Annotated in this window: 30 protein-coding genes and 22 pseudogenes (1 of these 52 cut by a window edge); 7 read left to right on the top strand and 45 right to left on the bottom strand. The window is 55.6% G+C overall.

What is annotated here, in order from left to right:
• Positions 1–653: pseudogene (locus tag O3W44_RS19600) on the bottom strand (ABC transporter permease subunit); the annotation flags it as partial.
• A gap of 204 nt (positions 654–857) precedes the next feature.
• Positions 858–1941 (bottom strand): annotated as a pseudogene (locus tag O3W44_RS19595) (branched-chain amino acid ABC transporter substrate-binding protein).
• 562 nt (positions 1942–2503) lie between these two features.
• On the opposite strand from O3W44_RS19595, the pseudogene O3W44_RS25055 reads away from it, so the two are divergent.
• The 3 genes and pseudogenes from O3W44_RS25055 to O3W44_RS25045 form a co-directional block, all read left to right on the top strand.
• Positions 2504–2755 (top strand): annotated as a pseudogene (locus O3W44_RS25055) (AMP nucleosidase); the annotation flags it as partial.
• 62 nt (positions 2756–2817) lie between these two features.
• Positions 2818–3432: a phosphorylase family protein gene (locus O3W44_RS25050; RefSeq protein ID WP_442954654.1), complete on the top strand. Its 615-nt coding sequence runs from the start codon at positions 2818–2820 to the stop codon at positions 3430–3432.
• Positions 3429–3716, top strand: a complete 288-nt coding sequence (locus tag O3W44_RS25045) for a hypothetical protein (RefSeq protein WP_442954653.1) — start codon at positions 3429–3431, stop codon at positions 3714–3716. Before O3W44_RS25050 ends, O3W44_RS25045 begins: the two co-directional genes overlap by 4 nt.
• A 1536-nt stretch (positions 3717–5252) precedes the next feature.
• On the opposite strand, the pseudogene O3W44_RS19585 reads toward O3W44_RS25045, so the two are convergent.
• Positions 5253–6434 (bottom strand): annotated as a pseudogene (locus O3W44_RS19585) (NCS2 family permease).
• A 515-nt stretch (positions 6435–6949) separates the two neighbouring features.
• Here O3W44_RS19585 and O3W44_RS19580 point away from each other — a divergent pair.
• Positions 6950–7656 (top strand): annotated as a pseudogene (locus O3W44_RS19580) (winged helix-turn-helix domain-containing protein).
• A 13-nt stretch (positions 7657–7669) separates the two neighbouring features.
• Here O3W44_RS19580 and O3W44_RS19575 read toward each other — a convergent pair.
• The 6 pseudogenes from O3W44_RS19575 to O3W44_RS19550 all read right to left on the bottom strand — a co-directional run bounded on the left by O3W44_RS19575 (position 7670) and on the right by O3W44_RS19550 (position 13794).
• A pseudogene (locus O3W44_RS19575) lies at positions 7670–8665 on the bottom strand (carbohydrate kinase family protein).
• A 1-nt stretch (position 8666) separates the two neighbouring features.
• Positions 8667–9525 (bottom strand): annotated as a pseudogene (locus O3W44_RS19570) (ketose 1,6-bisphosphate aldolase).
• Positions 9526–9536: 11 nt separating this feature from the next.
• Positions 9537–10218: pseudogene (locus O3W44_RS19565) on the bottom strand (D-lyxose/D-mannose isomerase).
• A gap of 46 nt (positions 10219–10264) precedes the next feature.
• Positions 10265–11202, bottom strand: a pseudogene (locus O3W44_RS19560) (ABC transporter substrate-binding protein).
• A gap of 93 nt (positions 11203–11295) precedes the next feature.
• Positions 11296–12276: pseudogene (locus tag O3W44_RS19555) on the bottom strand (ABC transporter permease subunit).
• Between the two features lie 10 nt (positions 12277–12286).
• Positions 12287–13794: pseudogene (locus O3W44_RS19550) on the bottom strand (sugar ABC transporter ATP-binding protein).
• Between the two features lie 142 nt (positions 13795–13936).
• Here O3W44_RS19550 and O3W44_RS19545 point away from each other — a divergent pair.
• A pseudogene (locus O3W44_RS19545) lies at positions 13937–16526 on the top strand (ATP-binding protein).
• Here O3W44_RS19545 and phnE (O3W44_RS19540) read toward each other — a convergent pair.
• From phnE (O3W44_RS19540) to phnF, 14 genes and pseudogenes are all read right to left on the bottom strand, one after another.
• A pseudogene (phnE, locus tag O3W44_RS19540) lies at positions 16480–17363 on the bottom strand (phosphonate ABC transporter, permease protein PhnE). The pseudogenes O3W44_RS19545 and phnE (O3W44_RS19540) overlap by 47 nt on opposite strands.
• A 2-nt stretch (positions 17364–17365) precedes the next feature.
• Complete coding sequence (gene phnE / locus O3W44_RS19535; protein WP_269291753.1) at positions 17366–18220, bottom strand: phosphonate ABC transporter, permease protein PhnE; 855 nt, start codon at positions 18218–18220, stop codon at positions 17366–17368.
• 98 nt (positions 18221–18318) lie between these two features.
• The gene (phnD, locus tag O3W44_RS19530) at positions 18319–19248 is read right to left on the bottom strand and encodes a phosphonate ABC transporter substrate-binding protein (protein ID WP_269291752.1); all 930 of its coding nucleotides are present in this window, start codon (positions 19246–19248) and stop codon (positions 18319–18321) included.
• A gap of 26 nt (positions 19249–19274) precedes the next feature.
• A pseudogene (gene phnC / locus O3W44_RS19525) lies at positions 19275–20104 on the bottom strand (phosphonate ABC transporter ATP-binding protein).
• Positions 20105–20181: 77 nt separating this feature from the next.
• Entirely contained in the window at positions 20182–20952 is a 771-nt protein-coding gene (phnP, locus tag O3W44_RS19520; protein ID WP_269291750.1) for a phosphonate metabolism protein PhnP, read from the bottom strand.
• Positions 20949–21485, bottom strand: coding sequence for a ribose 1,5-bisphosphokinase (gene phnN / locus O3W44_RS19515; protein WP_269291749.1), 537 nt, complete (start codon positions 21483–21485; stop codon positions 20949–20951). Before phnN ends, phnP begins: the two co-directional genes overlap by 4 nt.
• A pseudogene (gene phnM, locus O3W44_RS19510) lies at positions 21485–22620 on the bottom strand (alpha-D-ribose 1-methylphosphonate 5-triphosphate diphosphatase). Before phnM ends, phnN begins: the two are co-directional and overlap by 1 nt.
• Before the next feature lie 8 nt (positions 22621–22628).
• A complete protein-coding gene (gene phnL / locus O3W44_RS19505; protein WP_269294338.1) occupies positions 22629–23333 on the bottom strand; it encodes a phosphonate C-P lyase system protein PhnL in 705 nt (234 codons plus the stop codon).
• A gap of 10 nt (positions 23334–23343) precedes the next feature.
• Positions 23344–24105, bottom strand: coding sequence for a phosphonate C-P lyase system protein PhnK (gene phnK / locus O3W44_RS19500; protein ID WP_269291748.1), 762 nt, complete (start codon positions 24103–24105; stop codon positions 23344–23346).
• Positions 24095–24942, bottom strand: a pseudogene (locus O3W44_RS19495) (alpha-D-ribose 1-methylphosphonate 5-phosphate C-P-lyase PhnJ). The gene phnK and the pseudogene O3W44_RS19495 overlap by 11 nt, the downstream one beginning before the upstream one ends.
• Positions 24935–26011, bottom strand: a complete 1077-nt coding sequence (locus tag O3W44_RS19490; RefSeq protein ID WP_269291747.1) for a carbon-phosphorus lyase complex subunit PhnI — start codon at positions 26009–26011, stop codon at positions 24935–24937. Before O3W44_RS19490 ends, O3W44_RS19495 begins: the two are co-directional and overlap by 8 nt.
• Positions 26011–26584: pseudogene (gene phnH / locus O3W44_RS19485) on the bottom strand (phosphonate C-P lyase system protein PhnH). The gene O3W44_RS19490 and the pseudogene phnH overlap by 1 nt, the downstream one beginning before the upstream one ends.
• Positions 26584–27030 (bottom strand): phosphonate C-P lyase system protein PhnG, encoded by a 447-nt coding sequence (gene phnG, locus O3W44_RS19480; protein ID WP_269294337.1) that lies wholly within the window; start codon positions 27028–27030, stop codon positions 26584–26586. The pseudogene phnH and the gene phnG overlap by 1 nt, the downstream one beginning before the upstream one ends.
• Positions 27030–27743: a phosphonate metabolism transcriptional regulator PhnF gene (gene phnF, locus O3W44_RS19475; RefSeq protein WP_269294339.1), complete on the bottom strand. Its 714-nt coding sequence runs from the start codon at positions 27741–27743 to the stop codon at positions 27030–27032. Before phnF ends, phnG begins: the two co-directional genes overlap by 1 nt.
• 312 nt (positions 27744–28055) lie before the next feature.
• On the opposite strand from phnF, the gene O3W44_RS19470 reads away from it, so the two are divergent.
• Positions 28056–30215, top strand: a complete 2160-nt coding sequence (locus O3W44_RS19470; RefSeq protein WP_269291746.1) for a putative bifunctional diguanylate cyclase/phosphodiesterase — start codon at positions 28056–28058, stop codon at positions 30213–30215.
• 88 nt (positions 30216–30303) lie between these two features.
• On the opposite strand, the gene O3W44_RS19465 is transcribed toward O3W44_RS19470, so the two are convergent.
• The 7 genes and pseudogenes from O3W44_RS19465 to O3W44_RS19440 all read right to left on the bottom strand — a co-directional run bounded on the left by O3W44_RS19465 (position 30304) and on the right by O3W44_RS19440 (position 38492).
• Entirely contained in the window at positions 30304–31143 is an 840-nt protein-coding gene (locus O3W44_RS19465) for an oxidoreductase (RefSeq protein WP_269291745.1), read from the bottom strand.
• A gap of 112 nt (positions 31144–31255) precedes the next feature.
• The gene (locus O3W44_RS19460; protein WP_269294336.1) at positions 31256–33037 is read right to left on the bottom strand and encodes a thiamine pyrophosphate-requiring protein; all 1782 of its coding nucleotides are present in this window, start codon (positions 33035–33037) and stop codon (positions 31256–31258) included.
• A gap of 56 nt (positions 33038–33093) precedes the next feature.
• Positions 33094–35060 (bottom strand): annotated as a pseudogene (locus O3W44_RS19455) (hydantoinase B/oxoprolinase family protein).
• Position 35061: 1 nt separating this feature from the next.
• The gene (locus tag O3W44_RS19450) at positions 35062–37107 is read right to left on the bottom strand and encodes a hydantoinase/oxoprolinase family protein (RefSeq protein WP_269294335.1); all 2046 of its coding nucleotides are present in this window, start codon (positions 37105–37107) and stop codon (positions 35062–35064) included.
• A gap of 18 nt (positions 37108–37125) precedes the next feature.
• Positions 37126–37563: a GNAT family N-acetyltransferase gene (locus O3W44_RS19445; RefSeq protein ID WP_269294334.1), complete on the bottom strand. Its 438-nt coding sequence runs from the start codon at positions 37561–37563 to the stop codon at positions 37126–37128.
• A 438-nt stretch (positions 37564–38001) separates the two neighbouring features.
• Positions 38002–38178: pseudogene (locus O3W44_RS25040) on the bottom strand (Ail/Lom family outer membrane beta-barrel protein); the annotation flags it as partial.
• A 38-nt stretch (positions 38179–38216) separates the two neighbouring features.
• Positions 38217–38492: a hypothetical protein gene (locus tag O3W44_RS19440; protein WP_269294333.1), complete on the bottom strand. Its 276-nt coding sequence runs from the start codon at positions 38490–38492 to the stop codon at positions 38217–38219.
• Between the two features lie 68 nt (positions 38493–38560).
• On the opposite strand from O3W44_RS19440, the gene O3W44_RS19435 reads away from it, so the two are divergent.
• Complete coding sequence (locus O3W44_RS19435) at positions 38561–38728, top strand: SymE family type I addiction module toxin (protein ID WP_331283442.1); 168 nt, start codon at positions 38561–38563, stop codon at positions 38726–38728.
• 42 nt (positions 38729–38770) lie between these two features.
• Here O3W44_RS19435 and O3W44_RS19430 read toward each other — a convergent pair whose 3' ends face one another.
• From O3W44_RS19430 to O3W44_RS19360, 15 genes and pseudogenes are all read right to left on the bottom strand, one after another.
• Positions 38771–38995, bottom strand: a complete 225-nt coding sequence (locus tag O3W44_RS19430) for a hypothetical protein (RefSeq protein WP_269294332.1) — start codon at positions 38993–38995, stop codon at positions 38771–38773.
• Between the two features lie 75 nt (positions 38996–39070).
• Positions 39071–39772, bottom strand: coding sequence for a hypothetical protein (locus tag O3W44_RS19425; protein WP_269294331.1), 702 nt, complete (start codon positions 39770–39772; stop codon positions 39071–39073).
• Positions 39769–40023: a hypothetical protein gene (locus tag O3W44_RS19420; protein WP_269294330.1), complete on the bottom strand. Its 255-nt coding sequence runs from the start codon at positions 40021–40023 to the stop codon at positions 39769–39771. The genes O3W44_RS19425 and O3W44_RS19420 overlap by 4 nt, the downstream gene beginning before the upstream one ends.
• Positions 40020–40847 carry a VENN motif pre-toxin domain-containing protein gene (locus tag O3W44_RS19415; protein WP_269294490.1) on the bottom strand — a complete coding sequence of 276 codons (828 nt, stop codon included), beginning with the start codon at positions 40845–40847 and terminating at the stop codon, positions 40020–40022. The genes O3W44_RS19420 and O3W44_RS19415 overlap by 4 nt, the downstream gene beginning before the upstream one ends.
• A gap of 375 nt (positions 40848–41222) precedes the next feature.
• Positions 41223–42593: pseudogene (locus O3W44_RS19410) on the bottom strand (ShlB/FhaC/HecB family hemolysin secretion/activation protein); the annotation flags it as partial.
• A gap of 265 nt (positions 42594–42858) precedes the next feature.
• Complete coding sequence (locus O3W44_RS19405) at positions 42859–43371, bottom strand: Lrp/AsnC family transcriptional regulator (protein ID WP_269294329.1); 513 nt, start codon at positions 43369–43371, stop codon at positions 42859–42861.
• A gap of 141 nt (positions 43372–43512) precedes the next feature.
• Positions 43513–44828 (bottom strand): annotated as a pseudogene (gene gabT, locus O3W44_RS19400) (4-aminobutyrate--2-oxoglutarate transaminase).
• 113 nt (positions 44829–44941) lie between these two features.
• The gene (locus O3W44_RS19395; protein WP_269294489.1) at positions 44942–46075 is read right to left on the bottom strand and encodes a M20 aminoacylase family protein; all 1134 of its coding nucleotides are present in this window, start codon (positions 46073–46075) and stop codon (positions 44942–44944) included.
• A gap of 6 nt (positions 46076–46081) precedes the next feature.
• Positions 46082–47008: a 2-hydroxyacid dehydrogenase gene (locus O3W44_RS19390; RefSeq protein ID WP_269294328.1), complete on the bottom strand. Its 927-nt coding sequence runs from the start codon at positions 47006–47008 to the stop codon at positions 46082–46084.
• Positions 47008–47847 carry a GNAT family N-acetyltransferase gene (locus O3W44_RS19385; protein WP_269294327.1) on the bottom strand — a complete coding sequence of 280 codons (840 nt, stop codon included), beginning with the start codon at positions 47845–47847 and terminating at the stop codon, positions 47008–47010. Before O3W44_RS19385 ends, O3W44_RS19390 begins: the two co-directional genes overlap by 1 nt.
• Before the next feature lie 10 nt (positions 47848–47857).
• Complete coding sequence (locus O3W44_RS19380; protein WP_269294326.1) at positions 47858–49189, bottom strand: NAD(P)/FAD-dependent oxidoreductase; 1332 nt, start codon at positions 49187–49189, stop codon at positions 47858–47860.
• Between the two features lie 140 nt (positions 49190–49329).
• Positions 49330–50993: pseudogene (locus O3W44_RS19375) on the bottom strand (ABC transporter ATP-binding protein).
• A complete protein-coding gene (locus O3W44_RS19370; protein WP_269294325.1) occupies positions 50990–51841 on the bottom strand; it encodes an ABC transporter permease in 852 nt (283 codons plus the stop codon). Before O3W44_RS19370 ends, O3W44_RS19375 begins: the two are co-directional and overlap by 4 nt.
• A complete protein-coding gene (locus O3W44_RS19365) occupies positions 51841–52794 on the bottom strand; it encodes an ABC transporter permease (RefSeq protein WP_269294324.1) in 954 nt (317 codons plus the stop codon). Before O3W44_RS19365 ends, O3W44_RS19370 begins: the two co-directional genes overlap by 1 nt.
• Before the next feature lie 29 nt (positions 52795–52823).
• Positions 52824–53758, bottom strand: the 3' portion of a protein-coding gene (locus O3W44_RS19360) for an ABC transporter substrate-binding protein (protein ID WP_269294323.1). Its footprint extends 670 nt past the window's final position; 935 of the gene's 1605 nt are visible here — the last part of the coding sequence; the start codon falls outside the window, past its right edge — the gene reads right to left on this strand; its stop codon occupies positions 52824–52826.

Here is a 53758-nt window from a genome sequence, read left to right as displayed (position 1 = left end):
GTTCATCGTCACCAGCACCCCGGCTAAGCCTCGCCATTGCCGCGCCAATCACGAACACCAGTGAAATCACCTGACGGTATTACGCTCAAAATGGCTGCCATCCGCTCTGGTCCTGCTGCACAGCCCGGCAGATGCCCCAGCCGTGTACTGGATAATCTGTGCCAGCAGCGCCATGCCACGCCGCCGCAATCAGAATAAAGATTTTGGTCCAGGGGATCTGTACTGCCCCGCCATCAAACTCCATGCGTAACACGCCGGTTAACAGCGTCGGTACGCCTTGCTGGTTCGGTCCCTGACTGAGCTGAACGTAATTTTGCAGGATGAGCGACATGCCAATTGCCGAGATCATGGGTGCCAGTTGGCAGAGTTACGCAGCGGACGATAGGCGATGCGCCTGATCGTCCAGCCGTAGACCGCCGTGACGACAATCGTGAATAGCAGCGTACCAAAATCAGCAGCGGGAAAGAGTGGATCCCAAAGAAGGAGAGCAGCGCCAGTCCAATAGCGCAGAGATAAGCAGACAGCATATAGACCATCTTCGCCGTGGGCGAAGCACTGCTGATAATGCCGTAAATCCGCGGTATAGCCACGGCAATCAGGCCGTAAACTGCACCCAGCGTCAGGCCATTAACCAGTTGCTGTAAAAAATGCATCCATAGCGAAATCTCACCGCAAAGGGCCTCGATACAGGCTCAGGAAAAATCGCCTCGCCAGCTAACGAGGCACGATTTTATTACCCTGCACCAATTCACGTCACAGACGGGCGGCAGAAGGCGCTCATCACCGGCGTTGGCTGAATCAGTGACCGGTGTGAGCAGCGCAGCCAACGCCCCTGCGGCGTAAGCATGACGGATAATTTAAAGTTGGTGATATTGCCTTCGGCGTCCTACTGATAGATCACGTAGTCTGAGACTTTCAGATCGCCTTTGCTGCCCGGGGCGTTTTGCCCAGCGACGGTATCGACGTTGTGCATTTTCAGCCAGTCGCTGGCTTTGCTGTTATCTTTACCCACGGCTTTGTAGGCGGCTGCCAGCGTCTGAACAGACGCATAGGCGTAGAGCGTATAGCCTTCAGGCTCAAAAGCCTCCGGCACGGGAATTTTTCAATTACCGCTGCCGGCTGGAATTTGACGGGGATCGCGGCAAAGGTCATGTAAACCCTTGGTGTATTGTGGCCCACCTGCGGTTGTGACCATCTCTTCGGTGACAATACAGTCGCTGGTGAGAAAAAGCCAGCCTTCACACCCTGCTCGCGCATCTGGCGTACCAGCGGGCCCGGCTTCGGGATGGCAGCCACCAAAATAGACCATTGTCAGGGCTGATCTGAGCAATCTTCGTTCACCAGCGCATTAAAGTCTTCACGCGCGATAAGCCCTCATAGAGTGACTCTTTCACACCGCGTTTTTCCAGTGCTGATTTGGTCGCATCGGCAGGCCCTGGCCGTAGGTATCTTTGTCGTGGATCACCACCACCTTTCTTTGCTTTAAGCGTATCGATCGTGTAATGGCGGCAATCACACTTGCTGATCGTCACGACCACATACGGAACATCGGCTCCATACCGCGCTCGGTAATTTGTAGGTTGGTCGAGCCCAGGCGTAATGACAACACGCCAGCTTCGTCATAAACCTCCGACGCGGGCATGGTTGAAGAGGAGCAGAAGTGCCCTACCACCGCCATCACTTTATCCTGATCGACCAGTCGGTTAGCCACAGAAACAGCCTGTTTAGGTTCGCAGGCGTCATCGCCCTGTACCAGAACAATCTTTCGCCCGTTGGTGCCGCCTGCGGCGTTGATATCCTCGGCAGGCTTGCGTCGCGCCCTTCCAGTATTGCGCGCCATAGGTAGCATTGGGGCCGGAGGAACGGCCCTGCCACGCCAATTTTAATATGGGCCTGTGCATAAAACGCGGTGGTTAAACACCCTGCAATCACGACTTTCATAGGTAACCCGATCAATTTCACACAGACATGCTGTCATCCCTCAACACGGTTAAGAGCGAATGCCAAACAGGAAGAAATCAATTTTCTGAATACGCTTATCGGAGAGCACTTTGAGAACAGTCAGCGACGAGGACGGCCACGGTTAATGGGTAAAAGCAATAATCTCGCCATAATGCAGAGTTGATGGCGACATTTTTTTGCTGAAGGGTGAATGCGGCGCTGTGGAGCGCACTGCGCCTTCACTGATTATTAACGATACAGTGCTTTGGCTAACTCCACCAGCACCAGGTTGGTGCAAAATGCGGTTGATCACAGATTATTAACCTGACGTGACGTTAAACCCGCTAAGCTTGGAAAAATTGCCGTAAAAAACCAAGCGGAGAACCTATGCCAATAGCAACGGACAGCATTAACCAGCCAACAGGCGCTGGATGCGTTAGAGCAGCAGTATGGTGCGGCGGTCAATGCTCTGCGCACGGCCATTAAAGCCTACTACGGAAAACGGGGAATTACCTGATTACAAGGCCCGTGCGCAGGGCTTGTTTGTTTATCCGAGTTACGCATTACCTGGCGCGGCGAAGGCCCGCAGCAAAACCGCACCCGCGCCTGGGGACGCTTTACCCATACTGGCACTTACCGCAGGCGTCTGTTACCCGTCCGGCGCTATTACGCCATTACATTGCCGAGCAGCTGGCGATGCTGGAAAAAGAGTATGACGTTGGAGATTGAGGTTGGGCCGTCGAGTCAGGAAATCCCGTATCCTTACGTGATTGATGGCTCTGATTTGTCGCTGGATCGCACCATGAGCGCAGGCATTGCGCGTCACTTTCCCACGACCGAACTGTCGCAAATTGGTGATGAAACCGCGGATGAAGCTTGTTCCATGCCGATGCGCTGTTCCCGCTTTCGCATTTTGATGCGCTGCGCACCGATTTTTCGCTCGCTCGTTTACGCCATTACACCGGGACCAGAGTCGATCGACTTTCAGCCGTTTGTGTTGTTCACCAACTACACCGCTACGTCGATGAGTTTGTCCGCTGGGCAATTGAGCAGGTTCAGGATCCTGATACGCCCTACGACAGTCTGGTCTGTGCGGGTGACGTTGTGATCACAGCGGATACGGCTGACGGCGACGCGATGTTGTCGGATCTGGCCTGGAAGAAGCATCAAATGCCCGCCTGGCATTTGACCTCGCCTTCACGTCGCAGACATTACGCGATTAATATTGGTGTGGGGCCGTCAAATGCCAAAACCATCTGCGATCATCTGGCCGTACTGCGTCCTCATGCCTGGCTGATGATTGGTCACTGTGGTGGTTTACGTGAAAGCCAGCGCATAGGCGATTATGTCCTGGCCCACGCTTATCTGCGTGACGACCACGTGTTGACAGTGTGTTGCCGCCAGATATTCCGATCCCCAGCATTGCTGAAGTGCAGCGTGCACTGTATGACGCCACCAAAATTATCAGCAATATGCCGGGAGAAGAGGTGAAAGAACGGCTGCGCACCGGCACGGTCGTTACCACAGACGATCGCAACTGGGAGCTACGTTATTCAGCTTCAGCCCTGCGCTTTAACCTGAGCCGGGCCGTCGCCGTGGATATGGAAAGCGCCACCATCGCCGCTCAGGGCTACTGCCGCTTTCGCGTACCTTACGGCACCCTGCTCTCGTTTCTGACAAACCGCTGCACGGTGAGATCAAGCTGCCCGGACAGGCAAACCGCTTTTATGACGGCGCGATTTCTGAGCATTTGCAGATGGGATCCATGCCGTTGAGCTGCTGCGCGCAGAGGGGGATAAGCTGCATTCACGTAAGTTGCGTACGTTTAACGAACCCCCGTTCGGGTAAGGGCGATCGGAAACGCAGCGGCGTTTCATCGCGCCAACTGGCGCGGGTTTCGTTCGCTGCGCGAACGGGTGCTGATTTCGTTCGCTGCGCGAACCGGCCCGGAGAAGGTTTCGTTCGCTGCGCGAACCGGGCCCAGAGAAGGTTTCGTTCGCTGCGCGAACCGGGCGTTGAAAGGTTTCGTTCGCCCGGCAGCCGGGCAGTTTCATTTTCCCCCGCTGCAGGCGACCGACAAGGTTGCTGAGCGGCACCCTTGACCCGCGCTTCCGGCCTGCCCGCCCGCCGCTGCGCGTCCCTTCGCTCTTTCTGGATTTCTGACGGAACGGCTGAATTCACCCTCCGTGGTTCATTCCAGCCTCTTCGCGGCATCCATGCGCTCGTCCTGAAATCCCTCATCCGCTCAGCGTGCAGGAAGGCCTCTGACAAACCCCCGCTGCACCCACCTTCCGTTCTTTACAGACTTCATGGCGGTGAGTTTTTGAGTTTAGAGTTTTGCGTTTCAAAACCTCAGACAACACGAATCTGTTTTAATAAATAAAGGGATTACAGGCGGGGGGTTGGTGGAGGCATCCGGCGCGCTGAGGAAAGAGCGCAGGCCAGATGAGCCGACAGGACGTCGGCGAGAGGCCGGAACGCGCCAGGGGACTGGCAAGTCCGGGCGGTCCGTCAGGCCGCAGCGAGAGACGAAGGTACAGCAGAGGCTGCCGGGCGCGGGGATTGTCAAGGGGCCGCGACGCCCCCTTGACACGTCCGCCTGCACGGAGGTGCTGGAAACTGCCCCACGCCTGGCGGGCGGAACCTGCACGGAGCGTGTTTACCCGCACGGCGGGCGGAACCTGCCCAGAGTGTGTTTACCCGCACGGCGGGTTTCGTTCGCTGCGCGAACAGGAAGGCCTCTGACAAACCCCCGCTGCACCCGCAGCTTCCGTTCTTTACAGACTTCATGGCGGTGAGTTTTTTGAGTTTAGAGTTTTGCGTTTTAAAGCCTCAGACAACACGAATCTGTTTTAATAAATAAAGGATTACAGGCGGGGGTTGGTGGAGGCATCCGGCGCGCTGAGGAAAGAGCGCAGGCCAGGATGAGCCGACAGGACGTCGGCGAGCGGCGAACGCGCCAGGGACTGGCAAGTCCGGGCGGTCCGTCAGGCCGCAGCGAGAGACGAAGGTACAGCAGAGGCTGCCGGGCGCGGGGATTGTCAAGGGGCCGCGACGCCCCTGACACGTCCGCCTGCACGGAGGTGCTGAAACTGCCCCACGCCTGGCGGGCGGAACCTGCACGGAGCGTGTTTACCCGCACAGAGTGTGTTTACCCGCACGGCGGGCGGAACCCGCACGGAGCGTGTTTACCCGCACGGCGGGCGGAACCCGCACAAAGTTTGTTTACCCGCACGGCGTGCTAACGCCTGCGGCCGGGCCGCAAACCTCACCGGGCCGCAAACTTATGCGCTCCAGCCAGCCCAACTTAATCACAACAGCACTGACAGCACGACCAGCGCGACGTTAACCTCTTTCTTGCGGCCGCTCAGCAACTTCACCACCGTCCAGGTAATAAAACCGAAGGCGATACCGTTGGCGATGGAATAGGTCAGTGGCATGGTCAACGCGGTCACCGTCACGGGTGCTGCGGTAGTCACGTCTCTCCAGTCAATTTCCGCCAGGCCGGAAGCCATCAGTACGGCGACAAACAGCAGCGCAGGTGCGGTGGCAAATACCGGCACGCTGGAAGCCAGCGGAGAGAAAAACAGGCTAAGCAGGAACAAAATCGCAACCACAATGGCGGTCAAACCGGTACGGCCACCAGCACTGACGCCTGCCGCAGATTCCACATAACTGGTGGTGGTTGAAGTACCCAACAGTGAACCAAACAGCGCAGCGGCACTGTCAGCGATAAGCGCACGACCCATCTTCGGCACGTTGCCCTGTTCATCCGCTAAACCGGCGCGTTTGGTTACGCCTAATAACGTACCGGTGTTATCGAACACATCCACAAACAGGAATGCGAAAATCACGCTGATCAGTCCAACGTTAAAGGCACCCGCAATATCCAACTGCATAAAAGTCGGCGCGATTGAAGGGGCAGAAAACACGCCCGCAAACGGCGACAGACCAATGGCCATAGAGATAAACGTGATGATCAAAATGCCAATCAGCACCGCGCCGGTTACGCGACGCGCTTCCAGCACCACGATAATAATAAAGCCCAGCATCGCCAGTAACGGACCCGGTTTAGTCAGATCGCCAATGCCAACCAGCGTCGCCGGGTTATCAACCACGATGCCTGCGCCTTCGAGCGCAATCAGGGCTAAAACAAACCGATGCCAGCCGCAATACCGGCGCGAAGCGGCAGGGAATACTGGCAATAATCCATTCACGGATTTTGAAGATTGATAAGGCGAAGAAAATCACCGCAGATAAAAAAATACCGCGCCCAACGCGATCTGCCAGCTGTAGCCCATATGCAGAACAACGGTATAGGTGAAAAAGGCGTTTAATCCCATGCCCGGTGCCAGTGCAATAGGATAGTTTGCGATCAGCCCCATCAGCAATGAGCCAATCGCGGCTGCCAGACAGGTCGCAACAAACACCGATCCTTTATCCATGCCGGTCGCGCTGAGAATGCTGGGGTTAACAAACAGAATGTAAGCCATCGCGAGGAATGTGGTAATTCCGGCAATGATTTCGGTACGGACCGTTGTGTTATGCGCTTTGAGTTTGAAGAATTTATCTAACATCATCATCTCTCGTTAGAGGAGACGCCACTTTTGTGGAGGCTCCCTTGCCAGTGTGGTTTGCATGCGTGTGGTTTTATTAAAGAAGGCGCTGACGGTTGCATGCTCATCCGTATCGCTTACCGCCTGAATAAAAGGTGGCTTCCCTGCTCACATAGCAATTGCTATGCCATAAAATTGCGCCACGTATCTGGCGTTGCGCAACAAAACCTAAGACTATTCCTAACCAAAACAGGGCGTGATTATGGTGCAACGCACTGTTAGCGCGCAATCGTTTTCCTGAAAACGTTTTCAGTCGGGATAAATTTCTGCGCTACCGCACGCTTCAGCAATCTCTCAGGCGATATGGGTCACGTTTCAGCCGCCTGAATCGGCAGCCTTTACGCCGTGTGTACACTCCTGTTTTAACCCTTTCGTAACATTGAGGCCGCGCAATGAAGCCAGCGATTTTGGTGGTGGATGATGATCGTGACGTCTGCGACGTGTTGCAGGACGTACTCAGTGAACATCTGTTTGACGTTTACCGCTGTCATCAGGAAAAGAGACGCTCGCGCTGCTGATGCAGCATCCAGAAATATCGCTGGTGATGCTCGATATGATGTTACCCGACACTAACGGGCTGCTGGGTGTTACAACAGTTACAGCGCCAGCGGCCTGATGTGCTGGTGATTATGCTGACAGGCATGGGATCGGAAGCGGAAATGGTGGTCGGGCTGGAGATGGGCGCGACGACTACATCGCCAAGCCATTTAACCCTCGCGTGGTGGTGGCCCGCGCAAAAGCTGCGCTACGTCGTGGTGGGCGGATCGCGCCGTGCGACGGCAGGCAAGGCTGGCGTTTTAATGGCTGGCAACTGGATGAAGCACGCTGCCAGTTACTCAATCCGCAGCGTGAAGCCGTACCGCTTACGCAGGGCGAATATAGCTTACTGCGTGCGCTGGTTCGTCATGCGCGCAAAGTGCTGACGCGCGATCAGCTACTGGAATTAACCCACAGCGAAAGCCTCGACGTCTTTGATCGCACCATAGATGTGCTGATCATGCGTTTGCGGCGCAAAATTGAAACCAATCCCCATCAGCCCAACCTGATTCGTACTATTCGCGGCCTCGGCTATGTCTTTTCAGCCGACGGTGAAACCTGAAGCTCTGGCACTTTCAACGCAAAATTGCCTGATCCATCCACCGCAGCATCTCATCCAGCGGGCGAATGCCGTCAATGGCATTCGCTGCATGCAAATAAAGCAGGCGCAGGTATGCGCCAACCGCAGCGTTTCCGGCATAGCGAAGCCCTGATGTGTGGCGTACAGCGCGCCTGCACAAAAGCATCGCCCGCGCCGACGCTTCCGACAATCTCTTCCGGGCGCAGTTGCCAGGCAGCCTGCCACACGCCTTCGCCCCCGGACATCCGGCCCCATGCGCCTCAGGCGCATGGATGATAATACGCTGGCGTATCCCTGCTCAGCCAGCCAGCGTGCCGCCTCGGCAAACGCAGCAGGAGGCTGGATGCCAGCGGCGTCGCGTAACAGGATCCGGTTAACGCTTCCGCTTCCCAGCTCGTTAATCACCAGATAGTCAAGCCAGCGCAGCGACGGCAATATTAGCGGTCGGTAATCCCCGCGCGGGAAACCAGATCCAGCGAAGTAAAATAGCCACGCTGCTGCATCATCGCCAGCAAACGCGCGCTGCGCGTTCCAAACAGGTCATCCGGGCGATCGGCGATTCCAGCAGCAACAAATAGCCGAGATGAAAAATACGTTGTGGGCCATCCAGCGTCGCGAAGTGTTCAAGATCCAAAGCGATTCGCGCCAGGGCAAAGAAGAGTGCGCTGGCCATCCGGGGCTGTCATTACCTGGCTGGTTGAGGTCGTTATCGCGGCGGTGCGCTGCACGGCACGATGATCGATATGCGCTTGATCCATAACGTGCAGCAAATAATCACCCTCAGCGTCTTCGCCAATCAGACCCACTGCCGCCAGCGGCAGCGGGCACTGCATGCGCGATAAGGTCATCAAGACATTAAGCGGCCCGCCGCCTGCCGCTTTTTCACTGGGCTGACTTCCGCCAGCCAGCCTTGCTGCGGCCAGTGATTGATGCAGTGAACATAATCCACCAGCATGATACCTGCCGCCACGATGCCGTTGCGCTCCGCCATATCAGGCTTTCCCGACGCTGCCAAAAATTTGCATCTGCTGCACCACAACCTCAGTAATGGCGGTTTCTACGGCCATCAACATCTCAGCAAACTCGTCATAACGGCTGTTGCGTGATGTCATACAGCGATCAATCGCGCCCAGCGCCGCCTGTGACATGCCGGTATAAAAATTAATTTTATGGATACCCAGTTCAATGGCGCGACGGAAATCGGCGTCGCTGATACCTGAACCGCCATGCAATACCAGCGGTATGCCCGCGTGCTGACGAATAGCCGCTAACCGCGCAAAGTCGAGTTTAGGTTCACCTTTGTATTTTCCGTGTGCATTACCAATCGCCACCGCTAAGGTATCAATGCCGGTTTCACGTACAAATTCGGCAGCCAGGGCGGGATCGGTGAATTTCGCGCTGTCTGCTTCGCCAAACAGCGCCCCGCCTTCATCGCCACCCACCGCGCCGAGTTCCGCTTCCACCGATACCCCCACCGCATGGGCAATCTTTACCACTTCACGTGTCTGGCGCAGATTCTCTTCATAACTCAGCGTTGAACCGTCGAACATGACCGAAGTAAAGCCGAGGCGGATCGCCTGCATCACCGCCTCAAAATGCAGGCCGTGATCGAGATTCAGCACCACCGGAATATCGTGCTTAGCCGCCTCAAAGCGCACCGCTTCCACCAGATGATCAGCGTGATGTATTTAAAATGCACCTCAGCGATGTTAATGATAAAGGGTGAACGCTGCTGCTCTGCCGCCCTGAACAGGGCGCGTAAAAAGTGGGTGTCGATAACGTTGAACGCACCAAGCGCGTAACCCTGTTGTTGCGCGTGGGCCAGCCCTGCGCTAAAGAGATCAGTGCCATTGTTTACTCCTTCAGGCCAGCCAGCGGTCATATTCGTTACACAGAAGCCAACGGGGATCTTCATCCTCGTCGAGGGGTTAAAGCGGTCGAGCGGTGTGAGAAATACGTTGTCATTATCATCATCGTTGGGCATTGAGACCTCGCCGACCAGAACGTCACCAAAGCCCTCTTCGCCCCAAAGCTGTGCCAGATGCCCGGCAACAGGGTGACGCTTTCTCCTGCTGACAAACGTAGCTGCGACCCGGCGGCATGCGTCTGGCTAATACCATCAAGCGTGACGTTAACCGGGGTATTAGCGAGACCGGCGCCGTCGCGATTATGCAGTGTGATGATCAAATTTCCGCCGCCGCGATTAATAATGTCTTCCATCTTTAGCGGGTGATAATGCATCGGCGTCACCTGCCCTTCGCGCACATGCATAATTTTTTCGGCGTAGGGCTTGTGCGGGGTTTGCCGCCAGGCGAGCCGTTACGCAGAGTAAACAGCGTCAGGCCGGTTTGCTGAAAGTCGGCCGCGCCAAAACTGGTCACATCCCAGCCGAGACGCAGTGCCAGCAGCTCAGCAGCGGCGGTGCGATCCAGACTTTGCCACTGGCTGAGACCGTAATCGGCCCCAGGGCGGCAAATGGACGTCTTGCCGCATAAAGAATTCGCGCGTTAATTGCAGAATGGCATTCACTTCGGAGCGTTGCATTGTCGATCCTCCGATACTGGCGGCATCTGGCGATGCCGCAATGGGGTTATTTCACCGTCCAGCCTTTGTAGCTGCCGATGTTATTACGATCGATCATGCTCACCGGGATCAGCACCGGTTTATCCGGGGCAGCTTTGCCCTGCAAAATGTCACAACCAATCTCAACCGCTCTGGAGGCCATCACCTGTGGATCCTGTGCTGGCGTGGCGACAAACAGCGAGTTTTTACGCTTCAGTGCTTCTTCACCGTCGGGCGAACCGTCCACGCCAACAATAAAGAATTCACTGCGTTGTGCCTGTTTTGCTGCCAGATCGGCACCAATAGCAGTTGGATCGTTGATGGCAAACACCGCATCAATTTTGGATTAGCCGATAACAAACCGGTCATTACCTCCAGCCCGCCTTCACGGCTGCCTTTTGCGTTCTGGTTGTAGGAGAGCAGTTTGATGTCAGGGTGGCGTTTCAGCTCAGTCATACAGCCTTCTACACGGTTTTGTACCGCCGAAACCGGTGGCCCGTTGATGATCACCACGTTGCCTTTGGCCTTCAGACGATCAGAGATATATTTACAGGCCATTTCTCCCGCCTGGGTGTTATCGGGAGGTGATAGTGGCGTTGGCACCGTCTGCCGCCACGTCGACAGCCACCACCACAATTCCGGCGTCACGTGCGCGTTTCACCGCAGGCGCAATGCCTTTTGAATCAGCCGCATTCAGAATAATCATGTCCACTTTGGCTGCGATAAAGTTATCGATTTGACCAACCTGCTGGCCCAGATCGTAGCCACTGGACACCAGCGTGACGTTGACCTTGTCACCCGCCAGTTCGCGCGCTTTCATCTCCGCGCCTTTGGTGATCTGCACAAAGAATGGTTCGCGAGATCGCCCACCGTCACGCCGATGGATTTAAGCTCTTTTGCCTGGACGACGCCGGTGCTCAACAGCGTTGCCGCCAGCAGCCCGGTAACAATCGGATTAAAACGCATAGATCTTCTCCTGCTGTTATACTGATCGCCAACGGCTGAATGGCGTGATGTTGTTTGTTAGCGCCACAAAAGCGTGTGGCTGGCGCAGCCCGTTTAGCCTACATGGTGTCGGGTACGATATTTATCGATCAGCACGGCAATAATGATCACCGCGCCTTTGATAACCAGTTGCCAGAAATAGGAGACGCCCATCAGCGTCATGCCGTTATTCAGGGTGGCGATAATCAGTGCGCCGATCAGCGTGCCGGTAATGGTGCCGATACCACCAACGAAGCTGGTGCCCCCTAAAATCACCGCAGCAATCGCGTCCAGTTCATAGCCGACACCGAGGTTGCCGTTGGCGCTGTAAAGTCGTGATGCGCTCATCAAACCGCCCAGCCCCGACAGCAAACCGCTCATGCCGTAGACAAACAGCAGCACCGCGCCGACTTTAATCCCGGTGAGACGTGCTGCCTGCATGTTGCCGCCCACCGCGTAAATATGTACGCCGAGCGTGGTGCGTCGCAGGATGAACCAGCACAGCGCAATCACTGCAAAAGCGATTACAATCAGCCAGGGTACAGGACCAAGATAGCCATTGCCTATCCATTCAAAATTGATGTCAGAGTTGATAACCGTGGTGCCATCTGCCAGCAGATAGGCGGCGCCGCGCAGCGCGTATAGGTGCCCAGCGTGACGATAAATGGCGGCAGACCGGCCCAGGCGACCAGAATGCCATTAAACAGCCCCATCGCCAGTCCGGCCCCGAGCGCCATGGGAATAGTCATTGAGGCCAGCATGGGATCAAGCGAGGCCACCAGCGCCACTACCGCTGTAGTACCGAGCATCGATCCCACTGACAGGTCGATCCCACCGGTCAGGATCACAAAGGTCATGCCTGCCGCCAGCACAATGTTGATTGAGGCCTGGCGTGTGATATTCAGCAGGTTTGCTTCAGTAAAAAATTGGGGCAATAAAGCCAAACACCGCCACAATCAGGATCAGAATCGGTAAAATACCGACCGTTTGTAGCAGATCGCCCATCAGGGCGCGTTTGAAACCCGGCGCTTTGGCGCGTGCGGTTGGTGCTGTCATCTTGTTCTCCTCACACTTCAAGCGGCGATGCGCTGTGCGCACCGGTCGCCAGCGTCATGATGTTTTCCTGACTGATCTCCTTCTCTTCCAGCTCACCGGCGATGGTGCCTTCACGCATCACGTAAACGCGATCGCTCATGCCCACCACTTCTGGCAGTTCGCTGGAAATCATTAAGATCGCCACGCCCTGACGCGCCATCTGCTGCATCATGCGGTAGATTTCACTTTGGCCCCGACATCCACGCCGCGCGTTGGCTCATCCAGCAGCAGGATGCGTGGCCCGATGGCGACCCAGCGCGAAATCAGCAATTTTTGCTGGTTACCGCCAGACAATCCCCGGCACGCACCTGCGCATGCGGCACGCGAATGTTAAGGTTATCAATCGCCTCACCGGCAATTTTCTGGCCTTTACGCCGGTTCAGCAGGCCATAGCTGGCGTCCGCTCCAGGGTTGCCATCACAATGTTCTCCTGCGCAGCCATCTCCAGAAACAGGCCCTGCTCTTTGCGGTTCTCAGTCAAAAACCAATACCGCGTGCAATCGCATCACGCGGTGAGTGGATACTGACTTTTTCTCCATCGATCCAGATCTCTCCCTCTTTAGGCTTGTGTACGCCAAAAATAAGCTGTGCCAGTTCGCTGCGTCCGGCGCCCACTAACCCCGCCAGCCCAACGATTTCCCCTGCCCGCACCACCAGGCTGCTGGGGTGCACTTTTTACCATCGCCGAGGTGATTCACCGCCAGGCGAATGTCGCCGAGGGGAATATTGCGATCTTTGTTAAACAGGTCACTCAGCGGTCTGCCGACCATCATGCGCACCAGCTCGCTGGCGTTGAGGTTTTCTCGCGTCAGGCTGCCGACATATTGCCCGTCACGTAACACGCTAACGCGATCGGACAACTCGTAGACTTCCGCCATGCGGTGACTGATGTAAATAATGGCCATGCCGTCATTACGCAGGCGTTTGATCAAGGCAAAAAGCTGTTCAGTTTCGCGGTTGGAAAGCGCGGCGGTAGGTTCGTCCATCACCAGAATGCGGCTGTTGCGATGCAGCGCACGGGCAATTTCGACCTGCTGCTGCTCAGCAATACTCAACCGGCTGACCAAATCATTAGCACTGAATTGCGCGCCTAAACGATTAATAACCTGCTGCGCCTCATCGGCCATTTGTCGCCGCTTTACCATGCCGCCACGGCTGATTTCACTGCCCAAAAGATGTTTTCTGCCACCGTCAAATTTGGAGCCAGGTTGATCTCCTGATAGATCAGCGTGATGCCTGCCGCCAGCGCCTCTTTTGGCCCTTTGATGTCACAGGCTTTACCGTCAATATGAATTTCCCCGCTGCTGGCGCTATAGGCACCGGCCAGAATTTTCATCAGTGTGCTTTTTCCGGCGCCGTTCTCTCCCATTAGCGCATGGACTTCACCCGGATAGACCGTGAGATCGACCCCTTCAGCGCATAAAAGCTGCCGAAGCGCCGGGTAATCTCCCGCATCGTTAATATCGGTGTGGTTGTCATCTGCCCGCTCCTGCTGACCGTGAATGTCAGGCAGTTAAGCAACGCCAGATAAATGGAAAATGTCAGCGCGCATTCATATTTGTCATAAATGGCCGCTGCCGCGCTCTTATACTCGCCCCATTCGCGGTAAGGGAGACGAAGTATGCAGCGCGATTATCCTGGCAGGCAGGCGCACGCGGTCGCCTGCTGCTGTTCAATTTACTGGTGGTGTGCGTCACCCTGATGGTGAGCGCAGTGGCGATTACGGGCTTTCGTCATGCAGGATCGATTCAGGAACAGGCGCAGGCACAAACTCTGGCAGACATGAATGGCAGCCTGGCGCTGGCACGCGATACCGCCAGTGTCGCCACGACGGCCGTGCGGCTGTCGCAGGTGGTGGGCGCGCTGGAGTATCAAAGCGAGTCGCTGCGTTTACAGCAGAATCAACAGGCGCTACAACATTCACTGTCACTGCTGGCGTCTGCGCCACTGGCTGCGCGCCAGCCGGAGCGCGTGGCGCGTATCAGTAATCGCAGCCAGATGCTGGAACAAACCATCTCTCAACTGCTGCGTACCGGGCATCAGCGCCATTTACAGCGCAATAGCATGCTGAGCGGGTTGTGGCAGTCACAACTGCTGCTCAGCCATATCGATACGCTGAGTCAGGGGACGGCGTTTGCGCCCGATGCCGCACTGCGCCAGCAAACCGAACGGCTCATCACCGTTGCCATCCATACGCCCTCACCCGTTGCCGCCATCAGTCAGTTGCAGGATGTGATGGCCCAGTGGCGCAGCGTGCCGGTTAGCGGCGTACTGGCGGATAAAGTTCAGCGTTTACTGGATACGCAGCAGCAGCTGGTGCCGCTGGCAGCCGAGCTGGAGCAGAGCGATCTGGCGATCGCCTACTCAACCTATCGCATCAAGGCACTGGTGGCGATGCTAAATGAGGAGATCACCTCTTACGTACAACAGGTGGCACAGCAAAGTGAAACCCGTACCCTTGCCACGCATCAGGAACTCGATTCCATCATTGGTTTTATCGCCCTGTTTGTGCTGCTGGCGTTGGTAATTACCTGCTACGCCGGTTACTACATTTATCGCAATTTAGGTTCCAGCCTGACGGCGATTGCCGCAGCGATGACGCGCCTCGCACAGGGTGAGCACACCAGCGTGCCGGGTGTACAGCGCCGCGATGAACTGGGCGATCTGGCCCGTGCGTTTAACGTGTTTGCGCGTAATACCGCGTCGCTGGCGCACACCTCACGCTTGCTAAAAGAGAAAAGTAATCAGCTCGAATCCACTTTTCTGGCGATGCGTGACGGTTTCGCCCTGTTTGACAACAGCGGTCAGTTAGTGGTGTGGAATGCGCAGTATGCGCAGTTGCTTGGCATTGAATCGCGCGAACTGCATCGCGGTTTGCATTATCAACAGCTGTTACAGCGGCTCGGTATTCAGTTGCAGGATCCTGGTGAACCACAGGAAGTGCGGCTGGCCGATGGCCGGACGCTGGAGTTACGTTTTAGTCCGGTGCCGCGCCGTGGCATGGTGAATACGGTGCTGGAGCGGACGGCGCGTAAGGCGCTGGAGGAGGCGCTGGTGCACAGCCAGAAAATGAAAGCAGTAGGCCAGCTTACCGGCGGTATCGCGCACGATTTTAATAATTTGCTGGCAGTGATTATTGGAAGCCTGGCGCTCACCCAGGGCAGCTGCCTGCTGGCCCGCTTACCCACCGCATTGAACGGGCGCGTCAGGCAGCCGATCGCGCCGCACTGCTGACGCAACGCCTGTTGGCCTTTTCGCGCAAACAGGCCCTTTACCCGCGTGCGGTATCGGTAGTGTCACTGGTCGATAACCTGCAAGGGCTATTGCAGCACTCGCTGCTGCCAGGGCAACAGCTGGTGATTGATGCACAGCGTCCCGGCTGGCCAGCATGGATTGATGCCAGCCAGCTGGAAAATGCCTTGATGAATCTGGTGGTCAATGCGCGTGATGCGATGAACCAGCAAAGCGGTGAGATCCGTCTGCGCATCTGGAATCAGCGTCGCCTTGAGCAGGGCGAAAAACGTGACAATGTCACTATTGAGGTGATCGATCAGGGCAGCGGTATGACGGCTGAGGTGCGTGAGCGGGTTTTCGAACCCTTCTTTACCACCAAAGCCACGGGAAGCGGCAGTGGTTTAGGCTTGTCGATGGTGTACGGTTTTGTGCGTCAGTCGGGTGGTCAGATCGAACTGGATACTGCGCCAGGAGAAGGCACCCGGGTACGCCTACTGTTACCGCGCGCCTCCGGGGCCGTTGTGGCGAACCCGGTCGTGGCACCAGTGCAACCCGATGCTGCAAGCGATAGGCTGGTGCTGGTCGTTGATGATGAACCGGCGGTACGCCAGACGCTTTGTGAGCATCTGCACCAGCTGGGTTATTTAACCCTGGAGTGCGGCGATGGCGAACAGGCGCTGGCGCTGTTGCGTCAAACACCGGATATCGATCTGCTGATCAGCGATTTGATGCTGCCGGGTGAAATCAGTGGTGCTGAGGTGATTCGCCAGGCACAACAAAACTGGCCTCAGCTTGCCACGCTCTTGATCAGCGGCCAGGATCTGCGCCACCAGCCCGTTACGCTGCCGCTGTGTGAGCGGCTGGCGAAACCCTGGCAGGAGGCGCAGCTGGTCCAGGCGTTACAGCGGGCGTGGCAACGCAGCGAACGGCTTAGTCGCGCGCAGCAGGCTGCCACAGCGGCACCGTTTTCCCAATAATGTAGCGTTTGCGCAGGCGGCTGGAAATGGCATCCATGACCATCACAACCGCCACCAGGATCAGGGTGATAAACATCACCACGTCCCAGTTCCACAAGCGCATGTTTTCGGCATAGACCAGGCCTACCCCACCGGCGCCGACAAATCCCAGCACTGCCGCCGAGCGGGTATTGGATTCGATTTGATACAAACTGAGCGCCAAAAAGCTGGGGAAAGACTGAGTAAATATGCCGAAGCGATGTTTTTGCAGGCTGTTGGCACCCAGCGCGCTCAGGCCACGGCTCGGTGAACGTTCTACTGCTTCGTGGCCCTCGGAATAGAGTTTGCCCAGCAGGCCTACATCCTGCATCACAATCGCCAGCACCCCCGCCAGCGGCCCCATGCCCACCGCACGCACAAATATCAACCCCCAGATCGCCATGTCAACGCCACGCAGCAGATCAAACAGGCGCCGCACCAGCAGCGCAACCGGTTTAGCTGCCCGTTCGTGCATGACATTACGCGCGGCGAGAAACGACAGCGGCAAGGCAATAATTGATGCGGTAATGGTGCCGGCAAACACGATCGCCAGGGTAATACCAATCTGAGACAGGTAGTAACCAAAGGCCAGCTGGCGAAATCACGCCAGACAAACATCCGCAGGAAGTAACGGCCTAGCTGCTGCACACCGTTTGTCAGACGACTCCACTCAATGCCGAAGACGTGGAAAAAGAACAGGTAATAGAGCAGCACGGCCAGCGCAAGCAGGCCGATACGGCGTAAATAGCGATTTTGCGCAGCGAACAGTTCCTGGTGTTGCTGTCTGAGCTTTGCAATATCCGGAGCAATGGCAATCATTTTTAACCCTCAACCACGCGACGACGCAGACGACCGGAAACCGTATCCAGCAGCGACACCACGATAATAATCAGCAGTAAGGTGATGCTGACCTGATCGAAACGATCGAGCTTGATATTGGTCATCAGCTCCTGACCGATACCGCCCGCGCCCACCAGACCCAGAATGGTTGAGGAGCGGAAATTGACCTCTAAACGCATAAAGCCGTAGGAGAGAAATACCGGTTTAACCTGGGGCCAGAAGGCAAAACGCATCCGTTGCAGCTTGCTGGCACCGCAGGCCGCTAACCCGCGTACCGGTTTGTCCGATGCTGATTCAATCGCTTCGTAAAACAGTTTGGTCAGGCTGCCAACGGCATGCAGCGCCAGCGCCAGAAAGCCAGGGATCGCGCCGATACCGAACGCCATCACGAACATCACGGCCCAGGCCAGTTCAGGCATGGTGCGTAAAAACGCCACGAAGGAACGAATAGCAAAACGCACAGCAGGTGGCGTCTGGGTATTATCAGCGGCAAAGAAAGCCAGTACGGTTGCCACGGCAACGGCGACAAGGGTGGACGCCAGCGCCAGTTGCAGCGTTTCCCAAATCAGCGGCAGCTGGATGTGTAACCGGTAGCCCCAGTAAGCCAGCGAACCTTCTGTTTTGCCATCAGCAAACAGCAGAGGCAGATGCAGTACCGGAATAATCTCGCGGAGGTAATCAAAGAAATGCGGCAGCGATTGCCAGACATTGACGAGGTTAAATTCCGCCACGTTGCCCGCTGCGAGATAGAGCGCCACCAGCAGCAGTGACCAGAGCAGCGAGTCGCGTTTCTGCTGGCTGCGGATGCGTTGGTAATAGTGTTCGAAATCGGTCAAGAGTCTTTCTCCGGGATGGTGGCGCGCTATCCCCCGCTGATCCTTACGCGCGTTGCGGAAAAAATCAGGACAGGAGACAGCGCGCTGGCGTCAGCTCATTAGCTGCGGCTGCCCTTCATCAAATCACGTTTCATATCAATAATGTTCTGGTAATCCGCCACGGTTGCCGGGCCGATATGCTGCTCACCGCCGACCGCTTTAACGAAACAGGCGTGATCTTCTTTATCCAGCTTTTTAATCGCAGCAACCACTTTCTCTTTAAAGTCGGCGGGCAGCTTGTTGCTGACCAGGACCGGTCCGTTGGGAATCAATGGCGACTGCCAGATGATGCGAATTTTCTTCATCAGATCGGGCTGATCCATACGGATCATGCGGGTAAAGGCACCCGAGGTATAACCGGTGTTGTAATCACCCACCATTGAGGTCCAGGTCACGGCACCCGCAAACTGGTCGTTCAGTACGCCGAGAATGTCCTGCTCGTGGCCGCCAGAGAACGTCACGCTGGAGAAGAAATTGTTATATTTGTCATCAACGCTGCCACCAAACTCTTTTTTAAACGCCTGGTTCGGCATCAGGAAGCCTGAGGTTGAATCCGGATCAGCCATGCCGAATGATTTACCCTTTAAATCTTCCAGCTTCTTGTACGGGCTGTCAGCTTTTACCACCACCACAGAGTGGTACCCTTTTGAGTGATCTTTATCGTCAACGACAATACCCACCACATCGACCGCTTTAGGATCTTGCAGGTAAACCGACGCGAATGACGCTGGCGACATGCTCAGCACCATATCGATTTTGCCGCCCAGCAGACCCTGAATAACGCCAGAATAGTCAGACGAGTTACGCATCTGCGTGTCAACGTTCAGCTCTTTATCAAAAAAAGCCTTCACACACTGGTTATCGCCAATCTGCTGTGTGGCGTTCTGTCCACCCAAAATACCCAGATTAAGCTGTTTCGGTGCATCCGCTGCGTTAACACCAAAAGCCATCAAAGCGCCAGTCAATAAAGCTAAAGAAGTCAGTTTCATTCGCGGTTTTTCTCTTGCCGTGGGAGTTAGTGGAGCTGGTTAATTTCATCACCGTACAGCTGGTGTAACAGGCTGTCGGTAAGGTGTGAAGGATGTCCGTCGAACAGCACCACGCCGCGCTGAATGCCGATGACGCGGGTGCAATATTTTTAACCAGTTCGATGGAGTGCAGGTTGACCATGACACTGATGCCCTGCTCGCTCACCTGACGCAGCACATCCATGATGCGTGTGGTGTTTTTCGGATCGAGTGATGCCACAGGCTCATCTGCCAGCAGAATTTTGGGGTTTTGCATCAGCGCACGGCAGATTGCCACACGCTGCATCTGCCCACCTGACAGGTTCTCTGCCCTCTGTAGCGCCTGCGGCAGCATGTTCATCCACTGCAACAGTTCGATGGCGTGGGCGCGGTCGGCATCGGAAAAGATTTTAAAGAAAGATTTCAGCGTGGATGTCTGGCTCAGGCGGCCTAACAGCACATTGGTTAACACATCCAGGCGCGGCACCAGGCAGAAATCCTGAAAGATCATGCCGCACTCGCTGCGCCACTCACGCATCTGGCGGCTGTTCAGCGTAACCACGTCGCGATCGGCCTGACCATGACGCAGCGTGACAATTGCGCCTTTGCTTGCAGAGAGGGTTCCGTTGAGCATGTGCAACAGCGTCGATTTGCCTGCGCCTGAGCGGCCTATCACCGCGACCAGTTCACCCGCATGCAGATCGAAACTGACATTATCGAGCACCCGGTTTTCGCCATAGGCTTTACTCAGTCCCTGAACCGATAATACTTTTTGACCGGTCTGGCGGGCAGACGGCAGATCGTTGTCTACCACCGTTTTCAGAAGCGCCTGTGCCATGATGTTCTCCGTTGTTACAGATAAGTTCTGCGCTTATTAAGGGCAAGCGGGATGAAGGCTGAATGACAGTTAAGTGATCAAACTATGACAGGCTGATCGCTCCCCAGAAAAAGGGTTAAGCCGTCACGCGCAGGCTGAACCTGCTCAGGCAAACGATTGTTTGCTAACCAGTTATCCATCTCATGACTCAGATGCGTAAGCCAGGCCTGACGCGGTGCTAACCGCTCAATAATCGCTAACGCCTGAGTGACATCATTGTGGTTACGCGCCTCGCTGCCCGGCGGATCGTTGCAGTCCACCACGAGTTGATCGAGCGGTTGCCCACTGAGGTATTCATGGGTTTCGGGTGGCAAGCCGCAGGTGTCGCACAGCCACGCCAGGCGGGTGCCATGCCAGTCAAACAGATAGCCGTGCGTGAGGCGCGAATGTTGTAGCGGCAGCGGCGTAACCAGCAGGTTGCCAAACTGATGCGGCACAAACGGCGTCAGCGGCGGGCGGAAATCGAGTAAGCCCGGATGTTTAAACAGATCGTCGCTGCCCTTTTCATCGGGCGGTCCCCACACCGGAATCGGTGTGCCTTTGCCCCAGCGCAGCATGAATAAGCCCTGAACGTGATCCATGTGATAGTGCGTCAGCAGAATGCGTGTCAGTTCGCCCGGTTGAAAACGCTCAGTCAGTAACGGCAGCCCGGCGTCCAGCAAAATCCGCTCATTACCGATCTCAATCAGGGCGCTACAGGGTGCCCGTTTGCGTTTTTCATCGCGCCGGGCGCGGCTACAGGCCGGACAGTCACAGCCAAACAGCGGCGCAGCGGTGACGCCACCCGTTCCCAGAAAGGTCAGTTTCATCTGTGCGACTCCAGTAACTGGCGCAACTGCTGTACCGTCTCTGCCAGTGCGCCATCGTTATTGAGTATCAGACAGCCCTCTGGCTGCGGTTGTGTTGCGCGCTCCAGGCGTCGGGCAATCTGCGCTTCACTCTCCCGACCGCGCTGGCGCAGTCGGGCTGCCAGCACGTCGGGCGACACTACCAGGCAGATCGGCAAGAGCTGCGTACCATAATGCTGTTGTGCCTGCGCCAGATGCAGCCGTGATCCGTTGACCACTACGCTCAACCCCTGCTGTAACCACAGGTCAACCTCGCAACCGATGCCGTAATAAAAACCGTGTGCCTGCCAGCTAACCCCGAACAGCCCCAGCGCCGCGCGCCGGGTAAACTCGGTTTCCGTTAAGGCGACGTGATTTTCACCCCCTGCATCAGCGGCGCGCGTAATGTAGCGATGGGCGATCAGCAGCCCGTCAGGCGGCACTTCCCGCAGCGCATTAAGCAGGCTGTCCTTGCCCGATCCCGACGGACCTGTCAGCCAGATCAGCCGCGCCATCAGTAAACCTGCCTGCCCTGTGACCATACGTGGCGGATATGCGGATGACCGTGATCGGTATGGGCCAGTACCACATCGGCACGACGGCCTTCCGCGATCACCCCGCGATCCTCCAGCTTTAGCGCCCGGGCGGGGTTACGTGTCACCAGTGCAATTGCCTGGGGCAAATCCAACGCATTGCGCTCGTCGGCTGCCAGACGAAACGCGGCATCCAGCAGGCTGCCGGGATAGTAATCTGATGAGAGAATATCGAGCAGCCCCTGCGCTGCCAGCTCCAGGCCGCAACGTTGCCAGAATGTGACCCGCCCCGCACGATATTTGGTGCGCCCATCAAAACCTGCATCCCGCGATGACGTGAAGCGCGTGCTGCTTCCAGCGTGGTAGGAAACTCAGCGATGGCGCTGCCCACGCCAAAGGATTCGTCAACGTGTGCTGCCGTTGCATCATCATGGCTGGCGAGGGCGATATGGCGCTCGCGGCACAGCGCAGCAATAGCCTGACGATTTGGCTGTGACCAGACGGCGGCCAGCGCCAGTTGGTCATGCTCGAACGCATCCATTTGTTCATCGTTGAGCTGATATTTGCCCTGATAATATTCGCGGTATTTATCCAGCGACGCATACTGCCGCTGGCCTGGCGAATGGTCCATCAGCGACACCAGCGCCAGTTCCGGGGTGGTCATCAAAGCTTCAAACAGCGGCAGCGTGGTGTGATGCGGCAGTTCACAACGCAGATGTAGCAGATGTTCGGCACGGTTTAGCCCTTTACGGTTGCTGTCGCGGATCGCATCGATCATTTTGCTCAGGTTATCGAGGCGATGCCCGCCGTCACGCACGTCGCCGACGCCAATCGCATCCAGCACCGTGGTAATGCCGCTTGCCACCATCAACGCATCGTGGCTACTCATTGCGGAGTGGGCTGGCCAGTCAACTTTCGGACGCGGCGTAAAAAACTTGTCAAGATTATCGGTATGCAGTTCAACCAGGCCCGGCAACAGAAATGCGCCTTCCCCATCCAGTGCGGCTGGCTGCTGGCTACGGGTTTCGCTGAAGCTGGCGATCACCCCGTCACGCATCTCCAGCGATCCGGCGACCACTTCATCTTCCAGCACCAGCTTAACGTTATTAACGATTATGCTTCTGATCATGCTTCCGCTCCTGATTTAACCGGTTGCATGACGTGCAGGCGATCCGCCACCCGTTTACGCACCGCGTCATCGTGGAAAATCCCGACAATTGCGGCACCGCGTGCGCGTGCCTGTTCAATTAAAGCCACCACGGCTGCGCTGTTGGCACTGTCGAGCGATGCCGTGGGTTCATCCAGCAGCAGCACCGGATAATCGGCGATGAATCCTCGCGCAATGTTGACGCGCTGCTGTTCCCCGCCGGAAAACGTTGAGGGTGCCAGCGACCAGAGGCGTTCCGGTACGTTAAGGCGCGTCAGCAGTTCTTTGGCGCGCTTTTCGCAAAAAGCCCGTTCAACACCACGTTCCAGCAGCGGTTGCATAACAATCTCCAGCGTCGGTACGCGCGGTATCACACGCAGAAACTGACTGACCCAGCCAATCGTGTCGCGCCGAATGGCAATAATCTGGCGCGCCGGTGCCTGGGCCATATCCACCCATTCGCCTTGATGCTGTACCCAGATATGACCGCTGTTGGCCTGATAATTACCATACAGCGCCCGCAGCAGGGTCGATTTTCCACTGCCTGAATGACCGTGCAGCACAACGCATTCACCCTGACTGACCTCAAGGCTGGCATCCTGCAAGACCGGCAGCGCAACGCCGCTCTGGTTATGCAGCACAAAGGTTTTGTATAAATTCTCGACGCGAAGATGAGTGTTCATGTGAATTACCTTAATTGAGCACCGAGGAAACCAGCAGTTGTGTATAAGGATGATGCGGATCGTCCAGTACGCGATCGGTTAACCCGCTCTCCACCACGCGGCCCTGTTTCATCACCAGCAGGCGGTGCGCCAGCAAACGCGCCACGCCGAGATCGTGAGTCACAATCACAACAGCCAGATTGAGTTCCCGCACCAGCGTCCGCAGCAGATCAAGCAGACGCGCCTGTACTGACACATCCAGTCCTCCGGTTGGCTCATCCATAAACACCAGCTTTGGCTCTGTGACCAGGTTACGCGCTATCTGCAAACGCTGCTGCATCCCGCCGGAAAAGGTGGTGGGCAAATCATCAATGCGGTTCGCGGCGATCTCTACTTCCTGTAACCAGTGGCTGGCCTGCGCCCGGATGTCGCCGTAATGACGATGGCCGACCGCCATCAAACGCTCGCCAATATTGCCGCCCGCCGTTACCTGCGCACGTAAACCGTCCAGCGGATGTTGATGCACCACGCCCCATTCGGTGCGCAGCAAACGACGGCGATCGCTTTCGCTCATCTGATAAAGATCGTGCTCACCATAAAAGAGAGTGCCCTGCTGCGGCGTTAAGCGCGCAGACAGGCTGCGCAGTAACGTGGTTTTTCCTGAGCCTGACTCCCCGACAATGCCTAATACTTCGCCGGGATAGAGATCAAAGCTGACCTCTTCAAACCCCTTGCCTGGTGCATAGAGGTGCGTAAGGTTATTCACCGCAAGCAGCGGCTGATCACTGTGCATGTTGTTGTTCCTGCTGCTGGTGGCAAAAATCGGTATCGGAGCACACAAACATGCGCGTGCCCTGATCGTCCATCACCACTTCATCAAGATAGCTGTGGCGTGAACCGCACAGCGCGCAAGGCTCTTCCCACTTTTGCACGCTAAACGGGTGATCGTCGAAATCGAGACTTTCCACTTTGGTATAGGGGGTAATGCGTAGATGCGCTTTTCACGTCCGGCACCAAACAGTTGTAGTGCGGGCATCATGTGCATTTTCGGGTTATCGAATTTGGGAATTGGCGAGGGGTCCATCACATAGCGATCGTTGACCTTAACCGGATAGGCATAGGTAGTGGCAATGTGGCCGTAGCGGGCAATATCTTCATACAGTTTAACCTGCATGATGCCGTACTCTTCCAGCGCGTGCATGGTGCGCGTTTCGGTTTCACGCGGCTCAATGAAGCGCAGTGGCTCCGGGATCGGCACCTGAAAGATCAGGATTTGATCTTCAGCAAGCGGCGTTTCAGGAATGCGGTGTCGCGTCTGGATCAGCGTGGCGTCCAGGGTACGTTCGGTGGTTGCCGCCCCGCTCACGCGCTGGAAAAAACGGCGAATTGATACCGCGTTGGTCGTATCATCCGCGCCCTGATCGATCACTTTCAGCACATCCTGATCGCCGATGACGCTGGCCGTGACCTGAATACCGCCGGTGCCCCAGCCATACGGCATCGGCATTTCGCGTCCGGCAAACGGCACCTGATAACCCGGAATCGCCACCGCTTTTAAAATCGCGCGGCGAATGGTGCGCTTGGTTTGCTCATCCAGATAGCCGTTGTTATAACCGCTCAGTTCAGCCATGGTTGCGCTCCTGATGCTCCTGACGCAGCCGCTTCAACAGTTCCAGTTCCGCCTGGAAATCGACATAGTGCGGCAGTTTTAAGTGGGATACGAAGCCAGCCGCTTCGACATTATCAGCGTGTGACAGCACAAACTCTTCATCCTGCGCCGGACTGGTGATGCGCTCACCGTGTTCCTGGGTTTGCAGGGCACGATCCACCAGCGCCATCGCCATCGCTTTACGCTCGGCACGTCCAAACACCAGGCCGTAGCCGCGAGTAAAGTGCGGCGCATCGACGCCATTACTGGTGAAGCCATTAACCATTTCGCATTCGGTCAGCAGCAGTTCGCCAATCTCCAGTTCAAAGCCCAGCTCTTCCGGGCAGACGCTGACGCTGACAAAACCGGTGCGGATTTCTCCCGCAAACGGATGGGTGCGGCCATAACCGCGCTGGGTTGAATAGCCGAGCGCCAGCAGGAAACCTTCGTCACCCCGGACTAACTGTTGCAGCCGCGCGGCGCGTGAGGCGGGAAAGCCCATGGGTTCACGGGTGATGTCAGCGGGTTCGCTGCCGTCATCCTCTTCCCGCGCAGCCAGACCTTCCGCACTCATCATGCTGAACATATGAGGGCAACTCGTCGGCAGCGCCTGATCGCCTCGCGGCGCGGCAGGCGTTTCACCATTTGCTAACAGGGTGAAATCCAGCAAACGGTGACTGTAATCGTAGGTTGGCCCAAGCACCTGGCCGCCAGGCAAATCTTTGTAGACCGCTGAAATGCGGCGTTCAATGTGCATTTCAGCGGTTGCCAGCGGCATGCTTTCCGCCAGGCGCGGCAGCGTAGTGCGATAGGCGCGCAGCAGGAAGATTGCTTCCACTAAGTCGCCGCTCGCCTGTTTAATTGCCAGCGCCGCCAGTTCGGGATCGTAGATGCCGCCTTCTGTCATCACCCGGTCTACCGCCAAACCCAACTGTTGCGCTACCTGATCGCAGCCCAGCTCAGTGGTCTGACGATCGCCACGGCGTAAATCTGCCTGTAGCTGATGGGCATTGGCTATCGCCTTTTCGCCCCCTTTCACCGCGACGTACATCAGCAAACCTCCACGTCGGTGGAACGCGGTACGGCCATCATCGCTTCGCCACAGGTAAAAATAAGATCAACACCTTGTGGGAAAGGATGAGGGCGCGACCGCAAATATTCGAGCACGCTTTCAGGCAGCTGCGGCGCAATAGCGCGCGTTTCACGCAGGCCAGGGCCGGAGAGGCGCAGCGTCAGGCCACCATTCAACGACGGCACTTCAATAATCAGCGTGGTGCTTTTTCCGGTGCCAGATTATCGCCTGCGGCGAAATGAGCAGGATCAGGCTGGGATGCTGCATGACTCAGAGCAAAGGGCGCATCGTAGCTGTCAGTAATCGGTGCGCCGGTGTGAAAACGCAGGTTATTACGCAGTTGTTCATTATCGATTCGCGCGTCGATCCACAAAGGGCTTTCCTGATCCACCAGCGTCAGTAACACTGCGGTAGCGGCGGGTGACAGCGCCCCCATCCCTGTTGCAGCGGCAGCGATACCATCACGCCAGGTTCGCTCATGGCTTTGAGAATGCGGCGAAAGGCGCGCTGCGCGTCTGCCACTGGATGATTAAAACTTGCCAGTAAAGTCATTAATTATCTCCGCGTACCAGCGTAAAGAAATCCACTTTGCTACTGGCGATTTCGCGGGCACGCAGTTGTCGCTGCTCCTCACGCATAGCCGCCAGCGGCGTAATAATTTTTTCCTGTAACAGCGCCTGCGTTTCAGGCTGCTGTAACAGCGCATCCAGCAACGCGCAGCGTTCAGCGTGCGCTTTATCGCGTCCCAGGACATAGCTGTAACCGAGCGTGCCGTCATACAGCTGCACGACGGCGCGCGTAACGGTGGCATCGCCCATAACAAAGCGTTTGCCTGTTGCCCCCATGCGCGCCTTAAGCCGCGTCAGACCAATCTCGGCGGGACGGACCAGGCTGAATTCAGGGGTGAGATTGAGCGCCTTCCAGTGCGCATTGAGCTGCGCGGCGCTGCTGTGTGCCAGCACCGAAAGCCAGTGCTGGCGGGCCGTTTGCTGTTCCATTAATGCTCCAGTGTCAGTTCAATCATGTCGCCGCGCGTCAGGCTGACAGAGTATTCCGCCATCGCGCCGTCGGTGGTTGTGTTCAGCGTGCGCACGCACAGCAGCGGTGACTGCAAGGCAATTTCCAGCTGTTTGCACTCTTTCGCCTGGGCGCGGCGTGTGCTGATACGTGTTTGCGTTCGCACCAGATGTTTTCCGGTGTTGAGAAAGAGATAGTCATGCAGCGAGCCGCTGTTGAAGCGTTGCAGCAAGGGCCACCAGCTCAGGTCGGGTAAAAAGTGATTGATGACGCACACCGGCACGCCGTTGACGCGGCGCAGCGTGCGCAGATGGATCACATTGTTGCCTTCAGTAACGCCTGTGGCGCTGGCGACGTCTTTACTGGCCGGACGTAATACAGCCAGCAGCCGCTCACTGGTGGGGTGGCTGCCCTGCTCTAACAGGTTTTGGCTAAAGCGCGCCTGAGCATGCAGGGGGTAATCATAAGGACGCATCAACACCAAAATGCCGATGCCGTGACGGCGTTGTAACAACCCTTTGTTGACCAGCTCATCCACGGCGCGGCGCAGCGTATGGCGGTTGACCTCATAGTGATCGGCCAGTTGCTGCTCAGACGGCAGATAGTCACCACAGCGATAACGTTCATGCAGCGCCTGCTCCAGCTGTGCGGCTACAGCCTGGTATACAGTGGTCGGATGTCTGGATAACTCCATCACGATCGAATCCTCTTCGGTTTAAGAGTGCGGTAAGCAGCAAAAGCGAGGCTGCGTGATGGGCATACCTTGAGGTTTTCAGATGACAGAACAGTGACTGCTCAGTGACGCAACGATGAATTTGTTTTAAAGCAGCAGAATAGAGGGCCGATAACCCTGCTTATGATAAAAAACGCTTAACTGTTAAATTTGCGACGCACTTTGCAAATTTTGATGTAGATTCAACAACAAACCCGAAAGGGCGCTAACGTGCAGGATAGCTGAATTCTGCTAGCTTTTACCTGACTCTTCCTTGTTATGCGAATAAAGAAAATGATTAACAACATCAAACTTTCTGATGGTTTTCGCCGCAGTTTTTTTCGGCAGGTCTTGCTTCCGCTGGTCGCAATTTTGCTTTTAACTTTTACTGGCGCAGGTATGGCCCTGTTTCTTGGCATCTCATTAACCAATAATGAAGCCAGACAGCAGCAGCAGCGTATGATCGAAGCGTCATTTTCCCAAAGCCTCAGTGAACATTTGCGTCAACTGCGCAGTTTGTCGCGCTGGGCACCTTTGGCGCAGCATCTGGAGCAGACGCAAACTGACGTGCGCTGGCTGGACAATAATATTGGTCAGTGGCTTTTTGAGATGTTCGATCATCAAATTGTCATGGTGCTGGATAAACAAAACCGGGTGTTAAGAATGTGGCGCGACGGGCAAGCCATCTCACCGGAAAGCGAAAGTCAGCTGGTCCAGGATGTGTTACTGAGCGCACTAGTGCAAAAACCCGCTCACCCCGATCAGGTGGATTATGTACAGTCGGGTAATCGCGCAGCGGCGCTGGCAGTCGGCGATATTCAACGAGATTCGCAGCCTGGCGAACATTTTCGTTTGATCAGCCTAAAGTTTCTCGACGACAGATTTTTGGCGGGGCTGGCGGAGCGAAATCAGCTGCAGGGGCTGCATTTTTCCGATGGGACGCCCAGGCCAGGCACGGTGGCGCGCTATTTGATTATTTCGCAACAGGGTGAACCGGTTGGCTACTTAAACTGGATCCCTTCGCGACCTGGCGCACAAATGTTGCGGGCAATCGGCCCCTCGACCGGCATCGCGGTGCTGGTGATCACCCTGCTGTGCATTTACATGGCGCGTCGTTTATGGACCTCGTCGCTGAATTTGTCGCAATCTATGCTGAAGCTGGGTGCCAGCGAGGCACAGGCCCAGCATCTGGCGTTTCATGATGTGCTCACAGGTTTACCCAATCGCGCTCTGGTGGAAGATCGTCTGACGCAGGCACTGGCGCTGGCATCACGTCATGAACAGCGCGTAGCGTTAATTTTGATTGATCTTGATCGCTTCAAAACCATTAATGATACCCACGGTCATCATGCCGGTGATGAATTGATTGTTGCGGTCGCGCATCGCCTGAACAACCTGGTGCGCGCCAGCGATACCGTAGGGCGGCTTGGTGGCGATGAGTTCATCGTTGTTATGTCCGACGTCGATAACATTGGACAAGTCCAGGCCCTGGCGCAGCGCATCATCACTGAACTGGGCAAACCCTTTACCCTGTTTGGCAGTGAAGTCTGGAGCGGGGCCAGCATCGGTCTGGCGCTGGCCCCGAAGGATGGGCTGGATCGCCTGGAGCTGATGCGCAAAGCGGATATTGCGCTATATGAGGCCAAAAGCAGCGGGCGCGGTAAATATCGACAGTTTGAGCGTGCCATGGATGAATCGTTACGCACCCGGCAGATTATCGCCGCTGATCTGCGTGCTGCGCTGCAAAATTACACTGGGCTGGCGGTCTGGTATCAGCCGCTGATGGATATCAACGGGCAGCAGGTGGTCGGCGTGGAAGCGTTACTGCGCTGGAATCATCTGGAACGTGGCATTATTGCTCCCGGCGAGTTTATCGCGATCGCTGAAGAGACCGGTTTGATTATTCCTCTCGGCGAGTGGGTACTGCGTGAAGCGTGCAAAACACAACAACGCTTTCCGGGCTTAGTGGTTGCGGTTAACATTTCACCGGTGCAGTTTCGCACCACCGGCTTTGTGGAGCGAGTGGTGGATATTGTGCAGCAGGCGGGTGGCAATCCCGGCTGTATCGAACTGGAGATCACCGAAGGGGTATTGATTGAGGATGAGCGCGAGGCTCGTGCTATTATCATCGCGCTGCGTGAGGCCGGTTTCCGTATCGCCCTGGATGATTTTGGTACCGGTTATTCCAGCCTGAATTACCTCAGCACCTTTCCGGTCGATAAAATCAAAATTGATCGTTCATTTACCCAGTCCCTTGGCGTGGCGGCTAATTCTGTCGCGATTATCGAGTCGGTGGTGAAACTGGGCCATGCAATGGGATTAACGGTAACCGCAGAAGGCGTTGAGACCGAGGGCCAGATGTCGGCGCTGGCGGATGCCGGATGTAATCAGCTGCAGGGATTTTTGTTTAGTCAGGCAGTGCCGGTTGAGCAGCTGGCAGGCATAATGCAGTAGGCCTGGTTCGTTCGCCTTACGCCAGCCCTCTCCCTGCAGGAGAGGGCTGAGATGAGAAAATCAGGCCGCACAGGGCAGCCCTCACCCACTACTCGGGAAAATCTGTCTCAACTGACGTCTGTTTCCAGGCCTCAATTTGCGCCAGACGCGCTTTCAGCTTGTCCGTTACCGCCTCATAGCCCCAGGCCCCCATCACCAGGTGACGCGGCGGGTTATCGTGCCTGGTAATCGCAATCATTGCTTTGGCAGCGCGCGCCGGATCGCCCTTCTGCGTGCCGCTGTATTCTGACGTGGCTTTCATGCGCGCTGCTGCCGTTTCGGCATAGTCTGGCAGGGTGCTCGCCGTTTGATGCAGTGAACGTCCCGCCCAGTCAGTACGGAACGGGCCTGGCTCAACACAGGTGACTTTAATACCCAGCGGGCCGGCTTCCTGTGCCAGCGAATCAGACCAGCCCTCTACAGCATGCTTGCTGGCAGAGTAGTAACCGGAGCTGGCAAAGCCAATGAAACCCGCCACGGAGGTAATGTTAATAACATGTCCACGGCGCGCTTTACGCATGACAGGCAGAACGGCGCGCGTCAGCTCAAACAGGCCAAACACGTTGGCGTCAAACTGGGCGCGAATTTCCTGTTCTTCGCCCTCTTCTACTGAACTTTGATAGCCATAACCGGCATTATTCACCAGCACGTCGATGGTGCCGAATTTCTCTGTTGCCGCGCTGACCGCCTTTTCGATGCTCGCTTGCTGGGTCACATCCAGAGCCAACGCCAGCGCGTTGTCGTGGCCTTCGACTAAATCGGTAATTTTGCTCGTATCACGTGCTGTCACGACGACCCTGAATCCCTGCGCGATAGTCTGTTGTGCCAGTTCGCGGCCAAAGCCGGTTGAACATCCCGAAATAAACCACACGCTTTGATTTGCAGTCATGGCTGAGACTCCCGTTGATTGTTGTTTGGCGAATTGCCTTGATGCCGGGCACGAGCGTGCCCGGAGGAAGAAAGGGTAAAGATTAGCGGCAGCGTTGCTGCCAGCTTAACCCTCAATGCTTTTTATGAAAAATCTGGCTGGCGGTATCACTGATAATTTGCGCTGCGCCACGATCGCCTTTTGCCATGGACGTCATGAAAGCTTTTGCCTGCTTAAGGGTAATATGCGGCGGCAGCGGTGCGACCTCCGGATCGGTTTTCACCTCCAGCACCACCGGGCGATCGGCACTCAGGGCGCGCTGCCAGGCATTTGCCAGCTCATCCGGATTGTCGACAAAAATACCCTGCAAACCAAGTGATTCGGCAAACTGCGCATATTTTACATCCGGCAGTTGCTGCGATGCCTCAAAACGCGGATTGCCCTCCATGACGCGCTGTTCCCATGTCACCTGATTGAGATCCTGATTGTTAAACACGCAGACAATCAGGCGGGGATCGGCCCACTGCTGCCAGTATTTCTGGATGGTAATCAGCTCGGCCATATTGTTCATTTGCATGGCACCATCACCCACCAGCGCCACAACCGGTTTTTCCGGATGAGCAAACTTAGCGGCAATGGCGTAAGGCACTGCTGCCCCCATACAGGCGAGGCCACCAGAGAGAGAAGCCCGCTGGCCTTGCTTAACACGATAGTCGCGGGCAAACCAGTTGGCACAGGAGCCAGAATCTGAGGTCACAATCGCATTTTCAGGCAACTGTGGTGACATTTCCCACACGACGCGCTGTGGATTCACCGGGTTGGCCGGTGCCAGCGCCCGTTCTTCCATTAGGGTCCACCAGTCACGCACCTGTAGCGCAATGTCCTCTTGCCAGCTGCGATCCTGCTTGTGCTCCAGCAACGGCAATAGCGCACGCAGCGTTTCAGCGGCGTCACCGTGCAGGTTCACTTCGCTGGGATAGCGCAGCCCCAGCATGGCGGGATCGATATCAATCTGTACCGCCCGCGCCTGACCTTCCTGCGGTAAAAACTCGGTCCAGGGGAAACCGCTACCAATCATCAGCAACGTATCGCAGTTCTGCATCATATCTGATGAGGGTTTCGTGCCCAGCAGCCCGATTGAACCCGTAACAAATGGCGCATCATCTGGCAGTACATCTTTACCCAGCAGCGCCTTTGCCACACCTGCGCCCAGCACATTCGCCGCCTGAACCACTTCAACAGCCGCATTGCGCGCCCCGGCACCGATCAGAATGGCGACTTTTTTACCCGCATTCAGTATCTCAGCGGCACGCTGAAGATCGGTTTCGTAGGGGATAACTTTGGGACGCTGATAACCGGTTCCGGAATGGGTAAACCCGTGCAGATGCTGGGGCGCTTGCCACTCTTCATCCTGAATATCTTTTGGAATGATCAATACGGCGACGCCGTTTTGCGCAATGGCGATACGCACGCCGCGATCGATCAGATGGCGTACCTGGGCAGGCGCGGCAGCCTCCTGCACGAAATTAGCCACGTCTGAAAAAACCCGATCAAGGTTCATTTCCTGCTGATAGCTGGCGCCGCGCGCCGTCGCTTCAGCCTGTCCGGCGATGGCGATAACCGGTGCGTGATCCATCTTTGCATCATAAAGCCCGGTGAGCAGATGCGTCGCACCTCGCCCACCGGTAGAGAGGCAAACTCCCGGTTCGCCGGTAAATTTAGCGTGTCCGGCCGCCATAAACGCCGCCATCTCTTCGTGACGCACCTGAATAAATTCGATGCCATCACCGTTTTTATTGGCGCGCTGAATCGCACCCAGTACGCCGTTAATACCGTCGCCCGGATAGCCGTAAATCCGCGTGACGCCCCACTCTTTCAGGCGCTGAACGAAAAAGTCACTGGTTTTGATGCTCATTAATGCGTTCTCCCTTTCGTGTTCGGTGCAGACTTAAAGGGTAGACCACACAGCCATTACCGTGACTTGCCCGACATTGCCGGATACCGCTGCCGCAGTTGGGTAAATATGTCTGCCATATCTGCCGCTTCGCCTGATGCCTCCACCGCACGGAAAACCTGAGTTTTCAGAAAATGTCGCCAGCCCACCGGCGCTTCGGCAAGAAAATTTGTTAATAATTGATAACGGGCAGGCGTCCACAGCCGTTCAAATGCGCTGCGGGCAGAGCCGTGATCGAAATGCTGCGTCAGGGTTTGTGGCATAGCGGCACGTAATGCCGCTGTCGCAGGGGCATCGATCTCATTATCGATAATCGCTACGCCATAGTGACTGCGCGCCGCCTCAACGCTGATAAAACCGCAGCGCACATCCTGTAACACAGCCTGCACGTCACGTTGCGACGGCAAGCCGTAGCCGCCCGCACCGGGACCTCTCACCTCCACTACATCCCCCGGCTGGCACTTGATGACGTCAGTGTTGCCGTGTTCAGTAATTTTGCCCTCGCGCAGAGTGCGAAAATGTGACAGCGCACCACATCGTCCCCCACCGCACCCGCTGAAGCGAATACTGAACGATTGCGGTTACGTGCGGTAATCAGGGTATCTGGCGAGAAGATTTCAAATGCCATTTCGGTTGCCAGGCCGCCGCGATATTGTCCAGCTCCGGCGCTGTCCTGTGCCAGTCCGTAACGCAGGAAGCGAATCGGCACTTCGGCTTCATTAATCTCAATCGGCGTGTTTTTCAGAAATGCCGACAGGCCGCCTGATCCATCAGGCCCATCGTGGCGCGGCGTGCCGCCTGCACCACCGCCTACCGGTCCCAGCGAAGCCACTACGCTGCGATTCTGCCCATCGCTGGTACGAATGTTCATGATTGAATTACCGCCTGGCGAATTGGCGGGCAGCCGATCCGGCATCGCCAGCGAGAAGACGCCAACCGTCGCGATTTGCGACAGCGCACAGGTTAACGAGCGCATTCCCACCGCTGCGGGCGCTTCACAGTTCATTACCGTTCCCGGCGGCAAAATAGCGCGGGTCGACCGCAACGTCCCCGCATTGAGTAACAGGTTACGATCCAGTGTGGACAATACATAAGTCACACCTACCAGCGCCAGCGGATGACGTTCACGCCCCCCGGTTGGCATATTGAGTGAGGAAGCCAGTTGCGGATCGCTGCCAGTATAATCGAGTTCCAGCGTATCACCCTGAACGCGCAGCGTGATGGCGACGCGGCAGGGATAACCGCCCTCACCATCCTCATCGGCGTAATCAGCATAGAAATATTCGCCATCAGGAATGGTCGCGATAATGCGACGTGCCTGGCGTTCGGCATAATCTAAAATACCGTCTATGCCCTGAAGAAAATCGTCTCTGCCAAAGCGCGCAATAATGTCGTGAATTTTACGTTCACCCACATTAACCGAGGCGATTTGCGCTTTAAAATCTCCCCAGTTTTGATCGGGCACCCGCACATTGAGACGCATGATGCTGGCAACCTCTTCATTCAATACGCCGTTGCGCATGATTTTTAGCGGCGGAATACGAATGCCTTCCTGCACGATATCGGTAAGTGAACGCGACAGCGAGGCGGGCACCGCGCCGCCCACGTCGGTATTGTGAATATGCCCGACCACAAAGCAGACGATTTCACCCTGATGGAATACCGGTTTCCAGATATGAATGTCGGGTGAGTGAGTCGCCACGTTCCCGGCGTATGAGTCGTTAGTTATGCAGATATCGCCCTCAGCGTAATCCTCAATCAACGCCAGTACCGGCGCGTAATCAATTCCGCTGTACCAGGGTGCGCCAAAACTGCGCGGCGAAGCGAAGGCCAGCCCGTCACGACTGACGATCTGGCAGGAGAAATCTTCCGTCTCTTTGACAAAGGTCGAGTGTGCGGTGCGCATTAAGGTGAATGCCATCGCGTCAGCGGCGGCAGCGCAGTAGTTCGCGAGGATCTGTAAGTTACGTCCGTCAATTGCCATGTTAGCTCTCCAGCGCCGTGATCAGCAGGTTGCCAAAATCATCCACATTCACCGTCATCTGAGGCGGCACGCAGGTTGTACAGTCATCCTGGGCAATGATTACCGGCCCGTTGAGTTGATGTCCGGCCCGCAATGTCGAACGCAATACCACATCCACCTGATGAAAAGCGCCATCAATCCACGCCTGCACCTGACTTACCGTCTCGACCGCCGCCGCCGCCGGAGACAGACGACTCAGGGCTGGTTTTGGCGTTGGTGAAGTAATCACCAGGCGCAGGTTGATTAGCTGAACCGGTGCAGCACCATCACAATGTCCAAAAAGCTGTTGATGCTGGCGATCAAAAGCGTCATGCAGCGCAGTGACATTAGCCTGGGTCAGCCATTCAGCCGCGAGCGGTACTTCGATTTCAAACGACTGTCCGCGATAGCGCATATCGGCGCTGAATTGCAAACTGTAAGGCATGTCGTTGCCATGTTCTTCTGCCAGCCAGTGACGTGCCCGTTGGCTGAGAGCGTCAGCTTCGGTTGCCAGCTTATCGGCCAGTTGCGCAGTGAGATCGCTGTACAGCGTGCGGATAAAATCGTTACGAATGTCAGCAACTAACCCACCAAGCGCCGAAAGTACCCCCGGCGTAGGCGGGACAATCACACCTTTCATGTTGAGTTCACGCGCCAGAAAACATCCCATCATCGGACCGGCTCCGCCAAAGGCGAGAAACCAGAATTCACGCGGGTCGAGGCCAAAACGCGACAATAAGCCGCTGGTATCGCTGTACATGCTGGAAACTGCCAGTTCGATCGCCGTTTCTGCCGTCTCTTCTACTGAGATATTCAGTGCTTCCGCCAGGGGTTGCCACGCGGCGCGAGCGGCAGCAACATCGACTTTCACTGCGTTATACCCAAGATCGCCATGGCCGATCATGCCGCAGGCGGCAAAAGCATCGGTAGCGGTTGGCTGCGTGCCGCCGCGCTGGAAACAGACGGGGCCAGGCAGCGAGCCGGCACTGTCCGGCCCCATTTGCAACACGCCTTGTCCATCGATCCAGGCCAGCGAACCTCCGCCCTGACCCACCGATGTGACCGCCACCGACGGAATAAAAAGCGGGAAATCACCAATAATTTCACCGTTACCCTGCGCGACTTTGCCGTCAATGATCACCGCTACATCGGCGCTGGTGCCGCCGATATCCAGGCTAAGAATCTTGTCGAAGCCGCAGGCGCTGGCAAGGTAGCTGGCGCCTGTTACGCCCGATGCCGTGCCGGATAAGACCATCTGAACGCATTCACGCTTCGCCTGCTCAACACCCATTACGCCACCATTGGATTTGGTGATGCGTGGCGGCGTCACAACGCCCATGGTGCGCAACGCATTCTCGAATGATTCCAGATAATTGATTACCATCGGCTGGACATAGGCATTGATGGTGGCAGTGATGGTGCGCTCATATTCACGAATAATCGGCCAGATATCAGCCGAACAGGAGGTGAGTAGTTCCGGCGCTTCCTCTGCAATGATATCTTTGACGGCCGCTTCATTATGACGGTTGCGGTAGCTGTGCAGCAGCGAGACAACGATACCCTGGCAATTGGCGGCGCGTGCTTTTGCGATGGCATCCATGACGCTCTGACGATCAACCTGCTGTAATACATTGCCGTCGCGATCGGTGCGTTCCCGGATAGCAAAGACCCGATCACGTGTGATTAACGGCGCAGGCCGCCGGGAAAACAGGTCATGAATATGGGGGATCTTTAGCCGTGCCAGTTCCAGCACATCGCAAAAACCGTCGGTGGCAAACAGCGCCAGCCGTACGCCTTTACGCTGAATGACCGCGTTGATGCCAACTGTCGTTCCGTGAGTAAAGTAGCCGATTGCAGCAGGTTCAATGCCCTCGCGCTGTTGAAACTGCGCCAGACCGGTCAGAATTTCATTGCCGGGCCTGTCTGGCCGCGACAGCACTTTCAGGGTATGAATCTGGTTTGTTTGCTGATCTAATATGGCAAAATCGGTAAACGACCCGCCAATATCCACGCCAACCCGGTAACGCATGTCGAATAAACTCCAGTGTCAGGAGAGAGGAAATTCCATCAGCTTGTGCGGCTCTTGCACCACACGCCAGCCGAGTCGCTGGTAGACCTGATGGGCATCGTTAGTTGAAAGCATCCAGCGGCGAACCGTTTGTAGCTCTTTATGTTCTCGCACGCAGGTGGCGAGCCAGCTTCCAAGCCCGTGTCCCCGCCAGTTTACGTCAATGATGACGTCACACAGCCAGCCAAAACGGGTGTAATCAGTGATTAAGCGGGCGAAACCGATTTGTACCTCCTGATGATAAAGACCAAACGGCAACGAACCGGCTATCGCCCGTAGCGTTTTTTCCCGTGGCTGATCCTTGGCCCAATACGAGCGTTGTAACTGACTGTGAATCCAGTCGAGATCGAGCCGCTGGCGCTCAGTAGAAATTATGAATTCCTCGCGCTGCCACTGTTGATCGGTTGAAATGTCCATAGCCTCTCCTTGTCATTGGGTATTCAGTGTAAAAGCATTGCTGTAAGCGACCCGGCTGAAGCAGCCGAACGAACAGAAAGAATAAAGGGATTTTTGGTTCGGAAAAAAATTTTATGCTGCAGGCGTTGCGGAGTGAGGCGGGTGAGTTAGTGATAGTTTGAGCCGGTTGTATCTGAGTGTTGTGTTGTAATGGGAGCAGGCATCGCCTGTCTCTCGACGTTTTGCAAAACAGCTGATAAAGGCTGTTGAAACACGTAAGGTAACTTAAATCTTTGGTGTAGCTTTATTCCATTATGATGCAATGATTTTATGGTAAGTCCTGGCTGGAAAGTTTAATTATGGTGAATCAGATTGATTATGCGGCATAAGCATTTGAAGTAATGCCGACCATTAGGCAATGCCCGGCATATTTTAATTTTCGTGTGGGCTGATAATTTCTTAGAAGCGGTAACCTACGCCAATATTAAAGCCGTTATTATTATAAGACCCGAATTTATCTTTAATCCGTGATCCTTCATAACCAATATCGATTACAAAGTTCGCCGTGGGGTTAATTTGAAGGCCAACACCGTAAGCGAAACCATTACCATTCCAGCTCTCTTTACTTGAGAACCTTTCTGAGCTTTCAACCCAGGAAACATTTTCACTGGCTTTTAAATAGCTAAAGCCAACCTGTAACCACCCCGTATAATGCTGATATAGTCATTAACGCGCCATGCCGGCCCAGCCATTAGCGTCCATAATTTCGCTTTATCTTTTTCATCTAAGACAACAGATTCATCATCAAAATTATAACTTTTATCTCCTGACAGATAACTAAAAGAGCCAATAACGCTTAACGAAGCATTAAATTCGCCCTGCACCCGCGCAATGTCCGCAACCTGCCCCTCGTTTATCCGATGAACTGCGCTTCCGGCCAATCTGTGCATTCAAAGTTGCTGCTGCGGGTTAACGTCATTGCCCGCGCTTAACGGCCTCTAGCGTCAGGTACGTCACTATCCAGAATATTAAGCACGCTACCGGTATAACCACAAATTACAGCGACACGCCCAGTCTACACCTTAAAGACGACTGGCTGACCGAGGCGGAATTCGGGACCGATAGGCCGGTCACCATTGCCGTTGAACGCGGGCAACTGGTGATCCGCGCAGCGACCACTGAATGACAGGTAAAAAGATTCCGGCTTGATGGCCGGGATCTTTAAAGTTTAAAAGAAGTCTGGATATATTTGACCTTCGGCTTTCAGGATTTCAATAAAGCGATTATAAGCATCTGGCAATCCCTCGACCAAGTCATTGAGTAGATTTCCATCTATTAATGGCTTATAAAAAATACCGCCTTCCATATAAATAAAATCACCAGATAATATTGGGTCAGTAATTTTTACCACTGAAGAGTCATACGCTAAAAGGCCATCATAACTTTTAGACATTCCGTAAAATGTACGTCTTATTATTCATCCAGTACACTGCAAAAACATCAATATCTTCATTTAGATCGCTTATCTTCATTTTACTTTATCCTTTATTAATTCGATCACTCCTACTGGATCAGAGTCAACTCTTTGCGGCGTCGTAATTTTCACATCATAAGCCTTACCGGTATTCACATTATATTGGTAATGAAGAGTAATACTTTGGCCATCTGCGTTTTTTTGAGTGACCTGCATTTTCTGAAACCCAGCAGATGAAGGGAATCGTGGATCATGTTTCATACCTCTAAGAGGCTGACCTGCTGATGGATTTTCCTTAACTTGATTCCATAAAAGTTGTTCATTTAAATCTCTGGGCGCTATAAATTGCTGGCCGGGTTTGGCCGTCGATATTTTCTCCGCCGCACTAATCAAAACTTTATTATTAATGACCTTCGCAGCTTTTCCGACAAGTGACAGCGATTTTTCTGCCGGGATCGACGTCAGCAGCGCCAGCGCATAATCCTTCGCATCTTCCGCTGACAACACCGCCATTACTGTGTCGGAGCCAGGATTGTTGCTCAGAATAGCTTTAATGATATCCGCACTTTCTGGCAAATCGCCTTTTACCATCCGGGCCAGATCGGCCTGCACCTGCTCTGGCGGTAGGTTCTTGTCCTGAGCATATTGAGCGTATGACTGTACCGATTGACCATAATCCGCCATGCCCTTACCGAAGTCATTCAGACTCAGCGCATTATTCTCAATTATTCCCAGAAGTTCTTTGCTGAAGGTCAAAATCCTTTAACTTTGAATACCCGGAAAAGGGCTATTCCAAACCCTAAAATTGCCCCACCGAAACCGCCAATTTTAACCCCTCGCAAAATCTCAATCCATGTCAATTCAAATTCATTAGTCAACAACCATAAAATGATAGCAAAGAATAATTTAACCAATAACCCTGCGATAATTACTGAGAGCAAACAGCCAAAAAAGATGCAAAAGCTAAGAGTTAGCTCTTTTTTAAAATAATCATTATGGAGGCTCATTTTTTTACCTTATCAATAATTTTCTGAGCTTCAGAACCGGCATATTCAGAACCAGAGGAACCACTAACGTTTCCTATCGCCCCTGGAATCTTACTTGGCAACATCTCTTTGGATATACCTAGTTGTCCCTTGATCTCAGTATATTTCAGTAGGCTTGGATTGAACTTCGGTTCCCAACCTCCAGTAACCAACTTACCTGTTGCGTTTGCTATTGGCTTCACAAGCATGTTGCCAACGCCATGCCCAATACCAGCGCCAAGACCGGTTGTTATTGCTCCCGTAAGAGGATCATTTCCATTTAGATGATTGGTCAGAGCACCAGCACCGGCATTCCAGGTCACTGTTCCAGCAAGACCATTTCCCATAGTGATGACATTTGCCCAGCCAGCAATCACTGAGTTCATCGGATTGATTTCACCATTACCAGTATACTGCATTCCTGCATTAGCTCCGGCACCCAGTGCCCACCTTGCTTGGGCAGGTGCTGACAGGGATGCAACACCACCTGTTGCCAGCGCACCCGCAATTGCCTTGTTTACTGCTTCTCCACGTTGGCAAGCGGCTCCCGTAGGATTATCCGCACATGAGAGTAAATCTTTACCGTGGTCTTTTGCGAACTGCTCCTGTCCGGCTTCTGTACCGCCAAACAGGTTATTAGCCACCGTGACCTTGCCCGCCTGCGCTGCGGCCGCTGCGTCCGCCGTGCCGTCTCCGGTCAGGCCGGCTGCCAGCCCGGCTGCCAGCGTGGCCAGTGCGCTCACCTTTTGCTTTTCGCTTTCGCTCAGCGCGCCGGCCTTTTTTCCGTAAATCTCCAGCGCAATCATGCCCGTCAGCTCTGCCACACCGGCACCCGCTGCGCCCGCCAGTGCACTGTTACCCTGCGCTGCGGCCAGCGCCGCGTTCACCGCCGCGTGTGCCATCACCTTACCGGCGTCATTCAGCCCGCTGTTACCGATAATGTTTGCAATGTAGAGTGCGGCGCCGCCTGCCAGTGCCGCCTTCAGGTCGCCGCCCGCCAGACCCTGTATCGCCGCCGTGGCCGCCTGAATGCCCTGCTGGATGGCGCTGCCGGTTCCCCACTGCTGCTGTGTCGTTTTATAGCCGTCCGTCGCCGCAAGCTTCTCGTTGTAGGCTTTCCAGTCGGCCTGCGTGCCGCCTTCACCCGGCGCGCTGATGCCGCCTTTCTCCAGCTCGGCCTTACCGATAGCAAACTGATCCTGTGGGGTCAGCGGTGTATGGGTGATCTGGCGAAGATAAGATGAGTTGAGGCGAAACCGTTGACCGGCGAGCGAAAAAGGATGCGAGTATTGCGCATTGATCTGCACAATTTTTGCCAGTGCCGTCGCCTCATTCCAGTACTCTTCCGGCGCGGGCACAGCACCAAACCAGCGTGTACCACGTTGATAGCTGATACCCAGATCAAGGGTTGCGCTGCCGACGTAGTGGCGATGCTGGAGACCCAGCTTCCATGCCGAGGTTTGACGGCGCTGCACTTCCACTTCAGTATCGTTGATGAAGTTTCGCGTCTCGCGGGTAATAACTGCATAGCTCAGCGTGGTTTTCTGGCTACCGTTGCGGTGCAGAACATAACTGACATTCGCCGTTAGATTTTTACTTTTACCGCTGTATTGATAATCAGCATTGCTACCCGCTACCGTCTGGCTGTAGCGATAATCGCTGGCGGTAATCCCTGCCAGCCAGTAGCCAAAGGGAACGGAATAGTGGCCTACGAAATTTTGCGTGCCTTTATTTTTGCCAAATTTGAGATCGTGACTGGCGTAAAGATAAAACAGATCGCTCAGCGCAAACGGATTATCCAGGTAGAGGGTGACGCCGCCCTGGTAACGCCCGGTTGTGCGGCTACCGGCATCATCCAGTGATGCACCGAGCCGCCACATTTTGCGTTGATTCCACTGTACCGCAAGCTGGCTCTCTCCTGGCGCATCACCTGGGATCAGCGACATATCAGCTTTAACACCCGGCAAGCGCAGTAAGTTTTCTAATCCCTGCTCGGTATCACGCAGATCATAAAGCGCCCCTTTGCGCGACGGCAGCGCGCTATACAACGTGACGTAATTATCGCTATTAGCCGTTAACGCAATCTCACTGATTTTACCTGCCAGCAGTTGCAGGGAGAGTGTACCCAGTGTGAGATCCTGCGGCGGCGCAAGCACGCGGCTGGTGGCGTAGCCGCTGTCAATCAGGCGATTTTGCAACGTGCGCATCAGCAGGTTAATACCCTTTGCGCCCAGGCAGTGGCCCTGCGCCTGATTTGCCAGACGTTCGAGCGGTAACCAGTGCGGAAACGCCTCCCGACCCTGAAGTTTAATGTGCGAAAGCTGGAAGCAAGGCGTTTCCGCTGGAAAAGTGAGCCGCGACAGAGTAGCTGTACTGGCAGAGAGGCGAACGTCAGGTACTGGCGGCTGGAGCTGCGCTTCAATCGCTTTTTGCCTTTGCTGCTGCACGATCTCTTCATTTGCTGCGTGTGCTGACCGGGCGGTAACAAGCAGCGTTGTGGCGAAAATAAAGACAAAAACATTAACTGGCAGTCTGCCTGATCGCTCGTCCATGAGTTGTCCCTGTTTATCCCTGTTGAAATGCACAGAGACTATAGGGCTATTTGATGTTAAAAATTAATTTACTTACGCAAATTATTCTTAAACAAAATAATTCCAGAGGGAGATCACATTTCAAGCGGGTAACGGATGGGGTAAATCACGCGGGAGTGAGGCTTTCTGTCGGGAGAGAAACAGGGCTTTATGTCGCCATCGGGCATGGAGAGAAGTCGCGCCAGGCGATTACCGAGCTGGAGGCGAGCCAGCTCAGTTTAAAAAACTACACGCCAAATTCCACAGGATTGTGCTTCGCGATGAGCGATCGCAACGGCACGCTGCTTTTCATGATGGGTGACTTGATCACGATGTAACTGAAATACTTATCGATGCCGATTTGTGCATCGAGCATTTTTTCAATCACTTCCTGATAATGTTCAATGCTACGGGTAATAAAGCGCAGCAAATAGTCGTAACCACCGGTAATTAAATGACACTCCATTAATTCATCCACATCACGTATGGCATTTTCGAACTTCATAAAATCTTCGCGGCGATGACCTGACAGCGTCACTTCGGTAAATACCGTGACGGAGTCCGTGATCTTAGTGAGATTAATGTGTGCTTCATAACCCGTAATAAATCCCGCTTGCTCCAGCCGCTTGACCCGTTGCAGGCAAGGACTGGGCGAAAGTCCCACAGCGTCGGCGAGATTGACATTACTGATACGGCCATCTTTTTGCAGTTGCACCAGAATATTGATGTCGATGCGGTCGAGTTTCATTAAGCCGTTCATAGCACCCCTCATTGTTAACCAACTGTGCAGGATATCCCGATGGTATATCACGCTTTCAGGTAACTGCGCCAGCGTTAAGACGTGGCGCTACCCGCGGGAGATTTTCAAATTATTCCAGCAATATCAATGAGGAAGCAGGTTTTAACCGAGGCGTCCTGTTGCACGTGCCAGCGCAATATCCACAATATGCATCGCTTCTTCCAGTTGCGAATCCGTGGTCACCAGCGGCGCAAGGAAGCGCACCGTGTTGCGATGTACGCCGCACTTAATCAGCAGCAGCCCTTCCTGGCAGGCACAATCGAGGATTTTTTGCGTCAGCGCGGCGTCAGGACGTCCGGTTTCGAAATCAATAATTTCCATTGCCTGCATAAAGCCCAGCCCGCGAACATCACCGATGCAGGCATATTTCTCAGCCAGCTGGCGCAGACGCGCATTCATCTGCTCGCCAAGCTGATTAGCACGTTGCAGCAGGTTGTCATTTTCCAGCAGATCAAGTACCGCCAGCGCCGCAGCGCAGGCTAATGCATTGCCGCCGTAAGTGCCGCCCAGGCCCCTGGCGTGGGTGCATCCATGATTGCCGCTTTGCCCACCACACCGGAGATGGGCAGCCCGCCGCCGAGACTTTTCGCCACCGTTACCAGATCGGGTTTGATGTCGAGATGCTGGAAAGCGAACATTTTTCCGGTACGACCAAAGCCGGTCTGAACTTCATCACAAATCAGCAAAATGCCATGCTGCTCAGTGATGCGACGCAGCGCCTGCATAAAGGCGGGTCCGGCAGGCAAGAAGCCGCCATCGCCCTGCACCGGCTCAATAATGATGGCTGCTACGCGCTCCGGTAAAATCTGCACCGCGAACAGCTGATCTAACGCTTTCAGGCAATCGACTTCCGTCACGCCATGCAGCGGATTGGGGAACGGCAAACGGTAAACTTCCCCAGGGAACGGCCCGAAGTTTTGTTTGTACGGTGCACTCATGCCGGTGAGCGTAACGCCCAACAGGGTGCGACCGTGAAAAGCGCCATCAAAGGCGATAATGCCCGACCGTTGCGTATGCGCACGGGCAATTTTCACGGCGTTCTCAACCGCTTCTGCCCCGCTGGTGAAAAATACGCTTTTATAGGCTTCATCGCCGCCTATCAGCTGGTTCAGTCGCTGCGCCAGTTCGATATATCCTGGATAAGCCACCACCTGAAAACAGGCATGAGAGACCAGCCCCAGCTGCCGTGTCACAGCGTTAACCACTGCCGGATGGTTATGGCCAACGTTCAGCACGCCGATACCGCCAACAAAATCGAGATAGCGATTCCCTTCCACGTCCCAGACTTCACTGCCTCTGGCGCGCTCAATCACCAACGGATGCGCGGTGACCACACCACGCGGCACGTTCTGCTCACGCGCATCCAGTAACAGACTGTTATCCGAATATGTTTGCTGTTCTGCCATGACATTCTGCATTTTCATACCTCATCCACGTAACGTTCGGTTGGCTCAAGTATCGCAACCCATTGGTTTCTCTCGCTGCCGTAATGACCTGAACAGCGGCATTTCCTGTTAAAATCTCGCGACAATCAGCAGGGAAATTTCTTAGCCAGCGCATCACGAACCAGCGCAACAAATGCATTGATGCCGTAAGGGATTAATGCGTCGTTGAAGTCATAAGCAGAGTGATGCAGCGGCTTGCTCGGGGCTGACCCTAACCACAGATAAGCACCGGGTCTGGCTTGCAACATAAAAGCGAAATCTTCCGAAGTCAGCGCCGGTTGCGCGGCTGTTTTGGCAGCCAGGCCCGCGCGTTTCAGCGCCTCCAGGGCGCACTGCGCTTCGGCTGCACTGTTGACCGTTGCCGGGTAATAGCGAAGGTAATTAACCTCAGCCTGCAAACCGTGCGCGGCTGTAACGTGCCGGGCCAACTGGCGCAGGCGGGTCTCGATAACGTCTTGCGCTGCCGGACTAAACGTTCGTACCGTGCCGGTAATGCTGGCTTCAGCGGGGATCATGTTGTGAGAAAAGCCGCCCTGTATTTTGGTCACTGTCAGCAAGCCCGGTTCACAGGGATCAAGCGCACGCGCCACCAGCGTGTTGAGTTGCACCACCAGCTCACTGGTCGCCAGTAAGGTATCGTGCGTCAAATGAGGCTGTGCAGCATGCCCGCCATCCCCTTTTACCGTGATGTCAAAGCGATCTGCCGCTGCCATAATGGCACCGGGCCGGGTTTGCGCCTCGCCGAGCGGCAGTTCCGGCCAGTTATGAATGGCATAGACGGCTTCGCAGGGAAAACGGTTAAACAGGCCATCGTCAAGCATCGCTTTAGCGCCTGCCAGCCCCTCTTCAGCGGGCTGGAAGATAAAGCAGACGCGGCCATCAAAATCCACCTTGCGTGCCAGCTGCTCCGCGGCTCCTAATAACATCACGGTGTGACCATCGTGACCGCAGGCGTGGCACATACCTGCAATAGTGCTTTTCCACGGCACCGTGCCATTATCCTGCATTGGCAGTGCGTCCATGTCGGCGCGCAGACCAATCATCCGGTCGCTTTGTCCTTTCTGCAGTACGCCGACCACGCCAGTCTTACCGATGCCGCGATAGACCTCAATGCCCAGCTCTTGCAGAAAGTGCGCCACGATGTCGCTGGTGCGCTGCTCCTGATAGCCCGGTTCAGGATGGGCATGCAGATCGCGGCGCAGCGTGACTAAGTGTTCCACATTCATTTAGTAACCTCGCGAACGGTCAATGATGCCGATCATCGGCTCGCCGCGCTGATAGCGGCGCAGATTATCGAGCAGTGCCGCAATGGCGCTGCCGTTTTGCGTCTGGCTGGCAACGTGTGGCGTGAGCCAGATGGCAGGATGATTCCAGAAAGGGTGGCCCGCAGGTAGCGGCTCCGGATCGGTGACATCAATCACGGCGGCGCTGAGCTGTCCGCTCGCCAGCGCAGCCAGCAGATCGTTTTGATTGAGTTGCGGCCCGCGTCCGGCCTGTACCAGTGCGGCACCGTAAGGTAGCTGACGGAACAGTTCTCCGTTGAGTAACCCTTTGGTGGCGGCGGTCAGTGGCAACAGACAGACTAAAATTTCACTGTGCGCAAGGAATTCCACTAACTGATCGTCGCCATGCCAGCAGCGCACATTTTCAATATCACGCGGTGTACGGCTCCAGCCTGCACAGTCAAATCCCATTGCCACTAACTGTTTTAGCGAGGCCAGCCCCAGTTCACCCAGCCCCATCACGCCAACACGGCGTTGAGCCGCAGGTTTCACCGGGTGCGCCAGCCACTGCTGCTCGCGCTGTTGCTGAAAATAGCGCGGCATATCGCGATGCAAACCAATCACAGAAAAGGTGATGTATTCGACCATGCCTTGTGTCAGGCCAGGTTCGATCATGCGCACCACCAGTAAATCAGCAGGCAGGGCTGAAAAATCAAACTGGTCTGCGCCCGCGCCGACTGAAAACAGCACCTTTAAACGGGGAAAGGTCGCCATGATATTCTCAGGCGGTTGCCAGGCGATCAGCATTTCAACCTGCTCCGCCTCGCCCTTTTCAGGCCAGAGATGAAGCTGGATATCGGGCGCATGCTCTGCCAGCCAGCGTTGCCACATGCGACCACGTTCAGGATCGGATTTATAAACGATATGCATCAGGCCATCGCCTGGGTCATCAACCCAAACGCCTGCATGCCTTGCGGCGTCCAGGGCGTTCCCCGTACCATCGTTGTCGGCGCATCAACCTGCTCCAGCCCCAGCGTGACCAGCCACTCACCCAGAGGTAACGCGCCGTCGGTGTCAATGCGAATAAACTCGCCCTGCAATCCCTGCATTAATGCCGCAATCAACGCCTGCGCCACCGGTAGCGTATCGGCAATCACCGGGCCGATCGCCCAGCCGTGACCAAAACGGCGCAAACTGGCAAAGCCGTGAATCTGTTTTTGCGCGTCTTCCAGCACCAGGGTTTGTTTGTCAATTAAATGCGAGATTAACGCCGGACGCTGCATACCATGCGCCTGGTAATCGTGTTCTGCCAGCGCCGCGCTGTCCGTCACATCTGCACGGCGCAGTTGCAGCCCTGCGGGGATCACAACCGCAGGCAGCGCAGCCAGTTCCCGCGTCTGATGCTGGCAAATGACACCACAGGTCACGAAGCCCAGCTTTTCGTAGAGTCCTTTCCCCATTTCCGTGGCGTGCAGCCGCACGTTGTAATCGGGCACTTTTTCCAGCAGCGCCAGCATCAGTTGTTTGCCAAGTCCGCGTCCTTGCTGTTGATTACTAACTATCACCAGGCCGATGGTGGCGGCCTTATCGCCCCAGCGCCAGAGAATGGCGCTGCCGATCAGTTTGCCCTGCTCTTCAATAACAATGCCTTCGCCCAGTTGCAGCGCCAGCTGCCAGTCTTCGCGGCGGTGCGGCCACTTGAGCTGTTGCGTCATGTCGAAACAGCTTGCAAGATCGGCCGGGGTCATTGCGCGTAGTTTCATATTCATCTGTGTCTCCTTACATCATGCCTGGGGCGTCTAAGCCGCTGCCATCTACCAGACGACTGTAGCGATAAGGTGTTGGATCAACGACAGGGGTGGATTCGGTGGCAAGATCGGCGGCCAGGCGTCCGGCACCCGGCCCGATGCCAAAACCATGTGCGCTGTAGCCTGCTGACAACACCAGGCCCGGCAACTTCGCCACGGTAGAAATGACCGGGATCGCGTCTGGCGTGCTGTCGATCATTCCGCCCCACGCCTGCGCCAGTTTAAGATTTGCCAGTGCGGGGTACTCTTTGCGCATGGCATTGAGCCCTTCCTGCACAATGCCCGCATCGGCGGCCGGATCGAGGATACGGATGCGTTCAAACGGTGATTCAGCATCAAATTCCCAGCGGCCTATCGCTTCCGGGCCGACAAAGAACGGTTTGAACCCCATGGAAAATTTGAGATTTTTACGGCGGCTCTTGAAGGTAGGAAAGAACTGACGCGCATAGCGCATGCCCTGCGCACCCGGCTCCAGGCGTCCCCGCCCGGAAACAGAAACGGTATAGCTGCCATCAATTTGCGGGCGGCAGGCGAAGCCCGGCGTGTAGAGCGGCATGCCGATGGCTTGCGCGATGGGCTGAGTACGGAACGCCGTGCCGATAACGTTACCCAACGGCAGATCAATGCCGTGGCGGCGGCAAAACATGGAGGTCCAGGCACCGGCTGCACAAATAACACGGCTGGTTTTAATCAGGCCACGTTCAGTCCAGACACCGCTGACACGTCCGGCTGCAATATCCAGCCCGCGAACGGCACACTGTTGAAACACCAGCGCCCCAAGACGCTGTGCCCCTGTGACCAAACCCGCCGATGCCAGGCGCGGTTCCGCGTGTCCGTCAGTGGGAGAGGAAACCCCGCCAAGCCAGCTTGAGGTGCTGCCCGGCGTCATCGCTTTCGCCTGCTCAGCACTGAGCATATCGCTGCGTACGCCGTAGCTTTTCGCCATCTGGCCCCATTTTTCCCATGCGGCGATATCCGCTTCGTTGCGCGTGGCGTAAACCAGGCCGCTACGACGAAATCCCAGATCTTCACCGGTTTCCTGATGCAGTTCTCCCCAGCGTTGCAGCGCATGAATAATCAGCGGTAGCTCACGTTCATCACGGTTTTGTTGGCGGCACCAGCCCCAGTTACGGCTGGATTGCTCCGCACCCACCAGGCCTTTTTCCACTAACACCACTTTTAACCCCTGTTTCGCCAACTCCCAGGTGGCTGCAGAACCGGCAATGCCAGCGCCAATAACCACCACATCAGCGGATTCAGGAAAATTGGCACTGTCCTGTACATAGCGAATCGGTGCAGGCATAGCGTGACGACCTCTTTATTATCATTTTGTTCATCATGAGCCTGAAACTCACAGGCACTCTTTATTCGCCGAAGGCGTTACCGTCAAAGTCTGTTTGTTTATGGCAAGCGCCAGCCAGATGCAAACCCTGCCACACAACGTTACTCCGCCTTTAATATCTCTTCGTGCTCATCCAGCCATCCCTGCCGTAGCTCCGGCACGGCGCGTTTCAGGCGTTCGAAATAGAGTTCGCTGGTTGGTTTGTCGTAATCATGACGCGGCAGTTGCGTCACAATGCGTCCGCTCTTCATCACCACAATCTCATCACAGACTGCGCGCACCGCGTGCATATCATGGCTGATAAACAGCACCGAGAGTCCCAGCTCACGGCGCAGCTCACTAATAAGATCCAATACGGCTGCCGCAACCACGGTGTCGAGTGCTGAAGTCACTTCATCACACAAAATCAGATCCGGCTCTGCCGCCAGGGCCCGCGCCAGGTTAACACGCTGTTTTTGCCCGCCTGACAAGCCCCAGGGGCGTCGCCAGAGCACGCTACGCGGCAGCTTCACTAAATCCAGCAGCTGGTATAAACGTTGCTGGCGTGCCGCCCCGTTCAGGCCGTGAAACAGCGTTAACGGACGCGACAGAATACGCTCAACACTGTGTGCCGGATTCAGCGCGGTATCAGCCATCTGGAATACATACTGAATGCGGCGCAATTCATTGTCGGGACGTTTATGCATGTCGCCAGCAATGTAATGCCCATTGAAAAGGATGTGGCCCTGGCTGGGTGCATTCAGCCCGGCAATCGCGTGAGCCAGCGTAGTTTTGCCAGAACCCGATTCGCCAATAATGCCTATTGCCTGCCCTTGCCACAGCTTGAGATTGATCTCCTCCAGAATGCGGACTTTCGGCTGACCGTCACTGTCGCGTGGCCCGTAACCCGCCGAAAGATCGCGCACTTCCAGCAGCGGCTGTCTCTCCGCCGCTGCCGGACACCAGCGACTTGGCCGCTCTTTCTGCTGCGCCGCATCCATCAACAACCGGGTATATTCAGCCTGCGGTGCGCCAATTAAATGCGCAGTGGTGCCATATTCGGCAATTTGTCCGCGCAGCAAAACCAGAATGCGATCGGCCATTTGTGCCACCACGGCTAAATCGTGACTGACGTAGATTGCCGTGACGCCACGCTGCGCCACTACCCGGCGAAACGCTTTCAGCACTTCAACCTGAGTGGTAACGTCCAGCGCCGTGGTCGGTTCATCCAGGATCACCACATCCGGATCGCCAATCAGCGCCATTGCTGTCATCAAACGCTGTAACTGCCCCCGGAAACCTGATGCGGAAAGCGATCGCCGATGGTATCCGGGTTCGGCAACGCCAGTTCACGAAACAGATCAATCGCCTTGGCTTTTGCTGCTTTGCGCGTCATGGTGCCGTGAATCACAACCGGCTCAATAACCTGATCCAGAATCTTCATGCCCGGGTTAAACGACGCGGCAGCACTCTGCGCAATGTAAGAGACTTTGTTGCCGCGAAAAGCGCGTAACTGGGCGGGCGTCAGGCTGGTCACGTCAGTCCCGGCGACGTGAATGTTTCCTTCGGCGATGCGGCATCCCGTGCGTGCATAACCCATCAGCGCCATGGCAATAGTGGTTTTGCCGGATCCCGATTCACCAATCAGCGCCAGCACTTCCCCCTTCTGTACGGTAAAACGGATATCCGAGACCAGATCGATCTCTTCACCTTTATCGGTCTGCGCGGTCACGCGCAGCTTATCCACGGAAATAACCGGCATCGCCGTGTGTGGGGTCACGTTCATGCTCCCTCCTTCGCCAGCGTCATGGGGCGCATCGCTTGCAGGCTGTCGATAAACAAATTGGCACCGATGGTCAGACTGGCGATCGCCAGTGCAGGCATTAACACCGCCGGTGAGCCGTCAAACAGCCCCTGAATGTTTTCACGTACCAGCGTGCCCCAGTCGGCATACGGCGGTTGCACGCCAAGGCCAAGGAAGCTTAAACCGCTTAACAGCAGGACGATGTAGACAAAGCGCAGGCCAAAATCGGTGAGCATCGGGTGCACCATATTGGGCAGGATGTCGTGGATAGCGACATACCAGCGGCTTTCGCCGCGCAGGCGTGAAGCTCGGACATAATCCATACTGCGCAGGCTGCTGGCCATGGCAAAAGCGATGCGAAATGCGCCTGGCCAGTAGGTGAACACGGCAGTCAAAATCAGCATCGGCAGCGACGAGCCAAATACCGCGACAATCATCAGCGACAGCACTTTGCCCGGCAGTACCAGCAGCGCATCATTCACCCGGCCAAGGATCTCTTCGAGCCAGCGCCCCGCTACCGCCGCCAGCAGTGCCAGCAAAGTGCCAATCAAACTGGCTAACACCGCCGCCGTCAGCGCCAGGCCGATTGAAAATTTCGCCCCATACAGGATGCGGCTCAGCATGTCGCGACCGAGATAATCGGTGCCCAGTACGTTGTCACCCGTAAAGCCGCCCATTAGCGGGCCACCGCCGATATCATCAATACTGTGCGGCGCCAGCTGCGTGCCGAACAGCGCCATCAGCAGCCAGAACAGGGAAATTAACAAGCCCAGCCGGCCGGAATTCGACAGCGACTGAAAGAAACGCCAGGGAAGCAGCAAACTGTTCATTAGCTTCTCCATTTTGGATTAAAGGCGATGGTAAGAACGTCTGCCGCCAGCAGCAAAACCAGATAACAGGCAGCAAACAGCATCACACAGAGTTGAACGACGGGCAGATCGCGGTTGCTCACGGCATCCACTAACTGGCTGGCGAGACCGGGATAGCTGAAAATAGTCTCGATAATGATGACGCCACCAAACAGATACGACAGGCTGAGCGAGATGGCATTCGCTATCGGCCCCACCGCGTTAGGCAGTGCATGACGCAGTACAGCACGCAGTGGCGAGACGCCTTTCAGCAACGCCATTTCCAGATAGGGGCTGTCGAGTTGGTTAATGATGGCAGCGCGTGTCATGCGCGCCATCTGCGCCACCAGCACGCAGCACAGCGTCAGCACAGGCAGCGCATAGGCTTTCAGATAACTCACCAGATCCATGTCCGGGCTACCAAACGACATAGCAGAGACCCAGTGCAGCTTGACGGCGAAGATCAGTACGGCGATGGTTGCAACCAGGAATTCCGGCACCGCAACAGTAGCCATGGTGCCAATGACCAGCGCCCGATCCAGTCGTGAGCCACGATTCATTGCCGCGATAATGCCAATGATCAGCGCCAGCGGCACACAAATCAGTGTTGTAATGGCCGCCAGTTCGAAGGTGGCGGGAATACGCTGCGCCACCAGCTGCGACACGGGTAAATGGCTGGCAAACGAGGTGCCAAAATCCCCTTGCAACATTCCGCCCAGCCAGCTGAAGTAGCGCATCAGTAGCGGTTGATCTAAGCCTAGCTGCTGACGCAACGCCGCCACCGTTTCCGGTGTGGCGTTTTGTCCCAGAATCATCTGCGCCGCATCGCCCGGCAGCAGGCTGGTGATAAAGAACACCACCGCCGAGACGATAAGCAAGGTCAGGATGCCGGCACCCACGCGCCGGGCAATCAGGAACATCATGTATCGGTTCATCGGCGTACTCCTTTTTTACGGATAACGGATCAGGCAGAAAGCCAGGCAAATTCATGGAAGCGGTAGCCCATCATCATGCCCGACGGCCAGGCTTCGACGCCTTTCACTTTCTTGCTGTAGCCATCAGTCGAGCTGATAAAGGTCGGGATGATGGTGCCGCAGTGGTCGTAGATCAGCGTCTGCATGTCGCCATACATCTGTTTGCGCTTTGCCTGATCGCGTTCACCGCGCGCGGCCACTACCAGCTGATCGAACTGGTCATTTTTCCAGCCTGATTCATTATTCGGCGCACTCGACATGTAGAACTGTGAGAACAGCATATCCAGCGTCGGACGTGGGTTGATGGAGCCGTAACCCACCGGATCTTTGGTCCAGTGTGTAGACCAGTAACCGTCATACGGCACGCGGCGCACTTTGAAATTGATCCCGGAATTACGTGCCACCTGCTGGATGAGCTGTCCACCTTCGTTTGCCCCTTCAATATTGGGCGTGGTGATAATCTCAACGGTGGCACCGGTCATACCGGCTTTCTTTATGTGGAATTTGGCTTTTTCGATGTCGAGCGGGCGCGGTTTCAGGTCAGCGTTGTAAAGCGGATGCCACGGCGGCACAGGCGTGTCGTTACTCACGTCGCCGTAGCCTTGCAGCACGGTTTTCACCAGCATCTCGCGCGGCTGCAGATATTTCATCGCCAGCACAAAATCTTCGTTGCTGCCTGGCTTCATGTCGGTGCGCACAATCAGGTTGGTATACATGCCTGATTTGCTCTCCAGCACCCCGAAATTACTGGTGGCTTTAATGCGTTTGCAGTCGGCCGCACTCAGCGTGGAAACCATGTGCAGATCGCCTGACATCAAGGCGTTGACGCGTGCTGCACCATCCGTTACGCCCAGCAGTTCAACTTCATCAAGATGTGGCAGGCCAGGTTTGTAATAGTCTGGATTGCGGGTGCCCACTGAGCGAA

The organism is Pantoea sp. LMR881 (genome assembly GCF_027157825.1).
Classification (GTDB): domain Bacteria; phylum Pseudomonadota; class Gammaproteobacteria; order Enterobacterales; family Enterobacteriaceae; genus Pantoea; species Pantoea haifensis.
The sequence above is the reverse complement of the archived record's forward strand: the minus strand, read 5'-3'. Positions and strand labels throughout refer to the sequence as shown.

Coding starts and splice junctions, on each gene's coding strand:
- phnD (WP_269291752.1), bottom strand. CDS start 19,248: ATGAAACTGACTTCTTTAGCTTTATTGACTGGCGCTTTGATGGCTTTT.
- phnP (WP_269291750.1), bottom strand. CDS start 20,952: ATGAAACTGACCTTTCTGGGAACGGGTGGCGTCACCGCTGCGCCGCTG.
- phnN (WP_269291749.1), bottom strand. CDS start 21,485: ATGGCGCGGCTGATCTGGCTGACAGGTCCGTCGGGATCGGGCAAGGAC.
- phnL (WP_269294338.1), bottom strand. CDS start 23,333: ATGAACACTCATCTTCGCGTCGAGAATTTATACAAAACCTTTGTGCTG.
- phnK (WP_269291748.1), bottom strand. CDS start 24,105: ATGCACAGTGATCAGCCGCTGCTTGCGGTGAATAACCTTACGCACCTC.
- O3W44_RS19490 (WP_269291747.1), bottom strand. CDS start 26,011: ATGTACGTCGCGGTGAAAGGGGGCGAAAAGGCGATAGCCAATGCCCAT.
- phnG (WP_269294337.1), bottom strand. CDS start 27,030: ATGGAACAGCAAACGGCCCGCCAGCACTGGCTTTCGGTGCTGGCACAC.
- phnF (WP_269294339.1), bottom strand. CDS start 27,743: ATGGAGTTATCCAGACATCCGACCACTGTATACCAGGCTGTAGCCGCA.
- O3W44_RS19470 (WP_269291746.1), top strand. CDS start 28,056: ATGATTAACAACATCAAACTTTCTGATGGTTTTCGCCGCAGTTTTTTT.
- O3W44_RS19465 (WP_269291745.1), bottom strand. CDS start 31,143: ATGACTGCAAATCAAAGCGTGTGGTTTATTTCGGGATGTTCAACCGGC.
- O3W44_RS19460 (WP_269294336.1), bottom strand. CDS start 33,037: ATGAGCATCAAAACCAGTGACTTTTTCGTTCAGCGCCTGAAAGAGTGG.
- O3W44_RS19450 (WP_269294335.1), bottom strand. CDS start 37,107: ATGCGTTACCGGGTTGGCGTGGATATTGGCGGGTCGTTTACCGATTTT.
- O3W44_RS19445 (WP_269294334.1), bottom strand. CDS start 37,563: ATGGACATTTCAACCGATCAACAGTGGCAGCGCGAGGAATTCATAATT.
- O3W44_RS19440 (WP_269294333.1), bottom strand. CDS start 38,492: ATGCACAGATTGGCCGGAAGCGCAGTTCATCGGATAAACGAGGGGCAG.
- O3W44_RS19430 (WP_269294332.1), bottom strand. CDS start 38,995: ATGTCTAAAAGTTATGATGGCCTTTTAGCGTATGACTCTTCAGTGGTA.
- O3W44_RS19420 (WP_269294330.1), bottom strand. CDS start 40,023: ATGAGCCTCCATAATGATTATTTTAAAAAAGAGCTAACTCTTAGCTTT.
- O3W44_RS19415 (WP_269294490.1), bottom strand. CDS start 40,847: ATGATTGCGCTGGAGATTTACGGAAAAAAGGCCGGCGCGCTGAGCGAA.
- O3W44_RS19405 (WP_269294329.1), bottom strand. CDS start 43,371: ATGAACGGCTTAATGAAACTCGACCGCATCGACATCAATATTCTGGTG.
- O3W44_RS19390 (WP_269294328.1), bottom strand. CDS start 47,008: ATGCATATCGTTTATAAATCCGATCCTGAACGTGGTCGCATGTGGCAA.
- O3W44_RS19385 (WP_269294327.1), bottom strand. CDS start 47,847: ATGAATATGAAACTACGCGCAATGACCCCGGCCGATCTTGCAAGCTGT.
- O3W44_RS19380 (WP_269294326.1), bottom strand. CDS start 49,189: ATGCCTGCACCGATTCGCTATGTACAGGACAGTGCCAATTTTCCTGAA.
- O3W44_RS19370 (WP_269294325.1), bottom strand. CDS start 51,841: ATGAACAGTTTGCTGCTTCCCTGGCGTTTCTTTCAGTCGCTGTCGAAT.
- O3W44_RS19365 (WP_269294324.1), bottom strand. CDS start 52,794: ATGAACCGATACATGATGTTCCTGATTGCCCGGCGCGTGGGTGCCGGC.